The following is a 57,671-nucleotide window of genomic DNA, read 5'->3' on the forward strand; positions in this document are numbered from 1 at the left end:
CGGATTAGCTGCTGACCCCGTGAAGTATTTTGCCGCAGAGGAAAATCGAGATTTAGGGATTGTTAAAGCTCAACGAAAACCCAGGTTAAAATTGATTATCGCTCCCTTTCCGGATGCCACCCTACGTGGAGAACCATTTTTCTTTGAGCCACTGCCGAAAATCCCCTTGACAACTGGCTTTGAGCCTTAACTTGTCACCAATGCTGCGTAAGTCCTAGATAACTAAACCCTTCTGCCTTCTACTCTCTACCTTTTGCCTTCTACTTACAAGCTAGTTTAGGTAACAACAGATGCTATTAAAAGCTCTGACTCGTCGGATTGCTAAGGGTTCTCAAAAGATACCGTTGCGCCTCGTTTTGGTAGTGCCATTTGTGCTACAAATTTTCGGCACTGTTGGTTTAACTGGATACATCTCGTTACGCAATGGACAAATAGCTGTTAACGATGTTGCTCAGCAATTGCAGGTAGAAATAGGTGTTCGCATCCAGCAAACGCTACGTCATTACCTGGAAATACCTCGTATTATTAATAAAATTAATGTCAATGCTATGAAGCTAGAGCAGTTAAATTTACAAGATGCTCGTAGCATGACTCGCCAGTTTTGGAACCAGAAATTTTTATTTGATTCAGCGAAGGTATCCGCTATTTATTTAGGTACAGCCGAAGGAGAATTTTTCGGAATAGGATTGCAAGATAATAAAACTTGGCAAACGGGTAGAGCCGGAAAACAAACTAAAAGAAAATTTCATAGCTATGCAATTGATAGCGAAGGTAATCCTACGACTTTGCTAGAAGTTAGAAAAGACTATGACCCTAGAATGCGACCTTGGTACAAAAAAGCAGTAGAAGTTGGTGGTTTAGTCTGGAGTGAAATTTATCTCGATTTCAAAGACCCTCGTCTAAATATTACCTTGGCACAACCCATTTATGACAATCTAGGCAAACTGCGGGGAGTCGTGGGTGTTGATTTCATTCTCTCGGATATTGAAGAGTTTCTGAAAAACATAAAGATTGGTAAAACGGGACAGACTTTTATTATAGAACGCTCTGGACTGCTTGTGGCTTCTTCTACGGGCGAGCAATTATTTATTAGAAATAAAAAGGGGGAAATGCAAGAGCGGATGCAGGCAAAAAATAGCCAGACACCTGTGATTAGAGCAACCGCTGAATACTTAAATCATCGCGTCGGTAATTTAGCGGCAATTAATAGCACTCAAAACTTTATTTTAGAAATAGACGGCTCTAAACAGTTCCTACAAGTAACACCCCTCAAAGATGAGCAGGGAATTGATTGGCTGATTGTGGTAGTAGTTCCAGAATCCGATTTCATGGAGCAAATTCATGCTAACACCCGCATTACAATCTGGCTGTGTTTGGGGGCATTAATTGTAGCTACGGCTTTGGGAATTTTTACCGCTCACTGGATAACTGCCCCCATTTTGAGATTAAGTGAAGCAACTCAAGCTTTAGCTAAGGGAGAATTAGACAGAAAAGTTAAAGAAAAAGGTACGAGAGAACTCAAGGTTCTTGCCAGCAGTTTTAACCAAATGGCACATCAGTTGAAAAAAACTTTTGCTACTTTAGAAAAGACCAATGAAATATTAGAAGCTAAAGTAAAAAAGCGCACAGCAGCACTAACTGAAAGCGAACTTCAAAATCGAGCTATCCTCGCCGCTATACCAGATTTAATGATTAGACTCAGCAAAGAGGGTGTCTATTTAGAATTTATCCCCTCCAAAGATTCAGAAGCAATATTGCTGGTAAATAACGATCGGATTGGCAAGCATATTTCGGAAGTATTACCACCAGATATAGCCGAGCTTCAATTACAATATATAAACAGAACAATTGCCACTGGTGAAACCCAAATTTATGAGCATCAATTTTGGAGTGGCGGTCAACTTTGCGAACAAGAAGTCCGAATTGTTGTCAGCCGTACAAATGAAGTTTTACTAATTGTTCGCGATATTACTGAACGCAAACGTTTGGAAAGAGAATTGTCACAAACCAGTAGATTTCTCAATAGTATTGTGGAAAATATTCCTTTAGCTTTGTTTGTCAAAGACGTGAAAGATGACTTCCGTTATGTACTCTGGAACCGGGCTGCGGAGCAAGTTTACTCAATCCCTCGCGACCAAGTAATCGGGCACACTATTTACAATTTTATGAACATAGAAATTGCGGCTTCCGTACAATCAGAACACCAAACAATCATTGAAGGAGGCAAATTAATTGTAGATGAGGAGATATTTAATAGTAAATTTAAGGGTGATATTTGGCAGCGAATCATGAAACTGCCATTGATTAATGAGCAAGGAGAAGTAACGCACTTAATGTATATTGCTGAAGATATCACGGAGCGCAAACAGGCAGAGGAAGCGCTGCGAATAGCACAAGAACAATCAGAGCGTTTATTATTAAATATTTTGCCTAAAACCATAGCGGATAAACTTAAACAAAACCAGAGTGCCATCGCTGAACAATTTGAGGAAGCGACAATTCTATTTGCTGATATCGTTGGTTTTACTCCGCTTTCTGCGAGGACACCGCCGATAGAATTAGTGAGTTTACTCAATCATATTTTTTCCACCTTTGACGAATTAGCTGAACTGCACGGTTTGGAGAAAATTAAAACTATTGGTGATGCCTATATGGTAGCAGGAGGTTTGCCAGTGCCGATGGAATTTCACGCCGAAGCCGTCGCTCAAATGGCTTTAGATATGCAAACTGCAATCGCTCGTTTCCAAGCTGAAAAGGGTCAGCCATTCCAAATTCGCATCGGCATTAATACTGGTGCTGTTGTCGCTGGGGTAATTGGCATCAAAAAATTTATTTACGATCTCTGGGGAAATACAGTAAATATTGCTAGCCGGATGGAATCTCAGGGAATTCCAGGGCGTATTCAAGTTACAAATGCTACTTATAAGCGTTTAAAGGATAAGTATTTATTTGAAGAGCGAGGTGCGATTGCGATTAAAGGGAAAGGGGAAATGATCACCTATTGGCTTACAGGCAAAAAAGTTGATTAATTCAGGTAGAATTGTCCGGTTTTAATAGTTTCCTGCTTGAAATATTTTCTAGACCATCATTGAAAAATAGATAATATTTATGCCTGAATCCAAACCCGTGAATATTACTCTCCCTCCTTTACGGATTACTCTGACAGATGAGCAACAGGTTACTCTGGAATGGCTGACACAAAATTTGGCAAATTTGGCAGCGGAAACTAAAAAAGAAATCCCCGATAATTTAAGGCGATGGATGGCAATTAAGAAGTTGCTGAAAGAGCCAGATGATACCATTATTCAAATGCTGGTTAAAATGGGTATCGATCCCAATTTGGCAACGGAAGAAGTCAGAGGAATCGCGGCTCATCCTTACTTCCAACTCTGTACCAATTTTGTGCAGTTATTGCAGAAAATGGAATCCCAGTTACAAATTCAGACTCAACTAGCCGCGCTTTCTTCTAAGTTTGGCACAATTGAACGCAAAAGCAATCTTTCCAGAGCCGAGTTTTTAGAGAATTACTACGCTACAAATACTCCAGTTATTCTCACAAATGCTATGAGTAATTGGCAGGCAATGTGCTTGTGGACTCCTAATTATCTGGGACATAAGTATGGTCATGCAACAGTTGAAATTCAGGCTAACCGCCAGTCTGACCCGGAATATGAAATTAACTTAGAAAAACACAAGCAAACAGTTTTGTTTGGCAAATATGTTGATATGGTTGTCAGCAGCGGTGAAAGTAATGATTATTACATGGTTGCTAATAACCAGAATTTAGAGCGGGAAGAATTTAAAAGTTTGTTTAATGATATCGAAATCTTCCCTGAATATTTGAACCCCGCAGATACAAGCGGAAGAGTATTTTTCTGGTTCGGCCCTGCGGGTACGATTACGCCGCTGCACCATGACCCAGTTAATTTAATTTTGGCTCAGGTTTTAGGACGCAAGCGGGTAAGGATGATTTCACCGGAGCAAACGCCTTTGATGTACAATCATGTAGGGGTATTCAGCAAGGTAGATGGTGAAAATCCTGACTTGGAAAAATATCCGCTCTACAGAAATGTTAAAATTTTAGAGTTTATTTTGGAACCGGGAGAAGCGATTTTTATTCCTGTTGGTTGGTGGCATCATGTCAAGTCGTTAGATGTCAGTATTTCAGTCTCGTTTACTAACTTTGTCTTCCCCAATTATTATGAGTGGAAATATCCTCAAGTTCAGTGGTAATTGTTAGTGGTTAGTTGTTAGTGGTTAGTTGTTAAGTAGTCGGACATAATTAAACGTAGGGTGGGCGCTCGCCGAAACCATCTTCTTCTATGAGTTACAGATTCTTTGCGGCGAGCGCCCACCTTACAATTACCAATTACCAATTAACAATTACCAATTACCAATTACCAAAATATGATATTATTAATTTTGCGTTTACCTACTTAAAGCAGGATTTTTTGTAATGAAAACATTAGAAGAACTTAGCGCGATCGCACGTTCGGTCGGCTGGGGTGCAGCAGATATATTACAATCCTATTATCGGGGTGGTTTGAGGGCTGATAACCTTAACATTCAAGAAAAAAGTGATGGGCCAGTTACCGCCGCAGATATTGCTGTTAATTCCTATATCTTGGAGCAATTGCAAACCGTTTTAGATGATCGAGAATTTGGTTATCTCAGCGAAGAAACTTACAAATTCCATTTAGCAGAACACGGTCAAGCTCCTTTACCCCAGCGTTGGGTTTGGATTATTGACCCTCTTGACGGTACTCGCGATTTTATTGACCGCACGGGCGAATATGCAGTACATATTGCTTTGGTTTACGACGGTAGACCAGTCTTAGCAGTTGTAGCTTGGCCGGAAGCTCAAAAACTTTATTCAGCTATTAAGGGCGGCGGTGCTTTTGTCGAAAATCGAGACGGTTTGCCCGTACAATTGTACGTATCTAGACGGAGTGCGATCGCAGATTTATCTCTGGTAGTGAGCCGCACTCACCGCGATGAACGCTTTAATAAATTATTACAACAATTACCAATTCAAAATCAGCTTGCAGTCGGTAGCATTGGCTGCAAAATTGCGACTATTATCGAGCAGCGAGCTGATGTTTACATTGCCCTTTCTGGTAAATCTGCTCCCAAAGATTGGGACTTAGCCGCCCCAGAATTAATTCTCACAGAAGCAGGCGGTCAATTGACCCATTTTGATGGCACTCCTTTGCATTATAATCAGGGGGATATCAATCAATGGGGAGGGCTGTTAGCTACTAACGGTCTCTGTCACAGAGAGCTTTGTCATCAAGCGCAAAAACTTTTAGCAGAGATAGATAGTCCTTAATGCTTGGGGGACAAAGTTGTGAGTGGGAAGGGGTAGGGACGGGGCCATTGGTGTCAACTTAAGCTGAAAGCCCGCCAGAGGTTAAAACCCCTGGCTAATAAATTAAGTCCTCTGAAGAGGACTAACTAAATTTAAAAGTTTTCTTAGTCCTCTTCAGAGGACTTGATCTTTCAGACAGGGGTTTTAACCCCTGTAGGAGTCAGGGTTTGACCTTAAGTTGACACCAATGGGGCACTATCCCTACCTCATTATCGTTTTTTCAAGAATGAAACAGCTCTGCTAAAAGGGAAGGGGAGAATATATCGATTGCTTTATCATAGATAGAACAATCTTGGCGTGATTTAGGTCACAGGAAATACTTAAAGTTGTCACGGGGCTAGACCTAGTAAAATCACTGAGAAGACTTCGGTTAGAACCGATAATCATAATAGTTAGAAAGTTATTGTTGACTTGGAGTTGCTCGCAAATCTAGATATGAAAAACTTAACTGAAACCTTTGTAAATAATTCTTTGAACAGCGCAACCCCTAAAGATGCAGCTATCCCCGATCCAGGGGAATGGGTTGAAGAGCATCATTTCCTCGCTAGCTTTGTTCACACCCTCACGCATTTGAAGCACGCATTCCCTGATAGTATCTTCCACGAAGATGAAGAGGACTCTGCCGAGGGGCAATTATTGATTGACGGCAATACTAGAGATTTACTGAAAGCTAACTACACTGACGATCGCTGGCAGTATTTGGAAAATTACTTATTGGCGTGGGAAGCTTAGAATTTATCTCAGGCGTTTTGCCATGTAGATATCGGGTTTTCCAAGTCCGTTGGCATCAGGCATTACTCCGACGATCGCGAAACCCACTTTTTGATAAAACTCGTAAGGATGGCACCGCAAATTTCTAATTTTAGCGATGTGTTCCCCAATATTCGGATAAAGATTGATATTGGAAAGGGTGGTCTGATTTTCTTCATCATCCGTACCTACCCAGAGAGTAATTGCGCCGCGTTTTCTCACCTCCGCCTCTAAGTCATTAACTAGCGATCGCCCAATTCCTTGTCTGCGAAACCCCGCTTTCACTACTAGGGGGTGCAGTTCCCAAACATTCCCGTCATATTGCTCGATCCCGCCAATCCAACCTAAAACCGTACCGCGATCGTCAACCGCCACGCGACTGATCCGATCTACTCCTAAAGATGCTTGCACTTCTTGCAAAGCAACATCTAGATGCGGCCAAGCATTAGGCCAGAGTTCTGTTAACCATTGTGCCAACTGTTGAATAATCTCTTTATCCGCAGCCTGCAAATTGTTAATTTTTATATCCATTAATCCAAAATTAGATGCGATCGCCCCTTCCCTGCGGCTCCTTGACCCTTAAACTTATACAACTGAGTAAGCGATCGCCCTAACCTCCTTAAGCAGAAAGGCATCTCCTACTCTTGTCGCCTCAAAACTCATACACCCGATTGGTCTAGCTACTCCAGGGTTTAAGATTGCAAAGAACCAAGTATGGGCGGGGCGGGTTTATAAGATTTGTCGATACCTAGCAAATACCTCGGCGAACCCGCCCCCACGGAACTTAATATTATACAATTCCCAATCAAACGGATTTGATATCACAACTCCAAACTTTTAAAAGCTTTCGTACCAAAGGTAACACTTTTTGCTAAACTGATAAGCTGAGAAATAATATGCACAAGGATGGCTAGGGATGTCAGCAGCCGCACAAGTTACCGACTCTACCTTTAAGCAGGAAGTGCTTGAGAGCGAAGTTCCAGTTTTAGTGGACTTCTGGGCTCCCTGGTGTGGCCCCTGCCGTATGGTCGCACCTGTCGTAGATGAAATTGCCCAGCAGTATGACGGGCAGGTGAAGGTAGTTAAAGTTAATACAGACGAGAACCCCAACGTCGCCAGCCAATACGGTATCCGCAGCATTCCGACGCTGATGATATTCAAAGCCGGTCAACGGGTTGATATGGTGGTGGGTGCAGTCCCCAAGACTACACTCTCCAACACTTTAGAAAAGTACCTTTAACTCTAAGTGCGGTCTAGTCCCCGACTGTCGCCGACGGCATCTTGGGGACAAATCGCACCGTAGAGTCGGAATTGGCGGCAGTCCTAGTCTGTACTGAGATGAAACTGATTTTGCATAAATTCCACTTCAAGCGCGGCAAATCAGTCGAGCTTAAACTTTTTATGTTTGCTTAGCGCCTCAAAATTTTGGCTTAAAGGCGCATTTTCAATAAATAGTTACAGCTCTGCTCGTTGGGAAAATTTTAATGAGTTCCTCATCCTCTGGCCAAGCAATTGAGTCCCTCCAGGCCGAGGTGACTGATTTGATTAATCAGCTACCAAATTTAAAGCACGAAGTGTGGATTGCGGGATCGCTCTCAACGATCGCACGCATGGCGGGGGAAGAACTCGATCGCCTCGACTGGAAAATCATCGCTGCTTCTCTGCTAGATATGGAGAGAGCGTTTAAGCTTTTTTACCCCTACCGCCACATTCGCAAAATAGCGATCTTCGGCTCTGCCAGAGTGTCGGCAGATAGTCCAGAATACGCGATGGCGAGGGATTTTGCCAGTGCGATCGCCAAACAGGGGTTTATGGTGGTGACAGGGGGCGGCGGTGGAATTATGCAGGCGGGGAATGAAGGTGCGGGTGCAGAACATTCTTTTGGGTTGAATATTCAATTACCTTTCGAGCAAGGTTCTAACCCCTTTATCGCAGGCGATCGCAAATCACTTACATTTAAATATTTCTTTACTCGCAAGTTATTTTTCCTACGGGAAAGTGATGCTTTGGCTTTATTTCCCGGTGGTTTCGGCACTCTGGACGAAACTTTTGAGTGTTTAACTTTGATTCAGACGGGCAAATTTGGCCCTGCACCTGTGGTATTGATCGATCGCCCTGGTGGGGACTATTGGCATGATTGGAATGCTTTTATTTGCAAGCAAATGATGGGTCGCGGTTTAATTAGTAAGCACGATCCCAGCCTTTACACGATTACGGATAGCTTGGATGTGGCTTGTGATGCGATCGCCAGTTTCTACCGAGTTTATCACTCCAGCCGCTACGTGGAAGATCGGCTTGTCATCCGTCTCAAGTCTGAGTTATCCGATGAGGATGTCGAACAGTTAAATACTGATTTCAGTGACATTCTGGTTAAGGGAAAAATTGAAAAAAGCAAAGCTTTACTTCCAGAATTAGGTGATGAAACTGCCGATTTGCCGCGCTTAGTTTTGTATTTTACTCAGCGAGATTTGGGGAGACTTTATCAGTTGATCGCCCATATCAATCAATTGGGTGCGGGCTCTCCGGCGGCGGCTCATCCAGAAGAAAAGTAGGACAGGATATATTGTTTGAACGCAGGTTGCATTGTAAAAACTGTTTCCGATTCACAACTTATTTTGTCAATCGTTCGCCGTCTCTCTAAGGATTGTATTGCCTTGAGTAAGTCAGCGTGGTTGCCTTGAAAGAACAAAGTTTAGCTATGTTAATATACAAAAAGTATATTTTGAATTTTTAATCTATTATGAGTTTAACCTCAATCTTGTCAGATCGAAATAATCAAGAACTTCGAGACAAATTTAAGAAAGAATTCCCAATCCCAAGTTTTAATTTAAAGGCGGAACTTAAAGCACCACCTTTGACAAATAATTATGGAATTGTTGGGACAGCTTTTGACTATTTACTTCGCCTCTATTTACAGCACCACAATGAAGACACTTTGATTCAAACAGGTTCTTGGGTGGCAGATGGTGTATTTGAACGTTTATCTCAAAGACTTTTAGGGTCAACAGAAGTAGCAACAGGTTTTCATCGTGACAAAGTATTCAAAACAAAAGACCTTTTAACAATTATCACTAACCAGTATGAACAGACAAAGGTTAATCATGAAAAATATGTTAAGGATGGACTGATAACTGATGAATTAGTTTCCAATACAATTTTTCTTGCAAAACTTGATGTGTGTTATAGAGCAGGTATTATCGACTCAAATTTCGACAATCATAACCCTGAAGACATCAAAGACCTAAAATCAATCATTTCACTTGTTGACCATAAAAAATTCCAAGTTAAAGAAAAATGCTATTTGAATCCAACGTTTGGTCGAGGATCAGCGTTAGTTGGCGGCGCAGATGCTGACCTTATTATTGACAATACTCTAATTGACATAAAAGTAACTAAATACCTTAAATTAGAAAGAAACCATATTAATCAAGTTTTAGGCTATTACCTTTTATCACTGATTGATGGTATAAATAGTAATCCCAATGACATAGCAATTGAAAACATTGGAATATATTTTGCCAGACACGGAGAGTTGTGGACTATTCCTGTTGTTCAATTTGGTGATAAACAAAAATTTGAAATTTTCCAAGAATGGTTTATTTCTTATCTTTATAGTAAAAGACCGGGATTATCGCTATTAGATATGCTGACCTTCAAAGAAGAAACATAAAAAGAACAGGAAAAGACCAAATCAAAGGGAAAGAAAAAAACATTGACTGGGAGCAAAAAAACAAAGACTGTGGTCCAATCAAAATCAAAGATCGCAAAAAAAGAGGACAAAAGCTAAAAATAAAGAGCGAGCGCTCTTTATAAGTCAATACGGTTCAGTTAAAAACAATTTGACTTCTAAAAGATGACTATATTTCCCATAAAATCGTGAGATTAAATTGGTTGGAGAGCGTTAACTGAACCGTATTGCTTTATAAGTAACTACTGATACTCTACTATCGCTGCGATCGCCCTAGCAACTTCCTCCATATCAGTAGAGGAAACTTCTCCTATTTTACGAATGAATCTTTGTACATCCATACCCCGCAATTGCAAGACATCCACTGCTGAAACTTTCGTTAAACCATTAGCAATATCTGGCTCAATCTTAACGTGCCAGATATTGCCAGCATAATATTCTTTCCAATCTGTAATCGGTGTACCCAATTTCAGTGGTAACTTGCCAACACTATTAGAACTTACCACTACAGACAGACGAATTTTTCTGATTTCTGCTCCCACTGTTGGGTCAAAATTAGTCAACCAAATATCACCCCGTTTAGGAAAAAGAGAGTTAGTAGTCAATTAAATCTCCCGCTTCTAATTCTTGCCATTCTCTATCTTCCTGGTAATGTTGCAACATTACCTCAGCTTGTTTTGCTAGAATATTTCGCCTCTCTTCTAGTGGCAATTGCATAAATTCTTGGCGACTGGGATAGTTCGCTAGTGTTGGTATTTCTAAAGCCATCTCCGTCTGCGGCTTTTGAGTCTTACGCTCAGAAATAAATGCTTCTATTCGCTCCCCTTCTACTTCTTCCGCTGCAATATCAGCATCAATTTCATCTCGATTAGCATGGTAATAAGTCAAAGCTGCATAAACTTGAGTGAGAGTTAAATACTCGATGCGTTCGGCAATTTCTTCTGCGGTCAAACTTTGCTTGTACCAAATAGCAATGCGACGGACTGTAACACCCGTTCCTGCAATGATTGGACAGCCACCATGTATGTCAGGCTGACTGGTAATGAGAGTGCCAATATCTGTGATTGTTGACAAGATTTTCTCCTCGCCAATTTATGATTGTTCTCCATCTAGGATAGCACTGTCAGAGCCAGAGCGATCGCCCTTTCGCCACTTGCATTCTCAACTCTTAAAATGGTATATTACCAAAGGTATTATTAAAAGTAGCTTATGGCTCAAATCTCTATCTCCCTAACCGATGACCTGATCGCATACCTAGACCAAAAAGTTGAGAATCGCAGCGTCCTAATAGAATCTATCTTAAAACAATGGCAGCAGCAGCAAGAAGCTCAAGCCTTAGCAGATGCTTGCAGATTAGTTGATGAACTTAATTTAGGTTGGGATAGTGAATGGCAAACGCAAGCAATTGTTGACGAACTTAATTATTGATTTTAATTATTGATTTTATTCCCCTCTTCCCCTAGTTCCTAGCTATAAAACTTGGTTTTACACAGATTCTCATCTTGGAGTTTTTACCATGTTTCCTTATGAAAAATTTACCATTAATACTTCCCTACATCCTGAGATAGTCCGTCAAAAATTACTAGCAGTTGTAGAACCTAGAAAAGCAATTCGATGGAAGATAAACAATTATGAAAAACCTTATGAGGGTGAAGTTGGCGACCATTCTTTTGAAATTAATCGCATCATCAATTATCGGAACTCTTTTTCACCTATAATTAAAGGAAGAATTTACCCTGAAGGCATGGGTAGCAAAATTGATATTAAGATGGCAATGCACCCTTCTGTCATAGTGTTTATGTCAATTTGGTTAGGGCTAGTAGGAAGTAGCTGGATATTGTCTGCGATTGCTATGATTGAGGAAGGAAAGTTTGACTCATCTATATTTGGAGTATCTGGGATGTTGCTGGGTTGTTTGTTATTGCCGTTAATTGGCTTTAAGCCGGAAGCAAATGACTCTAAGAAATTCTTGATTGATTTACTATACATATCCAGAAATTAGATATCAAGTCAAGCATCGCAAGGGTTTTAGATTAATTGTGAAAAATATTTACTAAATTTAGATGTTAAAGGAAACTAACACGGACTATGAATAATTTATTTATCCAATACTTTCAAATGTTAGCTCAGTACAATGCACTTGCTAATCGCAGAGTTTACGATGCTTGTGCAAAACTATCTGATACTGAGCGCAAAAAAACGCGCCAAGCATTTTTTAAAAGCATTCACGGTACGCTCAATCACATCATGGTAGGCGATAGAATTTGGCTGACAAGATTTGAAGGTGGCAAGATTCAGTCAACTGGACTTGATGCAATTCTATATGAAGATTTTGAGGAGCTTACTGCTGCTAGAATCTTAGAAGATGCCCGAATTGAAGCTTTTGCCTCTGGTTTGACTGAGGAATTTTTGGCAGGGAATCTTCAATATCGCAATAATCAGGGTTTAATTTATACAGATCCAATTAGTTTATTATTACCGCATTTCTTTAACCACCAAACCCATCACCGAGGACAAATTCACGATATGTTAACGCAAACAGATGTGACTCCGCCAGTGCTGGATATGCACAGAGTGATTAGACCAAATCCAGATGAATCATTAAAATAGACCTATGCGGCAGGCATCCTGCCTGCCCCACAAGGTTTATTAGAGAATTTAAGAAAGAACTCCCACAGGGCATTCTACTTTTGTGCCGCCTAAGCCGCAATAACCGCCGGGATTTTTGGCTAAGTATTGCTGATGGTAGCCTTCTGCATAGTAGAACTCAGGAGCGTCTAAAATCTCAGTTGTAATCTCGCCGTAACCCGCTCCTGAAATGGCTTTTTGATAAGCATCCCGTGTAGCTTTAGCCAGCTTTTTCTGACTATCTGAATAGACATAAATGCCTGAACGATACTGGGTTCCAGTGTCATTTCCTTGACGCATTCCTTGGGTGGGATTGTGACTTTCCCAAAACACTTTCAAGAGTGTTTCGTAACTAACAACTTTCGGGTCAAACACCACTAACACTACTTCGTTGTGGCCAGTTTTGCCCGAACAAACTTCTTGATATGTGGGGTTAGGTGTTATCCCTGCGGCGTAGCCGACGGCGGTGGTAAAAACTCCTTCTAATTGCCAGAATTTGCGTTCGGCTCCCCAAAAACAACCCAGACCAAAAATTGCCATTTCCATGCCTTCTGGAAAAGGAGCTTTGAGGGGATTGCCGTTGACGAAGTGACGAGAGGGTACAGGCATGGATTCTGCTCGTCCTGGCAATGCTTCTTCTTTTGTAGGCAGGGTTAGCTTTTTGCCCAATCCGAATATGGCCATAAGTTCTAATTTTGTTTGAGTGACAGCTTTACGTTCCTTAATAATAGCACTTTTGATTTGAAGTTGCTAGAAACGATCTAAGCTGTTAGGCATCTAAACTGAATTTTTAGATGCTAAAATCAAGTGCATTAAACCATCGATTAAGCGATCGCGCTCCATGGGGATAATCTCTGCACCGTGCAGGATCTCTTGGGTCATCAGATAATATACTACTGACCCAATAAAAATTCGCGCCGTTGCTTCTGGATCGGGTAGATTCAACTCTGGGTGAGAACTTAAGTAATAAGTTAGTCGCTGTATGCCAATTTTGGCGAAGTTGCTAATAAACATTTGTGCTAATTCGGGAAAACGCCCCGACTCGCCCACGACTAATCTAATAAATATCAGAAACTCGGCATCGCATTTCTTGTGTTCGAGCAAAGTCAGGGCTAATTGCCGCAGAGCTTGCTCTGGGTTCTCTGATTCCAGTTGAATATACAGAATTTTTTCTTCCGCCAACCGCTGCATCAAGGCACTAAATAACCCTTCTTTATCCTTAAAGTGGCTGTATACCGTCGCTTTGGACACTCCCGCCGCCGTCGCCACTCGATCCATGCTCGTTGAGGCGTACCCGTGAGTCAAAAACTCCTGCATTGCTCCCAGTAGGATTTTTTCGCCCTTGTTAACGGTGGTGGTGGGGTCTAGTTCGTTAAGTTTTGTTCGTTTCATCTTGGTTCTATAAAAGTTTGTTGTGGGGGTTGACATGATTATACTGGACAGTTTAGTATAAGTTTAACACAAAACTAAACCGTGTAGTTCTTCACTGAGGTGTGTAATGGTACACCGCGCCACCGTCGAAGGTTTCTTCTCAACTCCGTCTCTCACCCGCCAACTCCTGACCCTAGCCGCAGTCACAACTCTAGCGGCTGCTGGTGGAACTGCTTACGTGCTGCGATCGCACTCTCCCCAAGAAGTCGCCACCGCCGCCGCCCCTCAAATCACTACCGTCACAGCCTTGGGAAGACTGGAACCCCAAGGGGAAGCGATCGCGCTTTCCGCCTCCAGTTCCGCTGAAGGCAATCGCATCGACAAACTGCTGGTAAAAGAAGGAGATTGGGTAAAAACAGGACAAACGATCGCCATCCTTGATAGTCGCGATCGCCTGTTGGCAGCCTTAGAGCAAGCACAACAACAAGTGCGAGTCAGCCAAGCCAAACTCGCCACAGTTAAAGCGGGGGCAAAAAGCGGAGAAATCCAAGCCCAAGAAGCCGCGATCGCGCGTTTACAAGCCGAAAGGCGCACGGATATTGAAGCCGCCGAAGCCGTACTCAACCGCTTAGAAGCCGAACGACGCACGGATATTGAAGGACAAAAAGCTGCGATCGCCCGCATCCAAGCCGAAAAAGAAGGCGAAATCGCAGGTCAAGAAGCCGCGATCGCCCGCCTTAAAGCCGAACTCGAAAACGCCAAAACCGAAGCCCAGCGCTACGAACAACTCAACCAAGAAGGAGCCATTTCTACTCAACAACGAGACAGCAAACAGCTAACATTTGAAACCGCGCAACAGAAACTCAACGAAGCCCGAACCAACCTGACCCGCATCCATTCCTCCCGCCAACAACAACTCAACGAAGCCGAGGCCAAACTCAGCCAAATTTACCAATCACGCGCCTCCCAAATCGACGAAGCCAAAGCCAAACTCAACCAAGCCCAAACAGCACAACGCGCCCAGATTATCGAAGCTGAAGCGAACCTCGATCGCATCTCCGAAATCCGGCCCACCGACATCCAAACCGCAGAAGCCGAAGTCAGCGCCGCGATCGCCACCGCCAAGCAAGCCCAAGCCAACCTCGACCTCGCCTACATCCGCGCCCCCAAAGACGCGCAAGTGCTCAAAATTTACACCTATCCAGGGGAAAAAGTCGGTAATGATGGCATCGTCCAACTCGGACAAACTCACAATATGTACGCCGTAGCTGAAGTCTACGAAAGCGATATTGAAGGAATAAAAATTGGGCAAAAAGCTAAAATTACCAGCACTTCTTTAAGCGGCGAATTGCAGGGAACAGTCGAACAAATTGGGCTACAAGTTCTCAAACAAAATGTAATTAATGCCGATCCTTCCGCCAACATTGACGGTCGCATTATTGAAGTAAAAATCCGGTTAAATGAAACCTCTAGCCAGAAAGTTGCAGGATTAACAAATTTGCAAGTCAAGGTGGTAATTGAAAAATGATTGGATTAATTAAACACCTACAAGAACTCCAGCGTCGCACTCCTTTAGGATGGCTGCAACTCAGTCACGACAAAGGGAGAATGTTAGTAGCAACTGCCGGAATTGCCTTTGCAGATATCCTGATGTTTATGCAGTTTGGCTTTCAAAATGCCCTTTATAGCAGTAATACTCGGCTGCACCAAGTCCTCGATGCTGACATAGTTTTAATCAGTCCCCAAGCTCAAAACCTGATCAACTTATCAGACTTTCCGAGGCGGCGTTTATATCAAGCCATGAACGTGCCAGGAGTGGAATCAGCAGATGTTTTTTATGCCAAAGTAGCCCGCTGGAAAAACCCCCAAACACGCGAAAAAAGTTCTATATTAGTAATTGGTTTTAACCCGGAACGTCCAGCCTTTGACTTGCCAGAATTAAAACAGAATACGGGAGATATTAAACTCCCGGATACAGTTTTATTTGACCAAGGTTCAAGAGGAACTTACAAAGAGGCGATCGCGCAAATTCAACAGGGAAAAACCGTTACAACAGAAATAGATCGGCGCACAATTACGATTAGTGGCTTATTCAATGTTGGCGCATCTTTTGCCGCTGATGGTAGCATAATGACCAGCGATCAAAACTTTCTGCGGTTATTTCCTAAACAAGAAGCTAGTAGCATTAATGCAGGTTTAATTTATTTGAAAGCTGGTGCCGATCCTTTGCAGGTACAAACAGCATTAAAAGCTTACCTACCAAATGATGTTAAAGTATTGACAAAAACAGAATTTATTGAATTTGAAAAACAATATTGGTTTACCAATACAGCCATTGGTTTTGTCTTTAATATAGGCGTAGCAATGGGTTTTATGGTAGGTGTGATTATCGTCTATCAAGTGCTTTCTACGGATGTCAGCGATCATTTGGCTGAATATGCGACTTTTAAAGCAATGGGATACCGTAGTATGTATTTACTTAGTATCGTTTTTGAAGAAGCTTTAATTCTTTCTCTTCTGGGATTTTTGCCGGGAGTTGGAATTTCTGTAGGGCTTTATTCCTTAACCAGAAAAGCTACAAACTTACCCATGTATATGACGTTAATCAGAGCTTTTATGGTATTAAGTTTAACTCTGATTATGTGTGTAATTTCCGGTGCGATCGCAACTCGGAAACTGCAAGCAGCAGATCCGGCTGACATATTTTAGCTAATTGCTAATAGCTAATATCAAGTTCGTTTAATTGTGACTTGCATAATATCGAGTTTTGTAGGGGCGGGTTCGCCTAAATATTTGATACATACCGATAAACTGGATAAACCCGCCCCGGCCATGCTTATCTGTTGCTACTTACTAAAATTATCTCTGATATTAAGTCTGGTAACAGGAAACTTGGGTGGGGGGGGCGGGTTTATAAAATTTGTCGCTACTTTTGCAATATCTGGGCGAACCCGCCCCTACAAAATTTGACAGAATACAAGCCTGGATCGAGCCGTTCACTAACTCAATTAATCGCTATGAAATCCATAGAAATAGACTACAAAACAGATAAAAATTCAACTGTAAACTTTCCATCTCAGCCTGTGATTGACATTCACGAACTTAACCACTATTTCGGTGAAGGACAACTAAAAAAGCAGGTATTATATGATATCAACCTCGAAATTAATGCTGGAGAAATTGTCATTATGACAGGGCCATCTGGCTCAGGCAAAACAACCCTTTTAACCTTAATAGGAGGATTGCGATCCGCACAGATAGGAAGCATCAAAATTATTGGTAAAGAACTGTGCGGTGCTAGTGAAGAAAAATTAGTGCAGGCGCGGCGCAAAACAGGTTATATTTTCCAAGCACATAATTTACACCGGAGTTTAACAGCGTTACAAAACGTACAAATGGGATTAGAGTTACATCGAGAGATATCTAAAGCAGAAATGCGCGATCGCGCAGAAAAAATGTTAGGATTAGTCGGGTTAGAACAACGCATCAATTATTATCCCGATGACTTGTCTGGCGGTCAAAAGCAACGAGTTGCGATCGCGCGTGCTCTCGTTAGTCAGCCGCAAATAGTCTTAGCAGATGAACCTACCGCCGCACTCGATAGCAAATCTGGGCGAGAAGTAGTAAATTTAATGCAGAAACTGGCTAAAGAACAAAGTTGTACAATTTTGTTAGTAACTCATGATAATCGAATTTTAGACATTGCCGATCGCATCGTTGATATGGAAGATGGGAAATTAACATCAGAGAATTAAGTAGGTATTTAGTTTGGAGGGTAAACAGTTCTGCCATATTCCCATAACTTGAATATTTGAATTACCGAGTTTCATTAAAAATATTATTGATGCCTCAAATTGTCCAATCTTCTATTGCCAACCCTGCCACTTTCCCGAAATCTCGATGATTGCGGGTTAACAGAATCACTTTACGAGACAGTGCAATTGCTGCGATTCTTGCATCCATCTTTGCCAGTTGGAGCCGTTGTGACTTTAATTGCTCAAATGTCGTAGCTGCATCCGCATCGAATGAGATGAGGGGCAATACTTTAAAATCACTAACCAGTCCCGCCATCATCTCATATCCTTTCACTATGTCATTTAGAGTGCGATCGCGATTAATATAGGCGTGACAGCCAAGCATTTGTTCGTGAAAGGTGACAATTGATACGGCAAAATCTGATAGTGGGTATTGAGCCATGCGTGTTGAAAGGTTGCTATAATCCTTCCCAGTTTGACGTTGAAGAATGCTGAGATGGTCTGTATCCAATAAATATTTCATCGCTCGTCTTCCGATTCCATCACAGACTCATCCCCTTGGCGAATTGCTCGTCCTAATGCCAGTACCTCATCAAAAGCTGGTTCATCTTTGAAAGATCCTGTAATTTGTTGTAGCCAATTTGTTGGTTGAGGATTTGCCACTTGTTTCTGCAATTCGGTAATTGCTGCTTCTACTGCTGCTATTCGTTCTTCTAAAGAGGTGTTGGTTAGCATTGGTGTTTGTCTTAATAAATTGTTTTTCTGTGAAGGATTAGGCTGATTCCAGCATAAACTCTGAGCGTCTCTTGCCTTGCACTCGAGCCGCACGATCGATTAGATCGCGTTGATTTTGCTTCGCTCGGATGTTGATTGTAACATCGCAGATCTGGCTAAATGACTCTTCAGTTTCTGAGGGGTACATAACGCTTACCTCAATAGGAGACTCTTCTAATTTAACTGTTTTGTATATACAATGTCAACACATTTGGATTTTTTCACGGTGTGCGCGGTAGTAAACGCGATTTGATGAAAATCTCGATCCCACTTATACCAATTTATCAAGATCGAATTGAATTTTTTATCTCTCTTTTGAGTAATTTTTGTTCAGAATAGTTTTACGTTACTCAAAGGATGTTTTCTAGTCAAATCATAATAGTTTATAGGGGAAAGTATTGGGAAATAAGGCTTGATCTTTGGGTGGTGTGAGTCGGCGATCGCATTGTTGATATGGAAGATGGAAAATTAACATCAGAGAATTAAGTAGGGCTTGCTTTATAGTGTAGGCGATATTAAAAAAAACATCGAAACTGCTAGAAACATACAGCAGATTGCAAGCTTATGTGTGGATGCAAGCTAGTATGTATCTATTCCCAAAGGCTCAGCAACCAGATCGTTAAAGATGAGATAATTTATTACTTTTGAAAGAAGCAGCAAAATTAATACCTAAGTTAATATAGGAGAAAATAATAAAAGTAGGCTAAGCAATCATGACAGAAACTAACGGAAGCCAACGCAAACGAGTTGCTATCCTGATTGAAAACGGAGTTGAAGATTCAGAGTTTCAAGTACCTTATAATGGGCTAAAACAAGCAGGTTTTGAGGTAGTTGTCCTTGGTTCGCGCATGAATGAAAAGTATGCAGGCAAACAAGGCAAAGTTGCCATGCAAGCTGATGGAACTACTACTGAAACGCGGGCAGAAGATTTCGATGCAGTAGTTATTCCTGGTGGTATGGCTCCAGATATAATGCGGACAAATCCCAACACAGTGCGCTTTGTAACTGAGGCAATGCAGCAAGGAAAATTAGTTGCTGCTGTTTGTCACGGGCCGCAACTTTTGATTGAAGGTGATTTGCTAAAAGGCAAAAAAGCAACTGGTTTCCATGCCATCCGCAAGGATATGATCAACGCGGGAGCTGAGTATATCAATGAAGCTTTGGTGATTGACGGCAATCTTATTACTTCTCGACAACCGGGAGATTTGGCAATATTTACTACTGCAATTCTTGCTCGTCTCGGTTACGGTGGAAAAGAGGCAGCTTTACCCGAAGAAAATGATGTGAATGCAGAATGGTGGAAGCTAGCAACTGCTTGGGGTGGCTCCACAAAAGGGGATATTGTTAAAGGTTTGAACACGGCTTTAACAGGCGAGCGTTATTCGTGCCAAGCTTTTGAGCATTATGGGGAAAAAACTTCCGATGTTGAATTGCGAGCGCTATTGCACGACATGGTTCACAATAAACAGCATCACATCCAACTCCTAGAAGCACGTCTTGATGCTTTGGGTGAAAAACAGTCAATTTCTGCACAGGCTGCGGATAAATTTGCTTCCTTAAAAGCTTCGCTTCAAGGAACTGATGAAATGTTTCTTTTGCGGAGTACCTTGGGCGATTTGCAAACAGGAATTGTTGATATCAATAACCTGCGGGCGAAGTTCACAGATCCAGTATCAACCGACATTTTTACTCAGATTGAATTGGATCTCTCGAAGTATGAACAGTGTCTAGCGGAACTTTACCGATCGCGCATGGGAACGCAAGAAGTTAAACCTGCAAAACCATCTACTAACCCTGCGGTGAAGATGTCTTAATTGTGGTCTTGCCAAACTGATAAACTGTTCCCATTTAGGTATGTACAGGACTTCGCACGATTACGTAACGCCGCCATCTTGGCGGTGAGTTTACCACCAGAATGGCGGCTTTACGGATAGTTTTGCCTAAGTCCTATATTTAGTTGCGCTTCAGCGCTTTTAAGAGGCTTCTTAAGAGCGCTGAAGCTTAATTACTTACCTTTGATTATGGCGTATTATTTTGAGAAAGTTGCCAACATTCCTGCGCGATCGCCCAGTCTTCCTGGGTATGAATCACCAAAACCCTTACTGCTGAATCAGCCATCGCAATATCTTCATTCATTGGCGATCGCCCATTCTTATCCACATCCAATTTTAAACCCAAAAACCCCAAATTTTCACAAGCAGCAGCCCTCACAACCGCCGAATGTTCCCCCACCCCTGCGGTGAAAATCAAAGCATCTAAACCGCCTAAACTCGCTACCATAGCGCCAATATAAGAGCGTAAGCGATGGATATAAATATCTAAAGCTAGTTGAGCGCGATCGCTACCCTTGGCGATCGCATCCATAATCATCCTTAAATCTCCCGATACCCCAGAAATTCCTAATAAACCCGAACCCCGATTCAAAATCCGATCTAATTTTTCCCCCGTACATTCAGACTGTCGCAACAGGTGAATCAAAATACCAGGATCGACAGATCCTGAGCGACTACCCATCATTAAACCATCTAAAGGTGTGAAACCCATTGTGGTGTCAATACTTCTACCTTCGCGAATTGCAGCAAGAGAACAACCATTTCCCAAATGACAGTTAATCAGCCGTAATTCTGCCAAATCTAGACCTAGAATTTGAGCCGCACGCTGAGCACAAAATTGGTGACTAATACCGTGAAAACCATAGCGCCTAATTCCCTGTTCTAGCCACTCATAAGGGCCGGGATAAACATACGCAGCCGGAGGTAATTGTGAATGAAAAGCAGTATCAAAAACTGCCACTTGCGGCACATTTCCTAAACTTTTTTCAATCGCTTCGATCCCTTCCAAATTGGCAGGATTGTGAACGGGAGCGAACACAGCTAAACGCGCGATCGCCTCTTTTACTTCCGGGGTAATAAACGTGCTTTGCTGATATTCTTGTCCGCCATGTACCACCCGATGACCAACAATATCAATCTCACTGGGATCTTCAATAACTTGAGTTTCACCATTCCAAAGTGTCTTCAACATCTCAAAGATAGTATTCGTGCGAAAATCTGCTTCAAACTCCTCTTCAACCTTTTTACCTTGAGCATTTTTTACTTTCAATTCTGCTGTACCTTCGTGGTGAGTCCAGTCAATTGCAGCTTCCCATATCGGCTCTAAAGGTTCGTTAGGAATTGTGTCTTTGACTTCGTAAAGGCAACTTTTTTGACTGCTCGATCCGGCATTTAATACTAATATTTTCATAAGGGCTAATCGCTAATTGCTAATTGTTAATTGTTAACTTGTAAGGTGGGCGCTCGCCGCAAAAAGTCTGTAATTCATAGCTAGAGATGGTTGAGGCGAGCGCCCACCCTACTTTTAATTGCTAACAACTAACAACTAACAACTAACAAATAACAACTAACTCCCTGGTAAAGAACGCAGACTCTCATCCATGTAAGAGCGATCGCCTAAAACCTCCAACATCGGGCCATGAACGTCAAACTTGACCATGCTAACAGAACCAGCTAAGGCATTAACGCGATCGCGATAACGACCCAAATCAATCCCTAACAAACTACAAAGTATAATTCTAATAGTTGCCTTGTGGGAAACAACCAACACATTCCCATCCCGATATTTTTCCTCAATTTCTGCGATTACAAGGGAGGATCTACTAGCAATATGCACCGCAGTTTCGCCACCATTCGGGGCATTCCACGCGGGTTCAGTCATCCAGTTAATATAATCATTTAGATAGTTTTCTTTGACAAATTCTAGCGTTTTTCCCTCCCATTCACCATAGCGGATTTCTTTTAGTCCATCCCGCAATTGCATCTCAATTCCTACTGCATCGCACAATGGCTTTGCTGTAGCGATAGTTCGTTTCATCGGACTTACATAAACTGCTGTCCAAGGTAAAGAAGAGTACGCAGCACCAAAAGCTTCCGCCATCTTAGTACCTTCAGGAGTTAAATCAGGATCGAGATCGCCGCAGTAACCACCTGTGCGACTGTAAATTGTTTCTCCGTGACGTAAAAAATACAGTTTTAAACTCATAAATTCTTGCTGAATATAGTGCTAAATTTAGCTAAACGTAGGGTGGGCGCTCGCCGCTAAAAGGGATGTTTCTCATAGCCAGAGATTATTGTCGGCGAGCGCCCACCTTACAATTTTATCCCTAACTATTAGGTAATTACTGTTGGTTGTTCCCGCCCTGTGAGAGTACGAATTTGGGCAATTTCATCGGCAATTGCAATCAAACTTCCTAATGCTTCTTGCGTATCAATATCATGTTTTGCCGCATTTGGCTCGTAACTTTCCAGATAAATCCTTAAGGTTGCGCCTTGGGTTCCCGTACCTGAAAGGCGGAAAATAATGCGCGAACCATCGGTAAATCCGATCCGAATTCCTTGCTTTTCGCTAATACTACCATCAATCGGATCGGTATAGCTAAAATCATCAGCATATTCTACCTGATATTGACCGAATTGCTTACCTTTCAAGCTAGAAAATGCAGCGCGAACATTAGCAATTAAAGTATTAGCTTTGTCGCTATCTACTCCTTCGTAGTCATGGCGAGAGTAGTAATTGCGACCGTAAGTTTTCCAGTGTTCCCGCACGATTTGCTCGACTGATTTCTTCTGGGCAGCGATAATATTCAACCAGAATAATACCGCCCATAGTCCATCTTTCTCGCGGACGTGATTGGAACCAGTGCCGAAACTTTCTTCGCCGCACAAAGTGGCTTTATCGGCATCTAAAAGATTGCCAAAGAATTTCCAACCTGTAGGAGTTTCGTAGCAGTCAATTCCGAGTTTAGCAGCCACGCGATCTGCTGCTGCTGAAGTAGGCATAGATCGCGCTATTCCTGTTAAACCAGCACTGTAACCGGGAACTAATTTAGCATTAGCAGCTAGAATAGCTAAACTATCACTGGGAGTTACAAAAAATTTGCGTCCCAGAATCATGTTGCGATCGCCGTCGCCATCGGAAGCTGCACCGAAATCTGGCGCGTTTTCCCCATACAAAATCTCAACGAGTTCGTGAGCATAAACTAAGTTAGGATCGGGATGTCCGCCGCCAAAATCTTCTAGGGGTATGCCATTAATTACAGTACCCGCAGGTGCTCCCAAATGTTCCTCTAAAATTGTCTTGGCGTAAGGGCCCGTTACCGCGTGCATTGAGTCAACGCAAAGGCGAAAATTACCCGCAGTAATTAACTGACGGATGCTATCAAAATCAAATAGAGACTGCATTAATTCGGCGTAGTCGGCGACTGAATCAATGACTTCAACTGTCATCTCGCCTAGTTTAAATGTCCCTAATTTGTCTAAATCGACATCGTTGGCTTCGAGGATTTTATAATCGCCGATCGCTTTAGTCCGATTATAAATTTCATCAGTAACTTTTTCTGGGGCTGGCCCACCATTGCTAATGTTGTATTTAATGCCAAAATCTCCATCTGGCCCGCCGGGATTGTGGCTGGCAGATAGTACAATTCCTCCAAAGGCGTGATATTTCCGAATGATGCAGGAAACAGCAGGTGTTGATAAAATGCCTGCGCTACCTACTAATACTTTGCCAAAGCCATTGGCGGCGGCCATTTTTAAAATTGTCTGAATGGCAGTACGGTTATAATAGCGTCCGTCGCCGCCGACAACTAATGTTTTTCCTTGATAGTTTTCTAAGCTGTCAAAGATAGATTGAACGAAGTTTTCGAGGTAATGGCGTTGTTGAAATACTGTAACTTGTTTCCGTAGTCCTGATGTGCCTGGTTTTTGGTCTGAAAATGGCTGTGTTAATACTGTGTGTACGTTCATGGGCAAATATAAGAAAGACAGGTTTTGAGTTTTGATCGTTCACGCTCATAATATCAAGTTCGGTGATTCGATCTCTTACCCATCTAGCAGATTGAAAAGACCTCTTCCCCAACCCCCTCCCCTCGTAAGGGAGGGGGAATTTCTTTTGTTTCTCCCACCTTCCCTTGTCGGGAAGGAGGAAAAGTCTTTTCTTCCTTTCTCCCCCTTCCCTTGTAGGGAAGGGGGTTGGGGGGTTAGGTCTTTTTCCAAGTTGGGATGCTGCTGGTTTGCTACGATCGCGATCGCGCCGCGCCTTCCTCTAACTGCGACTCGCTAAAATCAGCGGACTCTCCAGTTGTCGCCTTTGGTGAACCAGGATCGCTATAATATCCCCATTTCCAGTCGCGAACTTCTGGCATATCATCGCCATACTCAGCAATGTAAGTGACGTGCTCCACTAATTTGTCGTGCAACATCTGCTTAATGTGACCTCCGATGTAATGCAATTGAGGCAAACGATCGATGACATCTATTACCAAATGAAAACGATCTAAATCGTTCCGCACTACCATATCAAAGGGCGTACTCGTGGTTCCTTCTTCCTTATAACCCCGCGCGTGGATGTTATTATGATTTGTCCGGCGGTAAGTCAAGCGGTGAATTAGCCAGGGATAGCCGTGATAAGCAAAGATGATCGGTTTATCTACTGTAAAAATCGAGTCGAAGTCTTTATCATTCAAACCGTGCGGGTGTTCGCTTTCCGGTTGCAATTTCATCAAGTCTACGACGTTGACGACGCGCACTTTTAATTCCGGTAAATGTAGCCGAATTAAGTCAACAGCCGCTAGGGTTTCTAAGGTAGGAACGTCGCCGGCGCAAGCCATCACGACATCGGGTTCGCTATTTTGATCGTTGCTTGCCCATTCCCAAATACTGATCCCTGCCGTACAATGTTTGACTGCCGCATCCATATCTAAATATTGCAAGGCGGGTTGTTTGCCAGCAACAATAACGTTGACGTATTGGCGACTCCGCAAACAGTGATCGGTGACGGATAGCAATGTATTGGCATCGGGTGGTAAATAAACCCGAATTACGGCGGCTTTTTTGTTAACTACGTGGTCGATAAAACCGGGATCTTGGTGGGAAAAACCGTTATGATCTTGTCGCCAAACGTGGGATGTTAGCAGGTAATTAAGAGAGGCAATTTGTCGCCGCCAAGGTATATAGCGCGTGGTGTTTAACCATTTGGCGTGTTGGTTGAACATGGAGTCGATGACGTGGATGAAGGCTTCGTAACAGGAGAAGAAACCGTGACGGCCTGTAAGTAGGTAGCCTTCTAACCATCCTTGGCAAGTGTGCTCGCTGAGGATTTCCATGACTCGGCCATCGGGGGAAAGGTGATCGTCGTAGGAGAAGGTATCATCCATCCAGGCGCGATCGGTGGCTTCAAATACGTCGTTCCAGCGGTTCGAGGCGGTTTCGTCTGGGCCAACGATGCGGAAGTTGCGGCTTTCCTGGTTGAATTTCATTACGTCCCGCAGGAATTTGCCCATGATGCGGGTGGCTTCTTCGTAGGTAGTGCCTGGTTTTGTGACTTCTACGGCATAATTTTCAAATTTTGGCATTTTGAGGTCGCGGAGCAAAATGCCGCCGTTGGCGTGGGGATTATCGCCCATGCGTCGCGTTCCTAATGGTGCGAGTTCGGCGAGTTCGGCGAGGAATGTGCCGTTAGCGTCGAAGAGTTCTTCGGGTTTGTAGCTTTTCATCCAGTCTTCGAGGAGTTGGACGTGCCCCGGTTTGCTGGCCATTTCCGACAGGGGGACTTGGTGCGATCGCCAGAAATCTTCGGTTTTTTTGCCGTCTACTTCTTTGGGCCCCGTCCAACCTTTGGGCGATCGCAGAATAATCATCGGCCACCGAGGGCGTTTGCTGAAGCCTTTAGTCCGGGCCTCTTGTTGAATGGCTTTAATTTCTGCGATCGCGCTATCCATCGTCGCCGCCATTAACTGGTGCATCATTTCTGGGTCTGAACCTTCCACGAAGTAAGGTTTATAGCCATAACCCACAAACAAACTTTCTAATTCTTCATGGCTAATCCGTGCCAACACCGTTGGGTTAGCAATTTTATAACCATTGAGGTGTAGAATTGGTAATACTGCGCCGTCATGAATCGGGTTCAGAAACTTATTAGAATGCCAAGCAGTGGCTAAGGGGCCCGTTTCGGCTTCCCCGTCCCCAACAACGCAAGCCACAATTAAGTCAGGGTTATCAAAAGCCGCCCCGTAAGCGTGAGAAACAGCATAACCGAGTTCGCCGCCTTCGTGGATCGAACCGGGAGTTTCGGGCGCGACGTGGCTGGGAATTCCGCGTGGGAAGGAGAACTGTTTAAACAGACGCTTCATCCCCTCAGCATCTTGGGAAACGTTGGGGTAATATTCGCTATAAGTGCCTTCTAAGTAAGTGTTGGCAACTAAGCCAGGACCACCATGACCGGGGCCGGCGATATATATTACATTCAGGTCTTGAGCTTTAATTAGGCGGTTGAGATGGGCGTAAATGAAGTTCAAGCCGGGAGTAGTACCCCAGTGTCCTAACAGCCTCGGTTTGACGTGCTCTAGCTTCAGGGGTTCTTTCAGAAGGGCGTTGTCTAGCAAATAAATCTGTCCTACAGACAAATAGTTTGCGGCCCGCCAGTAAGCGTGGATTTTATCCAGTTCTGCTGGGGAAAGGGGTTTCTTTTGTTGTACCGGAGTTGTTGCTACCATACTGATTTAGGCGATCGTGATATTTTAGTCAATGCTTTACTTTCATTCCCCAGGCTAAAAGCACTGGGTTTCCGAAAAAGTGTGTGAAGTTTGTCTGGAAAAATAATCCCTCATGCGACGGAGCTTTTGTGGTGTTAACTTGCTACTCCTTAGATTTTCGAGCTAAACTTCATGTTGAGTATCGGAACTTGATTGCATAGTACCTCATTTTATAAGGGAGGAATATTAAATTAACATTAATGTCTTGCTAATAGCTTTTTGGGGAAGGCTGTTAAAACCCACTAAAGCTAAGTATTCTCAGTAAATTTGCTGGTGATTGCCAGGAGGGCCCCACCACAATCAAAATTAATTTTGTCAAACAGACATCCTAATCTTTGCTTCCAAAACTTATACTGTCTTCTGTCTTCTAGCTTCTGCCTTCTGCCTTCTGCTATCAAACCGATCCAATAGGCAGTCATCATATTTCTTAGCAAAAAAAAGTATCCTAGCTAACACAGGCAGTTAAAACTTTTAGTATAATCTAAGCAACATATTACGTAAAACTGACTGGTCGGGAAAAGGCAGATTTGACCCCCACCGCCTCAACGAACAGCATCAGAGTAAAAAGTATACCTGTTGCGATGATTGTTGGCACCCACCATATTCTGAGCCATCCATGACCCAGCCAGATATCAACCTTACTAACTCAAAAAAAAAACATTTAATCCCACTCCGCCTCATCTTAGTCGGGCCATTTCTCCTGCAAATTTTTGCCGCAGTGGGATTAACAGGATGGCTATCATTCCGCAACGGTCAACAAGCCGTTAATGACTTAGCTGCACAATTGTACGAAGAAATCACAGCCCGCATTCACCAGCACCTCAATACTTATCTAGAAACACCTCATTTGATCAATCAACTCAATGCTGATGCTATCAGTCTGGGTAAATTAAATCCCCAAGACTTCACTAGCATGGAACGCTACTTTTGGCAAAAAATTCAGCGTTTTCCCACCGTTAATTATATTTACTTCGGGAACTTGCAAGGAGAATTTATCGGCAGCGAACGTCGGTTAGATGGAACCTTGAATATTGGGATAGTGAAAAAATCTAGTAACGGTTATCTCAGCTTTAATAATTATGCAGTAAATAGTCGAGGAGAGCGCACAAATCTCTTGTCAACTCAACCAAAATACCCGATCCAAAACGAAGTTTATTATCAGTTGGGTGTGTCCGCAAAGCAAGCAATTTGGACTCCACTATATTTATGGATTGCGCCCCGCCCCGAAGTCAGCACAGATGCCCTGCTTCCTATTTATAATCAATCAGGAAAATCAATAGGATATGTGGGAGTATCCCTAATAGTTTCAGAGATTAGTAAATTTCTTCAGAGTTTGAAAATTAGTAAATCAGGCATAGCTTTTATCTTAGAAACATCAGGAGAAATAGTTGCCTCCTCAACCAACGAAAAGAGTTTTATTAAAAGTAGAGATAGCTCCTCTATCAAAAGACTTAAAGCAGTAGAAAGCAGCGAGTATTTAATTCGCGCTACAATGCAGCATTTACTAATAGAAAAAAGAAGCAACCTTACCCAAATTAAGACACCCACCCAACTTGAAATTTTTAAAATTAACGGCAAGAGACATTTTGTACAAGTAACACCCCTCTCAGACGAGCGGGGTCTACACTTCCTAATTGTCGTCGTTGTTCCCGAAGCCGACTTTATGGAACGGATTAATGCCAATACTAAAACCACCATTTTACTTTGTCTTTTAGCATTAGGAAGCGCGGCATTACTGGGAGTTTTAACCTCGCGCTGGATTACGGAAACAATCTTAGAGTTATCCCATGCTAGCCAGAAAATAGCCAGCGGAGAATTAAACCAAAAAATTGAAGTTAAAAAAATTGCTGAACTCGATACTCTAGCCAGCTCTTTTAACCAAATGGCCCAGCAGTTGCAAGCATCTTTTACTGCCTTAGAAACAGCCAAGAGCGAGTTAGAAACGAGAGTTGAGGAGCGAACAAGCGAACTAAAAGAAGCCAAAATAGCTGCTGACACCGCCAATCGCGCCAAAACCGAATTTATCGCAAACATGAGTCACGAACTCCGCACACCTCTCAACGGTATTTTAGGTTACGCTCAAATTTTACAACGCTTAAGAACCACAGATGGCAAAGTTAAAGAGGGCCTCGGTATTATTTACCAGTGTGGCTCACATTTACTTACTTTGATTAACGATATTTTAGATATTTCCAAAATAGAAGCTCAGAAAATGGAACTTCAGCCGAAAGATTTTCATTTTCCTTCTTTCTTAAGTGGTGTAGTAGAAATATGTCGCCTTAAAGCAGAACAAAAGGGAATTACCCTTGCTTACCAACCTCAAACTTCTCTTCCACATAGTATTCGCGCTGACGAGAAGCGTCTACGGCAACTACTAATTAACTTACTCAGTAATGCCATCAAATTTACTGACGAAGGTCGGGTAGATTTTAAAGTAGAAGTTATAGGAACTGAGGAATGGACACCAGCGGAACTTAGGGAAGAATCATCAATTACCAATCACCAACTACCAATTACCAAAATTCGCTTTCAAATTGAAGACACAGGCATTGGTATTAACCCTCAGCAATTAGAAAAAATATTTTTACCCTTCGAGCAAGTGAGTGAAGCCTCTCGCAATCATGAAGGCAGCGGATTAGGGCTAGCAATCAGCCAGAAAATAGTCGAATTGATGGGCAGTAAAATCAAAGTCAAAAGTCAGCCAGGAGTTGGGAGCACTTTTTTGGTAGAATTAGATCTAATTCAATTGCCCGAATCTCTTCCACCATCCGTAGAGCGCAACCACAAAAATATCACAGGGATTTACAGGAAAAAGCCCAAAATTTTAATAGTAGACGACAAGTGGGAAAATCGCTCGGTACTAGCTAACTTGCTCTCTCCCATCGGTTTTGAAATTATAGAGGCAGTCAATGGTCAAGAAGGTTTAACAAAAGCCCAGTGTCAACCGGATTTAATTATCACTGACTTAGTGATGCCTGTCCTAGACGGTTTTGAAATGATCCGGCGCATTCGCCTGAGCGAGGAGCTGAAAAATGTAGTAATAATAGTTACATCTACTAGCGTATTTGAAGCCGATAAATACCAAAGTTTACAAACAGGATGTAACGATTTTATGCCTAAGCCAGTAGAAGCAAAAATATTGCTAGAGAAGTTACAGCAGCATTTGCAAATAAAATGGATTTATGAAGAAGACACAGCAGCCCTTAACCCTCCCTCTTCTAATTCTCTGATCCCTCCCCCGCAGTCAGAGATTGAAACGTTATACGATCTAGCAATGAAAGGCCACCTTCAAGGAATTATAAAGCAGGCAGCAAACATAGAACAGATAGATGAAAAATTTGCACCTTTTGCTAACAAGTTACGCCAATTATCTAAAGGTTTTCAAGAAAAAGCCATGAAAGAATTTATTAGCCAATATAGGGGAGAAAAACCGTGAACAGTGAATATAATAAAAAAAGTATAGTTTTAGTGGTAGACGATCACGCCAGTAATTTAGCGGTACTCTCCGACTATTTAGAGCAGGTTGGATTTGAAGTCTGGGTAGCTTCAGACGGGGAAAGCGCTTTACAAGCAGTTGAATATGAGGCCCCAGATATCATCTTGTTAGATATAATGATGCCATTTCTCGATGGATTTGAAACTTGTCGTAGGTTGAAAGCCAATCCTAGAACTAAGGACATCCCTCTAATTTTTATGAGCGCCCTTTCGGAGACAGTCGATAAAGTTAAAGGTCTGTCTTTAGGTGCTGTTGATTATATTACTAAACCCTTTCAACATGAAGAAGTATTAGTTAGGCTGAGACTACACTTAAAAATGAGTATTTTGACTAAGAGAATGGAAGAAAAGAATTCGTTATTGAGCGAATTAACTTCTCAGTTAGAACATCGAGTAGAGGCCCGAACTGCTGAACTAAAAAGTGCTATGCACGAACTGCAAAACGCTTATTTAGAATTGTTAGCAAAGGAAGATAAGTTACGCTACGATGCTTTTCATGACTCCTTAACTGGTTTGCCTAACCGAACTTGGTTTATAAATCAGGTAAATCGGGTAATTGAGTTAGCGAATCTGAACTCTGATTATTTATATGCAGTGCTGTTTATCGACCTAGATCGGTTTAAAGTTGTTAATGATAGCTTAGGACACTTAGTCGGAGATGAATTGCTAAAAATCGCTGCTAAAAGGCTGCAAGATTGCGTGCCGGAAACAGATATAGTTGCTCGTTTAGGGGGGGATGAATTTATTATCTTACTGGAAGCAATTAGAGATATGAACCAAGCTATAAGCACGGCAGATCGAATTCTTGAACAATTGAGATTGCCATTCATTTTTGATAAATATGAAATATTTACAGGTGCTAGTATTGGTATTACCTTTAGTACAATGGGTTACGATCGCGCTGTAGACGCGATTAGAGATGCCGATGTTGCGATGTACCAGGCTAAAATTAAAGGTAAAGGTTGTTATGAAGTATTAACAAAAGCCATCCAAACTCAGGCAGCCAATCGCTTACAGCTTGAAAATGAACTCAGGAAGGCAATAGAATTAGAAGAATTTTGCCTTTATTACCAACCCATTGTATCGCTGTCTACAGGTCATCTTTTAGGCTTTGAAGCATTGGTACGTTGGCAGCGCGCTTTTGGCGAATTAGTTTCGCCTGCAAAATTTATTCCCCTGGCGGAAGAAATTGGGGCCATTAATTCTCTGGGTTGGTGGATTTTTCAGGAGGCTTGCCGCCAACTCTGCTTGTGGCAACAGCAATTTCCTCAAGCTCTTGGTTTAACACTAAATGTCAATGTTTCGCCAGTTCAGTTAAAGCAAGCTAATCTAGTAGAGAGGATGCAGAAAATAGTCGAAGCTACTGGCATTTCAAGTTCCTGCTTGAAATTAGAAATTACTGAAAGCTGCTTTTTAGAAGCATCTACCTGCGAAGCAACGATGCTGAAGCAGTTAAAAAGCCAAGGTATTAAGCTGTGTATTGATGACTTTGGAACTGGCTATTCTTCTTTAAGTCGTCTGCATGAGTTTCCCATTGATACCTTAAAGATTGACCGCTCTTTTGTCAGCCGTATCAGCGCGGGGAAAAGTGATGGAATTGTGGAAACAATTGTTACCCTTGCTCACAGTTTTGGTATGGATGTAGTCGCAGAAGGAATAGAAACTTTAGAACAATTGGAAAAACTCTGTTCTCTAGGGTGCGAGTTGGGGCAAGGCTATCTATTTTCTAAGCCTGTAGACAGTCAAACTGCAACACAACTTCTGCTAAATAATGCTAAACTTTTACCTTCAATGTTGCGACCATTCTTAACTGCTTAATGCTAATTTTTACTGACTCCGCTTTTAGGAGTGGAAAATTTAATGTTTGTGATTAGTTAATACAGGAGTGACAAGAAATGAGCGTAGATATGGAAAAAAAAGATATTGTCTTAATCGTCGATGATAACTCCAATAACTTAGGGGTACTTTATGATTTGTTGGATAATGCGTCCTTTGAGGTTTGGGTAGCGCAAGATGGAGAAAGTGCTATAGAAAAAGTGGGTTATGCTCTTCCCGATTTAATTTTGCTGGATATAATGATGCCGGGAATAGATGGCTTTGAAACTTGTAATCGCCTGAAAGCAAACCCATTGACTGCTGACATACCCGTGATTTTTATGAGCGCGATGTCTGAGTCAATTGATAAGGTGAAAGGTCTGACTTTAGGAGCAGTGGATTACATTACTAAGCCGTTTCAACAAGAAGAAGTTTTAGCTCGCGTTAAACTTCACCTGAAATTATACTACTTAACGAAGAAAATTGAGAAGCAAAATCAGGAATTAGAGCAGCGGGTAGAAGAGCGAACTGCTGAATTAAGCCGGACTTTACACGAGTTAAAACAGGCTCAAATTCAATTAGTGCAGACTGAAAAGATGTCCAGTTTGGGTCAGTTGGTGGCTGGTGTTGCTCATGAAATTAACAATCCAGTTAGTTTTATTTTCGGTAATCTCAACCACGCTTCTGAATATATTAAAGGCTTGCTCGACCATTTACAAGTTTATCAGCAAAATTATCCCCATCCAGTGCCGGAAGTTTCCGCTCATGCTGAGGAGATTGAGCTAGATTACTTAATTGAAGACTTGCCAAATATGATTAATTCCATGAAAGTAGGAGCAGAGAGAATTAGCAACATTAGTATATCTCTGCGAAACTTTTCGCGCACAGATACGTCAAATAAGGTAGCAGTAAATATTCACGAAGGGCTAGACAGTACCTTACTAATTTTACGTTACAGGCTTAAAGCTTGCGGACATCGCCCAGCTATTGAGGTAATTAAAGAATATGGCGATCTACCCTTATTAAAATGTTATGGTGGGCAAATGAATCAAGTCTTTATGAATTTAATTGCGAATGCAATTGATGTTTTGGAAGAAGAGGAAGAGTTGGGAAATGAGGTTATAAAAGTAAAAAATCCTACTATTAGAATTAGTACGGCAGTAACAAATAATAATTCTGCACTTGTCCGCATTGCTGATAATGGACCCGGGATGTCAGAGGCAGTGCGATCGCAGCTATTTGAAGCTTTCTTTACAACCAAACCAGCAGGTAAAGGTACAGGATTAGGATTGAGCATTAGTTATCAAATTGTGGTAGAAAAGCATGGAGGAAAACTCACTTGTAATTCTACACTTGGTCAGGGTACCGAGTTCACTGTTGAAATCCCAATAGAGCAACCATAGTTGCGAATTCTACTAAAAAATAAGCCAATATTTTACTTGTGTTTTTGTTAAACATAAGATAACGTAATATCACGCTGGCTGGACTATTCTATTATGCCCTCAACCGCCTTTAGCTCTAGAAAAATCCCCCTTCGCCTTGTTTTAGTCGGGCCATTTTTACTACAAATTTTTGCGGCTGTAGGATTAACCGGATGGCTATCATTACGCAACGGACAGAAAGCCGTTAACGATGTCGCCACTCAGTTACGGAGTGAAATTAGCAATCGCATTGAGCAGAACCTACGAACTTATCTTGCTAGCGCTCATCAACTGAATCAAAGCCTGGCGGCTACTATCGATCTTAAGTTGTTAGATGTGCAGAATCAGAGGGGGTTGGAGCGTCATTTTTGGCATCAGCTTCAAGTGTTTGAGTCAGTAAATGCTATTTATTTTGGTAATCCTCTTGGAGGACTCGCTTTAGTTCAGCGTCATGAAGATGATAAATTATTAATTCGCGCAACAGAAGGGTTTGTTAGTGGTAAATTCTTCTGGTACTCTACAGATAGTTTTGGCAATCGCAAAAAGCTGGAAAAAGTCATCCCTGTTTTTGACGCACGAACTCGACCCTGGTATAAAGCAGCACTTGCAGCCGGAAAACCCACATGGAGCCATCCTTTTGTGGTATTTGGAAGGAATAATTTGGGAATTACTGCTAGCCAGCCAGTCTACAACTCAACTGGTAAATTGATAGGAGTTTTAGGTACGCAGCTACTTGATAGTGAAACCCGTGACTTTCTAAATAGTTTAAAAATTGGGAAGTCTGGAAAGACATTCATCATGGAACGCTCTGGACTGATTGTAGCTTCTTCAACCTCGGAAAAACCATTTTTAGTTAGTAAAGATAATAAGGTTGATACGCGGATGAAAGCGACTGAAAGTAGCGTACCTTTGATTCGCCTTTCCTCCCAATATTTAATAGATAATTTTGGCAACTTGAGCAAAATTAATACTAACCAGCAACTTACGTTTAACTTGGGCGGCAAACAGCAATTTCTACAGGTAACACCATTTAAAGACGGTCGGGGTATTGACTGGTTAATTGTAGTCGCCGTCCCCGAAGCAGACTTCATGGATCAAATTAATTCTAATACCCGCGCTACTATTTTCCTGTGCTTTTTAGCGTCACTTCTGGCTGCAACTATCGGGATTTTTACCTCTGGCTGGATAGCAGAGCCAATTCTGCGTTTGAGGAATGCCAGCCAAGCTATAGCAAGCGGGAAATTAAATCAAAAAGTAGAGATTGAAGGGATTGGGGAATTAGATATTTTAGCTGAGTCATTCAACCTGATGGCACAGCAATTACAAGAGTCTTTTACTGCCCTAGAAAACACGAACGAAGAGTTAGAACAGCGAGTTGATGAACGGACTGCTGCACTCCGAGAAAGTGAGGGTCTCCTTAACCAAACCCAGCGGATAGCAAAAGTAGGTGGCTGGGAAATGAATCTAGAAACTCAAGAATTTACTTGGACAGAGGAAATTTACCGCATCTACGAAGTTGATTTAGATTTTCAGTTAACTCCTGAAAGCGTAATGGCTTTCTATCCATCTGAGTCCATAGAGATTTTGAAAAATGCTAGTTTGCAAGCGATGGCAAATAAAGAGCCTTTTGATGTAGAGTTGCAGTTCGTCACCGCAAAAAAAAATCAGCGATGGGTTCACGTTCTCGGTCAACCTCACTACAAAAATGATATTCCGGTCAAACTGAAAGGAACTTTTCAAGACATTACAGACCGCAAAAATGCAGAAGTTGCACTGCAAGAAGCTAAACTAGCCGCTGATGCTGCCAATCAAGCTAAAAGCGAATTTCTGGCTAACATGAGCCACGAACTACGAACACCTCTTAACGGAATTTTAGGTTACGCTCAAATCCTCCAGCGAGATAGTAGTTTAACTCCAAAACAACTTGCAGAAATTAACATCATTTACAAGTGTGGTTCCCACTTGCTTACTCTGATCAATGATATTTTAGACCTCTCCAAAATTGAAGCTAGAAAAATGGAACTATATCCCACCAGTTTCTATTTTCTAGGATTTCTTCAAGTGGTCAGTGAAATCTGCCGCATTAAAGCCGAACAAAAAGGCATTTCTTTTATTTGCAACTTTGACGCTGCACTCCCTTACGTTGTTGAAGCTGATGAAAAACGTTTGCGGCAAGTGCTGGTAAATCTCCTGGGGAACGCTGTCAAATTTACAGATGCAGGTGCAGTCACCTTTAAAGTTGCAGTCGTAGACTTAATATCTGTGGAATCAACCACAAGTACCCTCACAAATATTAATACAATTCGCTTTCAAATAGAAGATACTGGTGTGGGAATGACTAGCGAACAAATGCAGAAAATATTTCAGCCGTTTGAACAGGTCGGTGATACTCGCCGCATGGTAGAAGGAACTGGCTTAGGATTAGCAATTAGTTTAAAAATTATTGAAATGATGGGGAGCAGCATTAAAGTCGCCAGTAAGTCCCAAGCTGGTAGTCAATTCTGGTTTGACTTACCTTTACCTTCTACTGGCGAAGCAGAGACTTTACTAAAAACAGAGCCCACACAAACAATACTGGGCTTTACAGGCGACAAGCGCAAAATTTTAATAGTAGACGATCGCTGGGAAAATCGCTCTGTGATTGTCAATTTACTCAAGCCAATTGGCTTTATAGTTGCCGAAGCTGCTAATGGCCTTGAAGGTTTAGATCGTGTTCGCGAGTTAAGCCCAGATGTAATAATCACCGATTTGGTGATGCCAAAAATGGATGGTTTCCAATTAGTGCGGCGCTTGCGCGAATCTCCTGAATTTAGAGAAATCCTAGTAATCGTTTCTTCAGCTTCAGTATTTGAAACTGACCAATACAATAGTTTGGATGCTGGGGCTGATGCTTTTCTGCCCAAGCCTGTACAAGTTGCTGATTTGTTTGGATTGTTGGAGAAGCTTTTAGGGATATCCTGGCTGTACAGAGATTCAGTTGAATTTCCCTATCCCACGACTACAGCTATTAAAGAAAAGTTGGCCGTATCACCAACAGCGATTATCGTTCCTCCCCCCTCAGAAAAAATTGATATTTTGTACGATTTAATCATGAAAGGCAATTTAAAAGAGATTTTAAAACAAGCCGAGAATTTAAAGGCTTTGGACGCAAATTTTATTCCCTTTGCCGATCGGTTGTGCGAATTTGCTAAAAATTTTCAAGAAAAACAGTTAAAGTCTTTTATTAGTCAATACACGCAAAAGGATTAATTAAATTTGTTAACGGTTAACCGTCTACTTAGCACTTCAGAGGAATCTCGATCGCAAACTCCGAACCTTGTCCAAATACTGAATTACACTGTAACTTACCTCCGTGTTTCTCTACTACAATTTGGTAACTAATAGATAAGCCCAAACCTGTACCTTTACCGACGGGTTTAGTAGTAAAAAATGGGTCAAATAAGCGGTGGCTTACTTCCTCAGTCATCCCCTGACCGTTGTCGGCAATACGGATGCTAATTACACTTTCTTCTAGCAACTCTGTGCGAATTAAAATCATCGGCCCGCCTCTTACCGCAAAAGAAGATAAGCCTGATTCATCAAAATAAGATCTGCATTCTTTTTGCCGATAAAATTCTTCCAAAGCATCAATAGCATTACTCAGAAGGTTCATAAATACCTGATTTAGTTGTCCGGCATAGCATTCTACTTTAGGTAAATTGCCATATTTTTTAATTATCTGAATCTCAGGAATATCCGATCGAGTTCGGAGCCTATTTTGCAAAATTAGCAGCGTATTTTCAATGCCTTCGTGAATATCAACAGGTTTCTTTTCTGATTCGTCTAGTCGCGAGAAGTTTCGTAAACTGAGAACTATTTCCCGAATTCTATCTGCTCCCATCTTCATCGAAGATAAGATTTTTAGTAAATCTTCGCTGAGAAAATCTAACTCGATTGCCTCTGTTTGTTGTTGAATTTCTAGTGCTGGCTGCGGATAGTATTTTTGATAGAGGCGAACTAAATTTAAGACATCTTTGATATACTGAGTGGCGTAAGTGAGATTGCCGTAAATGAAGCTAATAGGATTGTTAATTTCATGGGCAACACCAGCTACCATTTGACCCAGAGAAGACATTTTTTCTGTATGAATTAGTTGAGATTGAGTTTGCCTAAGTTCCTTAAGAGCAAGTTCGAGCTGTTGAGCTTTTTGCTGGGCAATTGCTTCGGACTCTCTCAAAGAATCTTCGGCTTGTTTGCGATCGCTAATATCTTTTAGTGTACCAGTCATCCGCAGTGGTTTAGGAGATTTGAACTTAATAGCTTCTTGCTGATTTTCTCCAACTTCGGACATGGCTTCAAACTCACTACAAGTCACTACTTTACCGTGATTTAAAACCCATTTCCACTCCCCAGATTTTGTTAGCATTCGGTGTTCGGTTTCAAAAAAAGGCGTAGTACCTGCTAAATGTTGTTTGAGAATTTGAATCACTTTCGGTCTATCTTCTGAATGCACGAGATGAAACCACGCTCTCGCCTCTCCGTTAATCTCATCCGCAGCATAGCCTAAAATCTGGCTCCACTGAGCGCTAAAATAAACTTCTCCCGTTACTAAATTCCAATCCCACAATCCTTGGTCGGTTCCTGCTAAAGCTAGCTGCAAGCGCTCTTCACTTGCTTGCAGGGATGCCATTAATTCACTGCGTTCTACTTCCGCCTGTTTGTGTTCTGTAATGTCAAAAATTGCTCCATTTAGCCATGAAACCTTTCCCAATCCATCAAAAATAGCTTGACCTTTATCGTAAACCCACCTGATATTACCATCTTTATGTAATAGCCGATACTCGATAATATATGGTTGTTTCACATCGACGGCTTTCTGAACTGTATCCTGTACTATTTCTCGATCTTCAGGATGAATAATACTGGCAAAAGATTGCGTCCTACTATTAATAAAATTTTTGGCTCGAAAGCCGCTAATAGCTTGTATGCCGTCACTCAGGAAAGCCATTGTTCGGTGAGGATCGCACGCACACCTATAGACGGCTCCCGGAATGTTAGAAACTAGAGAGCTAAACTCTTCTTGCCTTGCTTGTAAAGCCTTTTCTGCTAGTTTGCGATCGGTGATGTCCCGCGCAAAGGCACAATGATATTCTTTACCATTAAATTGCAGGTGATTGATGGTAATTTCGACAGGAAAAATCCGATTATGTTTAGTACGATGATGGGCTTCAATATTAACTGAACCGCAGCGCCTCATCACATTCCAGTGTAAATTCCACGCGGTTTCGGGAAAGTCTGGGTTGATGTCGTGAAAAGTCATTGTCAACAGCTCTTCTGGTGAATAACCCAGGGTGCGGGAAGCAGCATCATTGACGTATAATAATTTGGCATCGGAGCCGATCCAAAATACGGCATCGGCAGAACAATCAACGGAGAATTGGGTTAGTTGTAAGGTTTCTTCAGCGCGTTTGCGATCGGCAATTTCTTTTTGCAGTTGTTCATTGAGCCAGGTAAGTGCGGCCGTGCGATCGCTAACTCGCTGTTCTAATTCTGCATTCAAAACTCGAATTGCTTCTTCTGCTTCTTCATGTTCTTGAATTTTCTTTGCTAGAGCAAGGTTTGTCGCTTCTAACTGAGATGGACTTGACAGGGCCAAGGCTTTGGGGAGCAGCGGTATCATCAATCCGGCTGTGGATAGGGAAATGACGGCTGTTAAAGCTTTCAGGGAGCCAGAGAGCCAGTAGGCAGGATACCACAGGGTCAGAATTTCCATGATATGTCCTGTAGCGCAGGCGATAATGAAGGCTCCGAATAACAGGAACATCCAGTTAAAGGGTAAATCTCGCCGTTTTTGGACAAAATAGAGGAGTAGCAGCGGAATTGAATAGTATGCTACTGCTATCAGCAAATCTGAGATGACGTGCAGCCAGATTAATCCGGGATTCCACAGATAGCATCTTCCGTGAGGCATAAAATCTACTGACAAAAAACTTTTTAATAGTTGCTGCATAAAGTTCTTTTCATAAGACATAACCGCAAAACCCCATGGACTTTAGTCAAGGAAGGAAAGAAGCAGCAGGGTTGCTTACTTCCAGGTTTGTTCCTGTTGAGGAACTAAATTTAATTATCCTATTTTTTTATATTAAAATGTTTATAGTTTTATGTATTTTATCAACGTTTTATAGCAACTGCCAAGGTGATTAGGACTGTTATCTGTAAGGCCGCCGTTTGGGAGGTGACTACTGCCCAGAGGGCGGCGTTACGTAAGTTCTTAAAATAATAAAATTATCAAGAGTCATCATGGCGGTTGCTATATATTGTAAGATCGGTGGAGTCCTTCATTAGTAATGAGTAATTAAGAATTAGTGGGCGACTGAGTGCTTACGCCGAAGTCAATTAGCAATTAGCAATTAGCCGTTCTGATCCAACTGAAAATGACTTAATTATTTCCGCCGCACTGGAATGGCGATCGCAAAGGTAGCGCCACAGCCAGGTTCTGAGATGCACTTGAAAACGCCACCGTGCTTCTGGACAATAATCTGATAACTGATAGATAAGCCTAAACCAGTACCTTTACCCACGGGTTTTGTGGTAAAGAAAGGGTCAAATATCCGACGGCGCACCTCCTGGGACATTCCTGGCCCATTATCGGTAATCCAAATTAGCACAAATTCAGGATTGGGGAGTTTTGAGTCCTCAGTCCCCAGTTTCCCGTCTGTAGTGACTTCCGGGTAAGAACTCGGAGCGATCGCCAAATCCCTAACCCTATTTTCCCAGTCCCCACTCCCTACTTCCGTGCGAATCGTAATCAAGCCAGGGGAAGGTTGAGTATCCAGAACGTCGATCGCATTGGCCAGGACATTCATAAACACCTGATTTAACTGACCGGGGAAACAGTCAACCTTCGGCAAATGACCGTACTCCTTAATCACTGCGATCGCGGGTTTTCCCGGCTTTTCTCGCAGCCTGTTCTGTAAAATCAACAGCGTACTATCAATACCTTCGTGAATATCTACAGGCTTCATCTCAGCTTCATCAAGCCGAGAAAAATTACGTAAACTCTGGACAATTTCGCGGATACGCTCTGCTCCTAACCTCATGGAATCGAGGATTTTGGGCAAATCTTCTAGTAGGAAATCAAGTTCAATCTCCTCAATCACTGTTTGAATTTCAGGTAGAGGCTGGGGGTAATACTGCTGGTAAAGACCTACAATTCGCTGCATCTCTGCAAAATAGGAATAAGCATGGGAAATATTGCCATAAATGAAATTGACAGGATTATTAATTTCGTGAGCGACACCTGCAACTAACTGACCGAGACTAGACATTTTTTCAGTTTGAATGAGCTGAGATTGAGTCTGTTTTAGTTCTCGCAAAGCATCTTTTAACTGCTCGTTTTTCTCTGTTAGTCGCACTTCCGATTGTCGCAGGGCCAAATTTTGCTCCGATAATTCCTGAGTGCGTTCCTCAACTCGGCGTTCTAACTCAGCTTTTGCCTGTTGCAAAGCAGCTTCAGCACGTTTGCGCTCGGAGATGTCAGTGCAAACGCCTACCAATCCCAAGCGATTGCCGGCATCATCCAAAATGCAGTCAACACGCAACAAAGTTGGTACGATCGCACCAGATTTAGTTCTGAGTTCGATTTCACCGCTCCAACAACCAGTATCGTTAATAATTTGATAGACCTCAGAGCCTACTTCTGGAGAGAGATAGAGCGCAATTGGGCCACCAACGGCATTGAGTTCATCGACTGTGTAACCAAACAAGTCAATGAAAGCTTGGTTGTGATAAATTGATTGGTTATCGGCGTTGGTGATTCTGATGGCACTACCAGTGAGTGCGATCGCATAACTATAGCGCCATAATTTTTCTTGTAGCATTTTGCGCTGCGTAGCATCGCGCGTTACTTTTGAGAAACCGCGCAACATTCCAGCTTCATCCCTCAGCGAAGTAATCGCAACATTGGCCCAAAATCTCGATCCATCTTTTCGTAATCGCCAGCCTTCTTGTTGAAAATGATCCTCAGCTAATACTATTTCTAAGAACTCTTCAGGTTTCCCCAAACGGACTGCTTCTTCTTCGTAAAAACAAGAGAAATACTGACCCATAATTTCCTCTGCCTTGAAGCCAGTAATTCTTTCTGCACCGCTGTTCCAACTAACAACTTTGCCTTCAGGATCGAGCATCACCAGAGCATAATCTTGGACACCTTCAACTAATAAGCGAAAGCGTTCTTGACTTTCGCGCAATTGTGCTGTCCGCCGACTAACTCGCAGTTCCAGTTCGGCATTAAGTTGAGAAATTTGTGCTTGAGCGGCAGTGCGATCGCGAATTTCTTGTGCTAGTTTTTCATTAGCCGCCTCTAACTGTGGGGGACTAGGAATACTCAGAGCTTGCGGCATCAGTGGTAACAGCGATACAGCAGTATAAACGGAGATGGTAGCAGTAATAAATTTAATACTTGCAGACAACCAATAAGTCGGATGCCAGAGCGTCCAAACATCTATTAAATGGCTAGTCCCGCAGGCGACAATAAAAGCTCCAAACAACCAAATCACCCAGGAAAAAGGCAAGTCCCGCCGCCGATACAGGAAATACGCCATCATCAGGGGAATTGAATAATAGCTCAGAGCAATCAACGCATCAGAGGCGGCGTGTAGCCAGATTAATTCAGGATTCCAGAGGTAGCAATACCCCTGCGGGAGAAATGGGTTTGAGGTCAAAAAGTTTGTCAGGAGCTCCGGCATAAACTTTAGAGTTTGGACGATGGATTTGAGACTTTAGACTTAAAGGGATTTGTCTATAATCTAGCTGTTTCCCATTTTGGCAGAAATTTTATTTTTTGGCGGGGTGGATCGCAATAATTATATCAATGAGTATTTAAAGGGCTAACTTTCTCTTGCTTTTCACTCTATTTTTTCTTCTTCTCTCTGCGTCCTCTGCGCGTGTGGTTAATCCCTGAAAAAGCGTAGATGCTGATGGCGTAGTTCGGGTTGACGAAACTCATATAACATTGGATAATGTTGCTGTATGCAAGCAAAGAGCAACAGCAGAAGAAATTGGCGCTCGCTATCCGTAGCTGAAGTTGATCGAAATATACTAGGAGTTAAACTTTGAAAATCGATATAGAAACATTGAGAATTCTATTGATGGCAGCGTCTACTTTAATAGCAGTTTTGTCATATCGCAATACAGTAAAATTATGGAAAAAAACTAACCGACCTATCGTGTCAGCATTTGTTGAAACTGAGTCTTCGGGCAATATAGCTACCACTTATGATTTGCTAGTTATCAATAGTGGCAATCGTCCAGCAGTCGATATTCAATTACAATTAAATATTGAAGATTTAAAACAATGTATAACTCCACCAATTAACGATCCCAAAATAGAGTTAATTCTTAAATGCTTCAATAATGATGGTGTAATTCCTCTACTTGTTGCGGGAGCAAAAATTTCAAATTCTTTTGGTCTAACATCGAGAAAACCAGAAGACAATGTATGGAAATATGGCAGCTCTTTACCGATCAAGATTATCTATAAAGATTTAGAAGGAGATCAGTGGTATACTTCTGCTTTAACTCTAGTCGTGAAAGACTCAAATACATTTGCAGGTACACAATGGGTGAAAGAAAAGTACAAGAGAGAGGATGTGGTTAAGTTACTTCAGGAAATTCTTGATTCACTAAAGAAATCTTGATATATTATTGATATAGAGCAATACGGTTCAGTTAACAAGAATCTGACTTCTAAAAGATGCCTGTATTGCCTCTAAAATCGTAAGGTTAAATTCGTCGCAGAGCGTTAACTGAACCGTATTAGGATATAAAGTTGTAAGCCTGACGAGATAACAACCTCGTCAGGGTATAAATTGGTCAGTAACGTCGCTTCTAGTCGTAGTCTATAGAGACTTGCAAGCGTGACAGGTGTATTTAGCTAGCCCAAAGGCATAACATCAGAATTATCCAGAGGGCAATTTACCGAAACTTTACCCGAATAATCAGTTAAGGTGACATCATCTTTGTAATGACGGGGAGTTTCCATTAACAATTGCCAAGCTTCACCAGCAGTCAGTAAATTCATCCGGCCAGGATAGTGAATTTCTATCAACTCTTGAACTAGAGGATAATAGTCTGAGTTGAGACTAGGGAAAATATGATGTTCCGTGTGATAGGAAAAGTTAAAGTGCAACAGATCGACGATTTTAGGAACCCGGAGAGAAAGACTGTTGATCAACGGATCGTTAACAGTTGTCATCCGACAAATCAGGTGATTTGTATAGATATAAAACATTGCAACTGTATGACCAAATGCTAAGGGTAGCAAGTACCCAAGAACGATTTTTAGCGGATGAAACTCTAAATAGAATAAAATGCTAAAATGCAGGCATAAAACCGCAAACAACTCAAGAGCAATTCTCAATCTATCTTTCTGACTGACTGTGAATGCAGCAGGCACATAATCCACAGATTTTTTATTAAACAAGAGGATCGACGAGAGGTGGCAAAATTGATGAAATAACCACGAGGCTGGAAGTCCCACTATTAATAACCAAGATGGATTATCAAGCGCTGGCGCAAAGAAATTATGAATCCATTTTCCCCAACTATTCGGCTGCTGATAAAGGTAATTGCGATCCGGATCTTCTAGATAATTTGTTTGGCCGTGATGTACAATGTTATGCACATATTTCCACTGAGTTGGAGGCATAAACATCATTGCAAAACCTAGAAAACTAATTATATTATAAGTTATACGAGACTTTTTATTAACGCTACCGTGCATGAAATCATGGGCGAAAAATCCCACGGTTACGATACTATTACCCATAATCAAAGCTAAAGGTAAATAAAGCCATAAAAGATAGATAGGCCACTGGTTTAAACGCTCGGCAATTCCCCAGCCTAATAGTAAAATGCCCATATTAATGAACATTATAACCAACTTACTAGAATCTGGTTGAAAGGCTGCTGGTGGCAGCAAGGGACGCAGTTTTTTAGCATACACCGATTGGTGAATCAGCATTCCGGTGTCTACAGTATCATTCAATTTTTCTGACTGCATTGTGTAATTCCTAAATCTTGAGCATAGAGCTCTGAATTATTGTATATGTATAATATCACTTTTGTGAATTATATCATAATAGGCAAAGAAACGAACAAAATCAAACTTAATTATATCATTATAAATATGTCGTTGTAAATATGTCATTATAAATATGTCATTGCGAGCGAAGCGAAGCAATCGCAAAGCCTTGAGATTGCTTCGCTTCGCTCGCAATGACACGGAATATCAGCTCGCAATGATACAGAATATAGTAGTTTTCAATCGGATAGGTATTGCTTTTAATTACCAATTACCAATTACCAATTACCAAGAGAAAGAGCGCGCAAAGCACGCCCTAATTGCATTATTAAATCGGTTCTATTCTAACCATCACCCAACACCCAATTTACCAAAGTCCGAACTCCAAAACCCGTTGCACCAGCACTATTATAACCATTTTCCTTGTCAGTCCACACTGGCCCAGCAATGTCTAAGTGAACCCAAGGAGTATCCTTAACAAATTGCTTCAAAAACAGTGCCGCCGTAATCGAACCGCCGGGACGTGGCCCCGTATTTTTCATATCAGCGTGCAAAGCTTTCAAACCTTCAAAGTACTTCTCTTCCAAAGGCATCCGCCAGAATTTTTCTCCGGCAAGTTCAGAGGCGGTAGCAAATTGAGCAGCAACCTTGTCATCAGGACTCCATAAACCAGCAATATCATCACCTAAAGCAATGATACAAGCACCTGTTAAAGTAGCGAGATCGACAATGGCATCTAATCCCAACTTATCAGCATATACCAAAGCATCTGCTAAAGTTAAACGCCCTTCGGCATCGGTATTGTTAACTTCAATAGTCTTACCATTAGAAGCTGTCAAAATGTCTCCAGGGTGCATGGCTTTGCCACTGATCATATTTTCAGTGACGGCACTAATAAAGTGAACTTCGACATCTGGCTTTAAATGTCCGATCGCTTTGGCAGCACCTAAAGTAGCAGCAGCGCCACCCATGTCTACTTTCATCATTTCAATACCGCCAGCAGCTTTAATATTCAAGCCACCAGAATCGAAGGTCAAGCCTTTCCCAACGATCGCAACTTTCCGCCGAGGTGTTCCCTCCGGTTTGTAAATCATGTGAATGAATTTAGGCGGCAAGTCGGATGCTAAAGCAACTCCCAAAAATGCTCCCATGCCTAGCTTTTCGCAGTCTTCCCGCTCTAATATTTCTAAAGCTAGGCCGCATTCAGAGGCAAGGGATTGAGCAGTCTCGGCCATCGTTATCGGCGTGACAGAATTAGCGGGTGCGGCTACCAATTCCCGTGCTAGAATCACTCCAGCAGAGATTTGATGGGCGCGGGTAATGGCGGCTTCAGTGCCACCTAAACCGAGCAAATCTACTCGTTCGATCGCAGGCCCTTTATCGTCAGGTTCGGACTTGAATCGGAGATCTTGATATAAAGCTAGTTCTATGCCTTCTGCGATCGCCTGCGCTGTAGCATCCCGTGCATCCTCTAAGGCGGGAAAGCTAATTCCCAAGGTTTTGCATTTTTCCTTTTTGGCCAGTCTAGCAGTGGCGGCAGCGGCGCGGCGCAAGGTTTCTAATTTTAGTTCCTCTGGTTTACCCAAACCAACGATGATGATTTTGCGGATTTGACTGTGACTACCAACGCGAGCGATCGCACTGCTGCCAGTTGTACCTTTAAATTCTACCTCGTCAATGAGTTCTTTTAAAGTACCTGCTAGCTTTTCATCTAGTTTTACGAGTTCATCGGTTAATTCTACCGCTTCCTCGAATAAACCAATAGCAAGAGCGTCTCCCGTCCATTCCAAGCGGGCTGTATCAGTGGGTTGAAATTCCATGTTCCAATTTTTAGATTTAGATTTTAGATTTTAGATTGTACTTTGTAGATGGTGGTTTAGTTGTTTATCAAGAGTTAGGCATTACTTGGGTAACGCCGCCTCTGGGGGGGTTGATTCATTCTCCCGAAAGCTACCAGGGAATAAATTCGCTCTCTCATTACTGAAGTCGGTTGAAACGGACTGAAATACTAGGTCTCTAGTCGTCTTCAGACGACTTAAACTATGAGACAGGGGTTTTTAACCCCTGGCGGACTATAGCTTTAAAACAATGAATCAGCCCTGACCTTTGGGGGGTTGTCGATCGCCGCCCAGAGGCGACATTACAATCTCGGATTTAGTCCTATTATCCTTTCTCTAGTCCCCATTCTCTAATTTCCTATGCTCAAGCAACGCAAAACCACAGTTCCTCTATTGATAGGCGTTTCCGTTTGCGCTCTGGCGATCGGAGCTTTTGCGCCGGTGACGAAGTGGATTGGATTTGGTTCGTCTGCGAATCTGACACCCCAGGATACAGCGATCGCGGAGGCGGAAGTTAGGACTTTGGTATCGCTCTCGCCAATAGAGCGATCGCAGAAGTTGGAAGCGATCGCGCAACAGCCACAATCTACGGCTCGTAGCGAAGCGCGTTATCTGCTGGCGAAAGATTTAATGGCAAAGGGAGAAGCGGCAAAGGCTCTCACTTTGTTAGAGAGATTAGAGCAAGATTATCCGATTTTAGCATCTCACATTGTGATGTTACGGGCCCAAGCTTACGAAGCAGCAGGCGAAGCAGGTAAAGCCGAAAATACTTGGCAGGATTTGCTCAAACGCTATGAGAACGATCCCGTTGCGGCTGAAGCTTTGTATATTTTAGGAAAAACGCAGCCGGAACATTGGGACAAGGCGATCGCGCAATTTCCGTCTCATCCCCGCACTATAGAAATGGCGCGATCGCGGCTGAAAGCAAATCCCAATCAGCCAGAATTACTATTACTGATCGCCAAACATGGCTTGTACCTCAAAGATTACGGCTCAATAGTAGAAACCTTAGCCCAGAAATATTCTGCCTTCTTGAAACCCGAAGATTGGGAAGCGATCGCCTTCGGCTATTGGGAAAAGCAGGATTATGGCAAAGCTGCGATCGCCTACGCCAAATCTCCCCGCACCCCCCGAAATCTCTACCGTAAAGCGCGAGGTTTATGGTTAGATGGAAAAATACCTGAATCTAAAATTGCTTATAAACAACTGATAACTGAATTTCCGGATGGAGGCGAAGACACCGCTTTAGGCTTAATCAGAATTTCGCGAATTTCCGAACCCAAAGAAGCTTTAGTTTACCTCGATCGCGCTATTAGCAAATTCCCCGATCGCGCACCCGAAGCACTGTTAGACAAATCTAAAATTATTGACAAGCAAGGAAACGAAAAGTTAGCTTCCCAAACTCGTCAAATGTTGCTACAAAAATACAGCAATTCTGATGCCGCTGCTGAACTACGCTGGACGATCGCCCAACAAGCCGCGAAGGCGGGAAATTTAAAAATAGCTTGGCAACAAGCCAGAGATATAACCAATAATAACCCCGATAGCATATTAGCACCCGAAGCAGCATTTTGGGTAGGAAAATGGGCGCAGCGAATCGGTCGTCAGGAGGATGCACAAAAAGCATTTGAATATACCATCGCCCGCTATCCAGAATCTTATTTTGCTTGGCGTTCTGCGGTATTTCTGGGTTGGCCTGTAGGAGATTTTACCACTGTACGGAGCTTATCTCCCAATGTAGTCCCACTCTCTCAAAGACCAGAACCTCCAGCGGGTTCTGAAACCTTAAAAGAACTCTATCAGTTAGGTCAAGATCTTTCGGCTTGGACGCTATGGCAAGTTGAGTTTAAAAATCAGATGAAGCCGTCAATACCGGAACAATTTACTGATGGTTTAATGCGGATAGGAGTAGGAGATAATCTAGATGGATTGTGGATGATTTCAAGTTTACGGCAACGAGAAGAACCAGAGGATAAAAACCAATATTTATCCTTAAGACAGCAACCTGCTTACTGGCAAGCATTATATCCATTTCCCTACTTAGAAACAATTGTTAAGTGGTCTGGAGAAATGCGTTTAAATCCAGTATTAGTTACCGCCCTAATTCGGCAAGAATCGCGATTTATGCCAGGGATTAAATCAGCAGTCGGCGCAACTGGTTTAATGCAGGTCATGCCAGAAACAGGGGATTGGATTGCTAAGCAAATTCAACTCAAAAACTATTCTTTAGAGAATGTAGACGACAACATTAAACTCGGTACTTGGTATCTCGATCATACCCATGATGAGTATAAGAATAATTCAATGTTAGCAGTAGCGAGTTACAATGCCGGGCCTGGTGCAGTCGGAGATTGGTTACAGAGATTTGGCTTTAACGATCCTGATGCTTTTGTGGATAAAATTCCCTATGATGAAACTAAGGGATATGTGAAGTCTGTGTTTGAGAATTACTGGAATTATTTAAGGATTTACAATCCAGAGATAAATCAGTTAATGATGCAGCATACTGCGGCGCATCAACAACCAACTAAACCTTAATGCCGACGGGGATTTTAACCCCTGTCGGACTCAATGTTTACGTTAAGCTACAATAGCAATAAATACAGAGGTTAATCTATGACTTACAACTCACCAGAAGAATACATCGAAGCGATGCGAACTATTGTAAACAGTGGCGATTTTGCAGGAGCACAGCAGCTATCATTTAAAGCAGTTGAGCATTACCCCGATCATGCTGAAATTAAGAAGATCGCTCGTATCTTAGCACCATCGGTAGTTAGAGTCAGCAAAGAACCGACCGATCCTAATATCTGGCTCAATCAAGATTGGATCAAGCAGAACCGGATGCAATATCGAGGAAACTGGGTAGCGCTTAAGAATGGTCAATTATTGGCGATTGGAAAAAATGTTGATGAATTAGTGGAGCAGGTAGGTGATATAAAAGAAAAACGTATATTTGTAACAGCGATTTATTAATGACACTGTTTTTTCCAAACGGGGATAGTTTTGCCACTGGTGCTAGTCCTTACGAGTATCGTCCCGCGACTGAAAGCGAAACTACAAATCGGATCGTTTTATCAGTAGAAATTGAAGGGAGGCTTACTGAGGCTGTGGTCGATACGGGTGCGCCTTACGTAATCTGGTCGCCGCGACTTGCTAGACTTGCAGGTTTCACTCCTGCTGATACTTTTGAAAGGACAACAATGCTAGTTAGAGGTATGCGTTTAGAAGGGGGTTTTATTCGGGTAACTATTAAGTTACTTGGAAAAGAAGGTGAGAGTTTGTATGTAGATGCTACTGCTTTCGTTCCTGATGTAGAGGAATATTGGGGTGATTTTCCTTCTTTCTTAGGTTTAACTGGATTTTTAGAAAGAATCCGATTTGCAGCAGATCCAAATACAGATACTTTCTACTTCGGCCCCCTGTAAAAAAACGCTCCCACTTTATTTACAGCCTAAAGAATCGCGAGTAACAACACCAGTTTTAGAATTAACACCAACGGCTTTTTTACACAATTCTTTAACTTGATAACCATCAAGAATTGCATCTGTAAAGTCCGCACCATCAATATTTACATCATCAAAAGTCGATCTCAGTAAAATTGCTTCCGAGAAAACAGTATCGCTTAAATCAGCATTAGTAAAATTTACCTGATCTGCCATTGCGTAAGCTAAATCTGCACCGTGTAAATTCGCTTTTACCATCACAGAAGCACTCATAATTGCTCCTCGTAAATCGGCATTACTAAAATCACTTAACTCCATGTTAGCATTAGAAAATTCAGCCGATCGCAGCATTTGACCCGAAAAGTCGCGGCGCGTGAGTTCAGCATTGCTATAAGATAAGGGAGGAGCGTAATATTTAGATTGAGCTTGGGCTGGTAACGACCAAGTTAAAAGAAAGAGTGCGTAGGCGCAGGCCACCGTAGGTATCGCGAATACAGCTAGTTTCCGAAGTATCATAAATTCGTTTTCCTTGCAAGTAGATATGGGAGTAGTGTATGCCGAACTCAGCTCAACGGCAAAAACGGGTAAAATCATCAATAGTAATGATGAACTTCTAAAAAGCTATGCTAAATTTTGCTTTAACTTGGCTAGTTGCAGCCGTTTCACTGGTAATTACTGCCAATATCGTACCAGGTATTGCGATTAGTAGTTTTCCTGCTGCTTTGGTGGCTGCGGTTCTGGTTGGTTTCGTCAATGCGATTGTGAGACCGATTATCACACTTTTGACACTACCTCTGACGATTATTACTCTGGGTTTGTTTTTGTTGGTAGTGAATGCGATCTCGCTGTCCTTGGCAGCATGGTTGGCGGGAGTGTTCGATATTGGCTTTAAGGTTAGCGGTTTCTGGCCTGCATTTTTCGGTGCGATCGTCCTATCTTTTGTTTCTGGATTGATCGGCAATTTTGTGAATGTGGATAGGACTGGGATCTAATAAACCTTAAGGATTCAAACAGTTAGTCAGTGCGATCGCTTTATTCTGTTTCTGCTGAGGCGATCGCCACTGTCACCGCACCTCCTCTAGTCCCCTGTTTACAATCGGAACGAAAGATCTGTTTAGGAACTAGGAGGTTTTTTTTTGAACCGCAGATAAACGCAGATGAATGCAGATCGTGATTAAATATCTGCTTGCATTTATCGGCGGTGAAGAATTCTTGGTTAATTGTAGCACAAATAGCGGCAGCTTCTGCTACACTGGGAACACCGATTGATTGGGCAACAAATTTTGAAGGGTTGGGTACTGGAATTGAGTTTAAAATCTCAGCAGAGAAGGTTTTTAATTGCCAATTCTGCCCTTGACAAAGTTCTATTAATCCAACTTCATCAGCCTTAGTATCAATAGTAGCAATGCCTGCGATCGTACTTTCTGCTAAATCATAATTGCAGCATACTTGTTTAATAGCAGATTCTATCACGTCTCTAGAAGTTCCGCTTTGGCAACCTATTCCTATCCATAAATTTCTAGCATACTCTGGCACTTTTGGGATACCCAAATTAAGCGATAATTCTGATAATATCATCATCTCCTTGACTTATATCAATTATTTGCCTAAGTCAGGACACGGCTTTGCCGTGTCCCTACAAAATATTACCTCACCGCCGCAGGCATCCCCAAAAGATCCTCAATCCGAGGCATATCTTCCAAAGCAATTACCCGCCCTTCATCCTCAAAGCCAGCAATTTGATCGAAGTTCAAATACTGATACAAATCATCAGCAAAAGGCTCAATCTTCTTACCCACAATGTCCATATATTCCTGCACGCTTGGTACGCGCCCCAACATCGCACAAACAGCAGCTAATTCCGCAGAACCAAGATAGACTCTCGCCTCCTTACCCATACGATTATTGAAGTTACGAGTCGAAGTAGAAAACACCGTTGCCCCATCTTCAACCCGCGCCTGATTGCCCATACAAAGACTACAGCCTGGCATCTCAGTTCGCGCACCAGCAGCCTCGAAAGTGGTGTAAATTCCCTCCTGTTTCAACTGGTATTCATCCATCCGTGTTGGCGGACAAATCCATAAGCGGGTCTTAACTACAGCTTCCCCTTCTAAGACCTTTGCAGTTGCTCGATAATGACCGATATTTGTCATGCAAGAACCAACAAATACTTCATCAATTTTATCGCCCACTACTTCGCTCAATAACTTAACATTATCCGGGTCATTGGGAGCCGCCACAATTGGTTCTTTAATCTCATTCAAATCAATGTCAATGATTTCAACATACTCGGCATCAGTATCGGCTTCCATTAACACTGGATTTGCTAACCATTGTTCCATTTTTGCCACGCGGCGCATCATAGTCCGAGCATCTACATAGCCCCGTGCTACCATGTTTCTCAACAGCGCCACGTTAGAACGTAAATACTCAGAAACAGTCTCTACGCTCAACTTAATTGTGCAACCAGCACAAGAACGTTCTGCGGATGCGTCTGTCAATTCAAAAGCTTGCTCAACTTTCAAGTCTGGCAAACCTTCGATTTCCATGATTCGCCCAGAAAACACATTTTTCTTGTTCTGCTTTTCGACAGTTAGCAATCCTTTTTGAATGGCAATATATGGAATTGCATTTACCACATCCCGCAGGGTTACTCCTGGCTGCAATTCTCCTTTAAACCGGACTAAAACTGATTCCGGCATATCCAAAGGCATGACACCCAAAGCAGCAGCAAAAGCCACTAACCCCGAACCGGCAGGAAAGGAAATTCCTAGAGGAAAACGGGTGTGAGAATCGCCGCCAGTTCCCACTGTATCTGGTAACAACATTCGGTTTAGCCAAGAGTGAATAATCCCATCTCCTGGCCGTAAAGCTACGCCGCCACGTTCAGCAATAAAATCGGGTAATTCTTGGTGAGTTTTGACATCGACTGGTTTGGGATAAGCAGCGGTGTGACAGAAACTTTGCATTACTAAATCGGCACTAAATCCCAAACAAGCTAGTTCTTTTAACTCGTCTCTGGTCATCGGCCCTGTGGTATCTTGAGAGCCAACTGTTGTCATAATTGGTTCGCAGGGAGTACCGGGACGAACACCTGGTAAACCACAGGCTTTGCCTACCATTTTTTGAGCTAAAGTGTAACCTTTGCCCGTATCTGCGGGTGGTTTAGGGCGGGTAAAGATTGTGCTTATTCCTAATCCTAAAGCTTCGCGGGTTTTATCGGTAAGAGTGCGACCAATTAGTAAAGGAATGCGGCCGCCAGCACGAACTTCATCTAAGATAGTGTCAGGTTTGAGGTTGAAAGTGGAAATAACTTGACCGGCTTCATTAGTAATTTCGCCTTTGTAGGGATGAATGGTAATTACCATGCCTGTTTCCATTTTACTAACATCGCATTCGATGGGTAATGCGCCGGAATCTTCAGCGGTGTTGAAGAAAATAGGTGCGATCGCAGTACCTAAAATATATCCCCCATTCCGCTTATTCGGTACGAAAGGAATATCATTACCGATATGCCAGAGTACGGAGTTAATTGCCGATTTCCGCGAGGAACCCGTACCGACAACATCGCCGACATAGGCGACAGGATGGCCTTTTTGCTTCAATGCTGCGATCGCACTTAACGATCCTGGTAGCCGCGTTTCCAGCATTGCCAAAGCGTGTAGCGGAATGTCCGGTCGCGTGGTAGCATGAGTAGCAGGGGACAGGTCATCGGTGTTGGTTTCGCCCGGAACCTTGAACACGCTAACAGTAATCGTTTCTGGCAAAACTGGCCGACCGGTGAACCACTCGGCATTTGCCCAAGAATCCATTACCTGCTTAGCGTAGGGATTGATCTCCGATAGATTCAGTACATCGTGGAAAGCATCAAATACTAACAGGGTTTTGCTTAGCGCTGCTGCTGCCGAGGCTGCCATTGCAGGGTCGTTAGAGGATAGCAAGCTGATTAAAGATTGCACGTTATAGCCGCCTAGCATCGTTCCTAGCAGGTAAACTGCCCACTGGGGTGCAATTAACGGGCTGTGAATTTCGCCTTTGGCGATCGCAGTTAAAAATCCAGCTTTCACATAAGCGGCCCCGTCTACTCCCGGTGGCACGCGATCGCGCAGCATCTCTACTAACGCCTCTTCCTCGCCTGTGGGCGGATTTTTTAGCAGTTCGCAAAGTTCAGAGGTTTGCTGAGCATTCAGCGGTAGCGGTGGAATTCCCATTGCTGCCCGCTCGGCCGTATGTGCGCGGTAAGATTCTAGCATGATTTCGTCTCCTCAAGATGGCATTTTCGACTTTCAATGGGCGATTTTCGCTTGTATAGCAACCGTCAAGGTGGTTAGGACATTCTAGTTTCCTCAAACCCTTAATTCTATGCTCTTCTTTCCCTAGCCCCTAGCCCCTAGCCCCTAACCGCTGAAAGCGGTTGCTATAGATCGGGAAGCTTACCTTCCCAACTTGCCAAAAGCCCTTACCCTTATAAAAACTTAACGCAACTAAAAAAACAGTGGATTTCAATACTTATGGGAGATTTCCCCCAAACTGCCAAGGCGAGGGCAATAGGGCGATCTGTGCGATCGCGAGCGGTGGAGCCGCCCTGCTTGGAAATAAAAATGTCAAATTTACTACATTTTTTGATATAGTTTTTTGCTTAGACAGCAATAGGGTTAACTTCCCCTATTTTCTTTTCCTGTCTTTCTTATCCCCTTGCCCTACTCGAAACTATCTTGACTTTATTGAGAATATTTCGCAATTTATGGGTGGACTAGACTCTCATCTCAGGGATGAGAGGATTTATACATATACATAAATTTATTATGGTTTGTAACCTCACCCAAGGGCAGAAAAAAAATAGTGCCAAGGGGCCTTGCTTAAATTTTCATTCTGGGAATAGAGCTAGGAAGAGTCTTCTTTTAGCCCTGTTAAAGTCACGGAATAATATTCTCCGTTAAATTTTAGTAACAAAACGTTTATTACTCAAGCCAAAAAATGTAATATAAAATACAGGGATCGAACAATATTCTCTTCGTCAGCATCAGGGATCGTTGAATTGTTATAGCTAGAATAATTTGAAAAAGGGTGCAGGAGCCCAGATGTGTACAACAGAAAATTAGAATTTATCAATCAAAAACTAAATCACTCAATCGTGGAACAATGCCTGGGTTGCGCCTTAAGGCAGGAAATGGAAGTGGCGTTGCAAGAAACCAAACAACTTTTGGGTGCGATCGCCCCAACCGCTCCATTACCCCTCGCAGTTAGTCGCACTAGCGATGCAGCTATTCTATACTGCAACGATCTTTTTGGCCTCACTTTTGGATCGCTCTCCACAGAGCTAATCGGCAGAAAATTACCTGAATTTTACTGCGAGCCAGCCGATCGCCAACTTTTACTGGCAGAGCTCGAAAACCAAGGTTACGTCCGCGAGGCAGAAGTGCAGCTCAAAAAGACTGACGAGACAGTCTTTTGGGCATCAGTATCAATGCGACCGCTGACTTTGGAGGGAGAATCGGTGATATTATCTATATTCTCCGATATCACCGATCGCAAAAGAGCTCAAGAAGCACTGCGGCGACAGGCCCTCACCTTCGAGAATATCTACGACGCAGTAGCGATCGCCGACACTGTTGGTAGAATCATCGACTGGAACCCCGCAGCAGAGCGCATTTTTGGCTATACCAAAGCCGAAGTAATCGGTAAAAGTACAGAGATTTTTCACTCCTCCTCAGAACAGGCGACAGCGCTGACCCACGAGATTCTATACAGTCTAAGAAATTCAGGTCGCTGGTCGGGAACAATAAACTTCACCCGCAAAGATGGCAGTGACGGCGTATGCGAAACCACCGTAGTCATAGTTGCCGATGAATTTGGCAAGGCGGTGGGCGCAATGGCGATTAGCCGCGACATCACCTTAGTCAAACGCTCAGAAACAGTAGAGCAAGAATTACTCGCATCCATACACTCGCGAGCCCGCCAGCAAGCCGCCGTCGCTTACTTGGGGCAACAGGCCTTGATGGAGAGTGATTTATCGGCACTGATGGACAAAGCTGTACTTCTAGTTGCTCAAACGCTGAATGTAGAATATTGCAAACTTTTAGAATTACTCCCCGGCGGACACGCTTTTCTGCTACGAGCAGGAGAGGGATGGCAACCAGGCTTAGTGGGCAACGCCACAGTCAGTGCTTCCACGAAGTCTCAGGCGGGTTATACTTTGCTTGCTGGTGAGTCGGTAATTGTGGAAGACGTGCGCTTAGAGACCCGCTTCAGCGGTGCCCCTCTGTTACACAATCACCGCGTCGTCAGCGGTGTTTCCGTCATTATCCCCGGAAATTGGAGCAGAGAAGATTTGGCGCGAGGGGAACGGGGGAGCGGGGGAGAGGGGGAGATTTGGCCTGAAAGGAATAACGGAGGTAAATCCTCCCCATCCTCCCCATCTTCCCCATCCTCCCCATCTTCCCCATCCTCCCCATCTTCCCCATCCTCCCCATCTTCCCCATCTTCCCCATCCCCCGCTTGGGGTGTACTGAGCGCTCATACCAAGCGGCGGCGGCAATTTAGTCAAGATGATGTCCACTTCCTTGAAGCGATCGCGAATGTACTAGCAGCAGCCATCGAGCGATCGCGATCGGAAGAGCGCCTACAACTAATGGAACGCGCGATCGCTTCCAGCAGCAATGGCATTATCATTACCGACGCTACACAGTCAGACAATCCCACGATTTATATCAACCCCAGTTTCGAGCGGATGACAGGCTATCAGCGAGACGAAATTATCGGTAAAAATTGCCGAATTTTGCAACGTGCTGATAGAAATCAACCAGCTCTTAAGGAAGTGCGAACAGCCCTTAACGAAGGCAAAGAATGCCAGGTCGTATTGCAAAACTACCGTAAAGATGGCACTCCTTTTTGGAACGAACTTTCTATTTCACCCGTGTACAACACGCGGCGGCATCTCACCCACTTTGTCGGCATTCAAACCGATATCACCGAGCGCAAACGATCCGAAGAAGAATTATTTTTAAAGTCCCAAACTTTAGCAACTTTTAGCGCCAATCTCAAACAGCTTCACCGGATTACAACTTACAACTATCAAAATTTTGAAGAGCTATTTGCCGATTACCTGTTGGCAGGATGCGAAATATTTGGGCTTTCTACAGGTGTCATCAATCAAATTGAAGGCGAACGCTGCATTATCCGTTCTGTTAAATCTGATATTGAATGTTTTGTCCCCGGCTTGGAATCGGAATTAAAAGATACTTATTGTTCAGCACCGATCAAAATCAAGAAAACTGTTACCTATGCCCATGTAGGTAAAATAGAGGAAATGCAAACGCACCCGGCATATCAAAGATTTAACATGGAATCTTATATAGGTACGCCTATATTTGTGAGCGGTAAGATTTACGGAGTGTTAAGTTTCTCCTCAACACAAATAAGAAGCAAAAATTTTGAAGCCCGCGAAACAGAAATCATCGAACTGATGGCACAAAGCATCGGTAGATTTCTCGCCGCCCACGACACAGAAATAGAACGTCAGCAGGCAGAAAAAGAGCGTATAGAACTAATCGCTTCTCTCCAAGAAAGCGAAGAGCGCTACCGCCGTTTAGTAGAACTTTCCCCCGAAGCGATCGCCGTCTATAGCGAAGATAAAATTGTCTATATCAATGCTGCGGGAGCCAAACTTGTTG

43 protein-coding genes and 1 pseudogene (1 of these 44 running past the window's edge) are annotated in these 57,671 nt (G+C 42.7%); 25 read left to right on the forward strand and 19 right to left on the reverse strand.

Features of this window, described 5'->3' with window-relative positions; translation table 11 throughout:
* From PN499_RS01115 to PN499_RS01135, 5 genes and pseudogenes are all read left to right on the forward strand, one after another.
* Positions 1-190: pseudogene (locus PN499_RS01115) on the forward strand (IS4 family transposase); the annotation flags it as partial.
* A gap of 100 nt (positions 191-290) precedes the next feature.
* A complete protein-coding gene (locus tag PN499_RS01120; RefSeq protein ID WP_272029738.1) occupies positions 291-3,029 on the forward strand; it encodes an adenylate/guanylate cyclase domain-containing protein in 2,739 nt (912 codons plus the stop codon).
* A 79-nt stretch (positions 3,030-3,108) separates the two neighbouring features.
* Entirely contained in the window at positions 3,109-4,233 is a 1,125-nt protein-coding gene (locus PN499_RS01125; RefSeq protein ID WP_272029739.1) for a cupin-like domain-containing protein, read from the forward strand.
* 223 nt (positions 4,234-4,456) lie between these two features.
* Positions 4,457-5,329, forward strand: coding sequence for a 3'(2'),5'-bisphosphate nucleotidase CysQ family protein (locus tag PN499_RS01130; RefSeq protein WP_272029740.1), 873 nt, complete (start codon positions 4,457-4,459; stop codon positions 5,327-5,329).
* A gap of 474 nt (positions 5,330-5,803) precedes the next feature.
* Positions 5,804-6,100 (forward strand): hypothetical protein, encoded by a 297-nt coding sequence (locus PN499_RS01135; protein WP_272029741.1) that lies wholly within the window; start codon positions 5,804-5,806, stop codon positions 6,098-6,100.
* Between the two features lie 3 nt (positions 6,101-6,103).
* On the opposite strand, the gene PN499_RS01140 is transcribed toward PN499_RS01135, so the two are convergent.
* Complete coding sequence (locus tag PN499_RS01140) at positions 6,104-6,649, reverse strand: GNAT family N-acetyltransferase (RefSeq protein ID WP_272029742.1); 546 nt, start codon at positions 6,647-6,649, stop codon at positions 6,104-6,106.
* A gap of 385 nt (positions 6,650-7,034) precedes the next feature.
* On the opposite strand from PN499_RS01140, the gene trxA reads away from it, so the two are divergent.
* The 3 genes from trxA (at position 7,035) to PN499_RS01155 (ending at position 9,788) form a co-directional block, all read left to right on the forward strand.
* A complete protein-coding gene (gene trxA, locus PN499_RS01145; RefSeq protein WP_007354019.1) occupies positions 7,035-7,358 on the forward strand; it encodes a thioredoxin in 324 nt (107 codons plus the stop codon).
* Between the two features lie 244 nt (positions 7,359-7,602).
* Positions 7,603-8,670 (forward strand): LOG family protein, encoded by a 1,068-nt coding sequence (locus PN499_RS01150; protein ID WP_272029743.1) that lies wholly within the window; start codon positions 7,603-7,605, stop codon positions 8,668-8,670.
* A gap of 188 nt (positions 8,671-8,858) precedes the next feature.
* Positions 8,859-9,788 carry a hypothetical protein gene (locus PN499_RS01155; protein WP_272029744.1) on the forward strand — a complete coding sequence of 310 codons (930 nt, stop codon included), beginning with the start codon at positions 8,859-8,861 and terminating at the stop codon, positions 9,786-9,788.
* A gap of 260 nt (positions 9,789-10,048) precedes the next feature.
* On the opposite strand, the gene PN499_RS01160 is transcribed toward PN499_RS01155, so the two are convergent.
* Both PN499_RS01160 and PN499_RS01165 read right to left on the reverse strand, forming a co-directional pair.
* Positions 10,049-10,411, reverse strand: a complete 363-nt coding sequence (locus PN499_RS01160; protein WP_272029745.1) for a type II toxin-antitoxin system PemK/MazF family toxin — start codon at positions 10,409-10,411, stop codon at positions 10,049-10,051.
* Complete coding sequence (locus tag PN499_RS01165; protein WP_272029746.1) at positions 10,401-10,880, reverse strand: DUF433 domain-containing protein; 480 nt, start codon at positions 10,878-10,880, stop codon at positions 10,401-10,403. Before PN499_RS01165 ends, PN499_RS01160 begins: the two co-directional genes overlap by 11 nt.
* A 135-nt stretch (positions 10,881-11,015) precedes the next feature.
* Here PN499_RS01165 and PN499_RS01170 point away from each other — a divergent pair, with 135 nt between their 5' ends.
* The 3 genes from PN499_RS01170 (at position 11,016) to PN499_RS01180 (ending at position 12,416) form a co-directional block, all read left to right on the forward strand.
* Positions 11,016-11,234 (forward strand): hypothetical protein, encoded by a 219-nt coding sequence (locus PN499_RS01170; RefSeq protein WP_272029747.1) that lies wholly within the window; start codon positions 11,016-11,018, stop codon positions 11,232-11,234.
* Positions 11,235-11,322: 88 nt separating this feature from the next.
* Positions 11,323-11,808, forward strand: a complete 486-nt coding sequence (locus tag PN499_RS01175) for a hypothetical protein (RefSeq protein WP_272029748.1) — start codon at positions 11,323-11,325, stop codon at positions 11,806-11,808.
* Between the two features lie 86 nt (positions 11,809-11,894).
* Positions 11,895-12,416 (forward strand): DinB family protein, encoded by a 522-nt coding sequence (locus PN499_RS01180; protein ID WP_272029749.1) that lies wholly within the window; start codon positions 11,895-11,897, stop codon positions 12,414-12,416.
* A 48-nt stretch (positions 12,417-12,464) separates the two neighbouring features.
* Here PN499_RS01180 and msrA read toward each other — a convergent pair whose 3' ends face one another.
* Positions 12,465-13,118: a peptide-methionine (S)-S-oxide reductase MsrA gene (gene msrA / locus PN499_RS01185; RefSeq protein ID WP_272029750.1), complete on the reverse strand. Its 654-nt coding sequence runs from the start codon at positions 13,116-13,118 to the stop codon at positions 12,465-12,467.
* A gap of 93 nt (positions 13,119-13,211) precedes the next feature.
* Complete coding sequence (locus tag PN499_RS01190; RefSeq protein ID WP_272029751.1) at positions 13,212-13,826, reverse strand: TetR/AcrR family transcriptional regulator; 615 nt, start codon at positions 13,824-13,826, stop codon at positions 13,212-13,214.
* Positions 13,827-13,932: 106 nt separating this feature from the next.
* Between PN499_RS01190 and PN499_RS01195 the strand changes: the two genes are divergently transcribed.
* The 3 genes from PN499_RS01195 (at position 13,933) to PN499_RS01205 (ending at position 17,560) form a co-directional block, all read left to right on the forward strand.
* Positions 13,933-15,333 carry an HlyD family efflux transporter periplasmic adaptor subunit gene (locus PN499_RS01195; protein WP_272029752.1) on the forward strand — a complete coding sequence of 467 codons (1,401 nt, stop codon included), beginning with the start codon at positions 13,933-13,935 and terminating at the stop codon, positions 15,331-15,333.
* On the forward strand, positions 15,330-16,514 hold the full coding sequence (gene devC / locus PN499_RS01200) for an ABC transporter permease DevC (RefSeq protein ID WP_272029753.1): 1,185 nt from the start codon (positions 15,330-15,332) through the stop codon (positions 16,512-16,514). The genes PN499_RS01195 and devC overlap by 4 nt, the downstream gene beginning before the upstream one ends.
* Positions 16,515-16,822: 308 nt before the next feature.
* Entirely contained in the window at positions 16,823-17,560 is a 738-nt protein-coding gene (locus PN499_RS01205; protein ID WP_272029754.1) for a DevA family ABC transporter ATP-binding protein, read from the forward strand.
* A 94-nt stretch (positions 17,561-17,654) separates the two neighbouring features.
* Here PN499_RS01205 and PN499_RS01210 read toward each other — a convergent pair whose 3' ends face one another.
* From PN499_RS01210 to PN499_RS01220, 3 genes are read right to left on the reverse strand one after another with little or no spacing between them, the layout of a single operon-like run.
* Positions 17,655-18,083: a type II toxin-antitoxin system VapC family toxin gene (locus tag PN499_RS01210; RefSeq protein WP_272029755.1), complete on the reverse strand. Its 429-nt coding sequence runs from the start codon at positions 18,081-18,083 to the stop codon at positions 17,655-17,657.
* Positions 18,080-18,295, reverse strand: a complete 216-nt coding sequence (locus PN499_RS01215) for a hypothetical protein (RefSeq protein WP_272029756.1) — start codon at positions 18,293-18,295, stop codon at positions 18,080-18,082. The genes PN499_RS01210 and PN499_RS01215 overlap by 4 nt, the downstream gene beginning before the upstream one ends.
* Positions 18,296-18,332: 37 nt before the next feature.
* A complete protein-coding gene (locus PN499_RS01220; protein ID WP_272029757.1) occupies positions 18,333-18,482 on the reverse strand; it encodes a type II toxin-antitoxin system TacA family antitoxin in 150 nt (49 codons plus the stop codon).
* A gap of 565 nt (positions 18,483-19,047) precedes the next feature.
* On the opposite strand from PN499_RS01220, the gene PN499_RS01225 reads away from it, so the two are divergent.
* The gene (locus PN499_RS01225; RefSeq protein ID WP_272029758.1) at positions 19,048-20,148 is read left to right on the forward strand and encodes a DJ-1/PfpI/YhbO family deglycase/protease; all 1,101 of its coding nucleotides are present in this window, start codon (positions 19,048-19,050) and stop codon (positions 20,146-20,148) included.
* A gap of 205 nt (positions 20,149-20,353) precedes the next feature.
* Here the strand turns inward: PN499_RS01225 and PN499_RS01230 are convergent, their stop codons facing one another.
* From PN499_RS01230 to PN499_RS01245, 4 genes are all read right to left on the reverse strand, one after another.
* The gene (locus PN499_RS01230) at positions 20,354-21,577 is read right to left on the reverse strand and encodes an acetate kinase (RefSeq protein WP_272029759.1); all 1,224 of its coding nucleotides are present in this window, start codon (positions 21,575-21,577) and stop codon (positions 20,354-20,356) included.
* Positions 21,578-21,733: 156 nt separating this feature from the next.
* Complete coding sequence (locus PN499_RS01235) at positions 21,734-22,372, reverse strand: histidine phosphatase family protein (RefSeq protein ID WP_272029760.1); 639 nt, start codon at positions 22,370-22,372, stop codon at positions 21,734-21,736.
* A 128-nt stretch (positions 22,373-22,500) separates the two neighbouring features.
* Positions 22,501-24,135, reverse strand: coding sequence for an alpha-D-glucose phosphate-specific phosphoglucomutase (locus tag PN499_RS01240; RefSeq protein WP_272029761.1), 1,635 nt, complete (start codon positions 24,133-24,135; stop codon positions 22,501-22,503).
* A 269-nt stretch (positions 24,136-24,404) separates the two neighbouring features.
* Entirely contained in the window at positions 24,405-26,882 is a 2,478-nt protein-coding gene (locus PN499_RS01245; RefSeq protein WP_272029762.1) for a phosphoketolase family protein, read from the reverse strand.
* Positions 26,883-27,537: 655 nt separating this feature from the next.
* On the opposite strand from PN499_RS01245, the gene PN499_RS01250 reads away from it, so the two are divergent.
* The 4 genes from PN499_RS01250 to PN499_RS01265 all read left to right on the forward strand — a co-directional run bounded on the left by PN499_RS01250 (position 27,538) and on the right by PN499_RS01265 (position 36,901).
* A complete protein-coding gene (locus tag PN499_RS01250) occupies positions 27,538-30,357 on the forward strand; it encodes an ATP-binding protein (protein ID WP_272029763.1) in 2,820 nt (939 codons plus the stop codon).
* Positions 30,354-32,234: a two-component system response regulator gene (locus PN499_RS01255; RefSeq protein ID WP_272029764.1), complete on the forward strand. Its 1,881-nt coding sequence runs from the start codon at positions 30,354-30,356 to the stop codon at positions 32,232-32,234. The genes PN499_RS01250 and PN499_RS01255 overlap by 4 nt, the downstream gene beginning before the upstream one ends.
* A gap of 77 nt (positions 32,235-32,311) precedes the next feature.
* The gene (locus PN499_RS01260; protein WP_272029765.1) at positions 32,312-33,634 is read left to right on the forward strand and encodes a hybrid sensor histidine kinase/response regulator; all 1,323 of its coding nucleotides are present in this window, start codon (positions 32,312-32,314) and stop codon (positions 33,632-33,634) included.
* Between the two features lie 93 nt (positions 33,635-33,727).
* A complete protein-coding gene (locus PN499_RS01265) occupies positions 33,728-36,901 on the forward strand; it encodes an ATP-binding protein (RefSeq protein WP_272029766.1) in 3,174 nt (1,057 codons plus the stop codon).
* A gap of 28 nt (positions 36,902-36,929) precedes the next feature.
* On the opposite strand, the gene PN499_RS01270 is transcribed toward PN499_RS01265, so the two are convergent.
* Entirely contained in the window at positions 36,930-39,641 is a 2,712-nt protein-coding gene (locus PN499_RS01270) for a PAS domain-containing protein (RefSeq protein ID WP_417063860.1), read from the reverse strand.
* A 433-nt stretch (positions 39,642-40,074) separates the two neighbouring features.
* A complete protein-coding gene (locus tag PN499_RS01275; RefSeq protein WP_272029768.1) occupies positions 40,075-42,378 on the reverse strand; it encodes a PAS domain-containing sensor histidine kinase in 2,304 nt (767 codons plus the stop codon).
* 366 nt (positions 42,379-42,744) lie between these two features.
* Between PN499_RS01275 and PN499_RS01280 the strand changes: the two genes are divergently transcribed.
* Positions 42,745-43,329 carry a hypothetical protein gene (locus tag PN499_RS01280; RefSeq protein WP_272029769.1) on the forward strand — a complete coding sequence of 195 codons (585 nt, stop codon included), beginning with the start codon at positions 42,745-42,747 and terminating at the stop codon, positions 43,327-43,329.
* A 236-nt stretch (positions 43,330-43,565) separates the two neighbouring features.
* Here PN499_RS01280 and PN499_RS01285 read toward each other — a convergent pair whose 3' ends face one another.
* Both PN499_RS01285 and PN499_RS01290 read right to left on the reverse strand, forming a co-directional pair.
* Positions 43,566-44,693 (reverse strand): fatty acid desaturase family protein, encoded by a 1,128-nt coding sequence (locus PN499_RS01285; protein ID WP_272029770.1) that lies wholly within the window; start codon positions 44,691-44,693, stop codon positions 43,566-43,568.
* Positions 44,694-45,058: 365 nt separating this feature from the next.
* Entirely contained in the window at positions 45,059-46,534 is a 1,476-nt protein-coding gene (locus PN499_RS01290; protein WP_272029771.1) for a leucyl aminopeptidase, read from the reverse strand.
* 378 nt (positions 46,535-46,912) lie between these two features.
* On the opposite strand from PN499_RS01290, the gene PN499_RS01295 reads away from it, so the two are divergent.
* From PN499_RS01295 to PN499_RS01305, 3 genes are all read left to right on the forward strand, one after another.
* Positions 46,913-49,090 carry a lytic transglycosylase domain-containing protein gene (locus tag PN499_RS01295; RefSeq protein ID WP_272029772.1) on the forward strand — a complete coding sequence of 726 codons (2,178 nt, stop codon included), beginning with the start codon at positions 46,913-46,915 and terminating at the stop codon, positions 49,088-49,090.
* A 78-nt stretch (positions 49,091-49,168) separates the two neighbouring features.
* Positions 49,169-49,528: a hypothetical protein gene (locus PN499_RS01300; RefSeq protein WP_272029773.1), complete on the forward strand. Its 360-nt coding sequence runs from the start codon at positions 49,169-49,171 to the stop codon at positions 49,526-49,528.
* A complete protein-coding gene (locus PN499_RS01305) occupies positions 49,528-49,980 on the forward strand; it encodes a pepsin/retropepsin-like aspartic protease family protein (RefSeq protein WP_272029774.1) in 453 nt (150 codons plus the stop codon). The genes PN499_RS01300 and PN499_RS01305 overlap by 1 nt, the downstream gene beginning before the upstream one ends.
* Before the next feature lie 15 nt (positions 49,981-49,995).
* On the opposite strand, the gene PN499_RS01310 is transcribed toward PN499_RS01305, so the two are convergent.
* Positions 49,996-50,514 (reverse strand): pentapeptide repeat-containing protein, encoded by a 519-nt coding sequence (locus PN499_RS01310; protein ID WP_272029775.1) that lies wholly within the window; start codon positions 50,512-50,514, stop codon positions 49,996-49,998.
* A gap of 107 nt (positions 50,515-50,621) precedes the next feature.
* Between PN499_RS01310 and PN499_RS01315 the strand changes: the two genes are divergently transcribed.
* A complete protein-coding gene (locus PN499_RS01315; protein WP_272029776.1) occupies positions 50,622-50,990 on the forward strand; it encodes a phage holin family protein in 369 nt (122 codons plus the stop codon).
* Positions 50,991-51,030: 40 nt separating this feature from the next.
* On the opposite strand, the gene PN499_RS01320 is transcribed toward PN499_RS01315, so the two are convergent.
* Both PN499_RS01320 and acnB read right to left on the reverse strand, forming a co-directional pair.
* The gene (locus PN499_RS01320; RefSeq protein WP_272029777.1) at positions 51,031-51,579 is read right to left on the reverse strand and encodes a cobalamin biosynthesis protein; all 549 of its coding nucleotides are present in this window, start codon (positions 51,577-51,579) and stop codon (positions 51,031-51,033) included.
* Positions 51,580-51,644: 65 nt separating this feature from the next.
* Positions 51,645-54,251, reverse strand: a complete 2,607-nt coding sequence (acnB, locus tag PN499_RS01325) for a bifunctional aconitate hydratase 2/2-methylisocitrate dehydratase (RefSeq protein ID WP_272029778.1) — start codon at positions 54,249-54,251, stop codon at positions 51,645-51,647.
* An 830-nt stretch (positions 54,252-55,081) separates the two neighbouring features.
* Here acnB and PN499_RS01330 point away from each other — a divergent pair.
* Positions 55,082-57,671, forward strand: partial view of a PAS domain S-box protein gene (locus tag PN499_RS01330; RefSeq protein ID WP_272029779.1) — the 5' portion only. 1,958 nt of this gene lie beyond the right edge of the window; the window shows 2,590 of its 4,548 coding nt (coding positions 1-2,590); the start codon lies at positions 55,082-55,084; its stop codon lies off the right edge, out of view.

This window comes from Kamptonema animale CS-326 (genome assembly GCF_028330895.1).
Lineage (GTDB): Bacteria > Cyanobacteriota > Cyanobacteriia > Cyanobacteriales > Microcoleaceae > Kamptonema > Kamptonema formosum.

Coding starts and splice junctions, on each gene's coding strand:
- PN499_RS01120 (WP_272029738.1), top strand. CDS start 291: ATGCTATTAAAAGCTCTGACTCGTCGGATTGCTAAGGGTTCTCAAAAG.
- PN499_RS01125 (WP_272029739.1), top strand. CDS start 3,109: ATGCCTGAATCCAAACCCGTGAATATTACTCTCCCTCCTTTACGGATT.
- PN499_RS01130 (WP_272029740.1), top strand. CDS start 4,457: ATGAAAACATTAGAAGAACTTAGCGCGATCGCACGTTCGGTCGGCTGG.
- PN499_RS01135 (WP_272029741.1), top strand. CDS start 5,804: ATGAAAAACTTAACTGAAACCTTTGTAAATAATTCTTTGAACAGCGCA.
- PN499_RS01140 (WP_272029742.1), bottom strand. CDS start 6,649: ATGGATATAAAAATTAACAATTTGCAGGCTGCGGATAAAGAGATTATT.
- trxA (WP_007354019.1), top strand. CDS start 7,035: ATGTCAGCAGCCGCACAAGTTACCGACTCTACCTTTAAGCAGGAAGTG.
- PN499_RS01150 (WP_272029743.1), top strand. CDS start 7,603: ATGAGTTCCTCATCCTCTGGCCAAGCAATTGAGTCCCTCCAGGCCGAG.
- PN499_RS01155 (WP_272029744.1), top strand. CDS start 8,859: ATGAGTTTAACCTCAATCTTGTCAGATCGAAATAATCAAGAACTTCGA.
- PN499_RS01170 (WP_272029747.1), top strand. CDS start 11,016: ATGGCTCAAATCTCTATCTCCCTAACCGATGACCTGATCGCATACCTA.
- PN499_RS01175 (WP_272029748.1), top strand. CDS start 11,323: ATGTTTCCTTATGAAAAATTTACCATTAATACTTCCCTACATCCTGAG.
- PN499_RS01180 (WP_272029749.1), top strand. CDS start 11,895: ATGAATAATTTATTTATCCAATACTTTCAAATGTTAGCTCAGTACAAT.
- msrA (WP_272029750.1), bottom strand. CDS start 13,118: ATGGCCATATTCGGATTGGGCAAAAAGCTAACCCTGCCTACAAAAGAA.
- PN499_RS01190 (WP_272029751.1), bottom strand. CDS start 13,826: ATGAAACGAACAAAACTTAACGAACTAGACCCCACCACCACCGTTAAC.
- PN499_RS01195 (WP_272029752.1), top strand. CDS start 13,933: ATGGTACACCGCGCCACCGTCGAAGGTTTCTTCTCAACTCCGTCTCTC.
- devC (WP_272029753.1), top strand. CDS start 15,330: ATGATTGGATTAATTAAACACCTACAAGAACTCCAGCGTCGCACTCCT.
- PN499_RS01205 (WP_272029754.1), top strand. CDS start 16,823: ATGAAATCCATAGAAATAGACTACAAAACAGATAAAAATTCAACTGTA.
- PN499_RS01210 (WP_272029755.1), bottom strand. CDS start 18,083: ATGAAATATTTATTGGATACAGACCATCTCAGCATTCTTCAACGTCAA.
- PN499_RS01215 (WP_272029756.1), bottom strand. CDS start 18,295: ATGCTAACCAACACCTCTTTAGAAGAACGAATAGCAGCAGTAGAAGCA.
- PN499_RS01220 (WP_272029757.1), bottom strand. CDS start 18,482: ATGTACCCCTCAGAAACTGAAGAGTCATTTAGCCAGATCTGCGATGTT.
- PN499_RS01225 (WP_272029758.1), top strand. CDS start 19,048: ATGACAGAAACTAACGGAAGCCAACGCAAACGAGTTGCTATCCTGATT.
- PN499_RS01230 (WP_272029759.1), bottom strand. CDS start 21,577: ATGAAAATATTAGTATTAAATGCCGGATCGAGCAGTCAAAAAAGTTGC.
- PN499_RS01235 (WP_272029760.1), bottom strand. CDS start 22,372: ATGAGTTTAAAACTGTATTTTTTACGTCACGGAGAAACAATTTACAGT.
- PN499_RS01240 (WP_272029761.1), bottom strand. CDS start 24,135: ATGAACGTACACACAGTATTAACACAGCCATTTTCAGACCAAAAACCA.
- PN499_RS01245 (WP_272029762.1), bottom strand. CDS start 26,882: ATGGTAGCAACAACTCCGGTACAACAAAAGAAACCCCTTTCCCCAGCA.
- PN499_RS01250 (WP_272029763.1), top strand. CDS start 27,538: ATGACCCAGCCAGATATCAACCTTACTAACTCAAAAAAAAAACATTTA.
- PN499_RS01260 (WP_272029765.1), top strand. CDS start 32,312: ATGAGCGTAGATATGGAAAAAAAAGATATTGTCTTAATCGTCGATGAT.
- PN499_RS01265 (WP_272029766.1), top strand. CDS start 33,728: ATGCCCTCAACCGCCTTTAGCTCTAGAAAAATCCCCCTTCGCCTTGTT.
- PN499_RS01270 (WP_417063860.1), bottom strand. CDS start 39,641: ATGCAGCAACTATTAAAAAGTTTTTTGTCAGTAGATTTTATGCCTCAC.
- PN499_RS01275 (WP_272029768.1), bottom strand. CDS start 42,378: ATGCCGGAGCTCCTGACAAACTTTTTGACCTCAAACCCATTTCTCCCG.
- PN499_RS01285 (WP_272029770.1), bottom strand. CDS start 44,693: ATGCAGTCAGAAAAATTGAATGATACTGTAGACACCGGAATGCTGATT.
- PN499_RS01290 (WP_272029771.1), bottom strand. CDS start 46,534: ATGGAATTTCAACCCACTGATACAGCCCGCTTGGAATGGACGGGAGAC.
- PN499_RS01295 (WP_272029772.1), top strand. CDS start 46,913: ATGCTCAAGCAACGCAAAACCACAGTTCCTCTATTGATAGGCGTTTCC.
- PN499_RS01300 (WP_272029773.1), top strand. CDS start 49,169: ATGACTTACAACTCACCAGAAGAATACATCGAAGCGATGCGAACTATT.
- PN499_RS01305 (WP_272029774.1), top strand. CDS start 49,528: ATGACACTGTTTTTTCCAAACGGGGATAGTTTTGCCACTGGTGCTAGT.
- PN499_RS01310 (WP_272029775.1), bottom strand. CDS start 50,514: ATGATACTTCGGAAACTAGCTGTATTCGCGATACCTACGGTGGCCTGC.
- PN499_RS01315 (WP_272029776.1), top strand. CDS start 50,622: ATGCTAAATTTTGCTTTAACTTGGCTAGTTGCAGCCGTTTCACTGGTA.
- PN499_RS01320 (WP_272029777.1), bottom strand. CDS start 51,579: ATGATGATATTATCAGAATTATCGCTTAATTTGGGTATCCCAAAAGTG.
- acnB (WP_272029778.1), bottom strand. CDS start 54,251: ATGCTAGAATCTTACCGCGCACATACGGCCGAGCGGGCAGCAATGGGA.